The sequence below is a fragment of the Vibrio sp. Makdt genome, assembly GCF_027587015.1.
GTDB classification, from domain to species: Bacteria; Pseudomonadota; Gammaproteobacteria; order Enterobacterales; family Vibrionaceae; genus Vibrio; species Vibrio chagasii_B.
Genome location: NZ_JAPPTH010000027.1, coordinates 1 through 57671, shown reverse-complemented (window position 1 = coordinate 57671; position 57671 = coordinate 1). Strand labels below are relative to the sequence as shown.

Annotated in this window: 58 protein-coding genes and 3 pseudogenes (1 of these 61 running past the window's edge); 28 read left to right on the top strand and 33 right to left on the bottom strand. The window is 42.1% G+C overall.

The genetic code is table 11. From position 1 onward, the window contains the following. On the top strand, positions 1 to 2190 hold the 3' portion of the coding sequence (locus OH460_RS23315; protein WP_269999709.1) for a type III restriction-modification system endonuclease. It extends 720 nt beyond the left edge of the window; the window shows 2190 of its 2910 coding nt (coding positions 721-2910); the start codon falls outside the window, past its left edge; it ends in the stop codon at positions 2188 to 2190. Positions 2191 to 2536: 346 nt separating this feature from the next. Here the strand turns inward: OH460_RS23315 and OH460_RS23310 are convergent, their stop codons facing one another. From OH460_RS23310 to OH460_RS23255, 12 genes are all read right to left on the bottom strand, one after another. Continuing rightward, complete coding sequence (locus tag OH460_RS23310; RefSeq protein WP_269999708.1) at positions 2537 to 6730, bottom strand: hypothetical protein; 4194 nt, start codon at positions 6728 to 6730, stop codon at positions 2537 to 2539. Between the two features lie 572 nt (positions 6731 to 7302). Further along, the gene (locus OH460_RS23305) at positions 7303 to 7797 is read right to left on the bottom strand and encodes a hypothetical protein (protein ID WP_081230274.1); all 495 of its coding nucleotides are present in this window, start codon (positions 7795 to 7797) and stop codon (positions 7303 to 7305) included. A 17-nt stretch (positions 7798 to 7814) separates the two neighbouring features. Then, positions 7815 to 8201: a hypothetical protein gene (locus OH460_RS23300; RefSeq protein WP_133152233.1), complete on the bottom strand. Its 387-nt coding sequence runs from the start codon at positions 8199 to 8201 to the stop codon at positions 7815 to 7817. Between the two features lie 171 nt (positions 8202 to 8372). After that, complete coding sequence (locus tag OH460_RS23295; RefSeq protein ID WP_102561031.1) at positions 8373 to 11030, bottom strand: TraC family protein; 2658 nt, start codon at positions 11028 to 11030, stop codon at positions 8373 to 8375. Between the two features lie 13 nt (positions 11031 to 11043). Next, positions 11044 to 11745: a TraV family lipoprotein gene (locus OH460_RS23290; protein WP_081230271.1), complete on the bottom strand. Its 702-nt coding sequence runs from the start codon at positions 11743 to 11745 to the stop codon at positions 11044 to 11046. After that, positions 11742 to 12509, bottom strand: a complete 768-nt coding sequence (locus tag OH460_RS23285) for a hypothetical protein (RefSeq protein ID WP_081230270.1) — start codon at positions 12507 to 12509, stop codon at positions 11742 to 11744. The genes OH460_RS23290 and OH460_RS23285 overlap by 4 nt, the downstream gene beginning before the upstream one ends. 243 nt (positions 12510 to 12752) lie before the next feature. Further along, positions 12753 to 13454 carry a hypothetical protein gene (locus OH460_RS23280; protein WP_102561029.1) on the bottom strand — a complete coding sequence of 234 codons (702 nt, stop codon included), beginning with the start codon at positions 13452 to 13454 and terminating at the stop codon, positions 12753 to 12755. A 76-nt stretch (positions 13455 to 13530) separates the two neighbouring features. Next, entirely contained in the window at positions 13531 to 15483 is a 1953-nt protein-coding gene (locus OH460_RS23275) for a helicase-related protein (RefSeq protein WP_269999707.1), read from the bottom strand. A gap of 114 nt (positions 15484 to 15597) precedes the next feature. Then, entirely contained in the window at positions 15598 to 15957 is a 360-nt protein-coding gene (locus tag OH460_RS23270; protein WP_081230267.1) for a hypothetical protein, read from the bottom strand. A 113-nt stretch (positions 15958 to 16070) separates the two neighbouring features. Beyond that, positions 16071 to 16550 (bottom strand): lytic transglycosylase domain-containing protein, encoded by a 480-nt coding sequence (locus OH460_RS23265; protein WP_081230266.1) that lies wholly within the window; start codon positions 16548 to 16550, stop codon positions 16071 to 16073. A 150-nt stretch (positions 16551 to 16700) separates the two neighbouring features. Continuing rightward, positions 16701 to 17021 carry a hypothetical protein gene (locus OH460_RS23260; RefSeq protein WP_081230265.1) on the bottom strand — a complete coding sequence of 107 codons (321 nt, stop codon included), beginning with the start codon at positions 17019 to 17021 and terminating at the stop codon, positions 16701 to 16703. A gap of 36 nt (positions 17022 to 17057) precedes the next feature. After that, positions 17058 to 17216: a hypothetical protein gene (locus tag OH460_RS23255; RefSeq protein ID WP_154723766.1), complete on the bottom strand. Its 159-nt coding sequence runs from the start codon at positions 17214 to 17216 to the stop codon at positions 17058 to 17060. 253 nt (positions 17217 to 17469) lie between these two features. Between OH460_RS23255 and OH460_RS23250 the strand changes: the two genes are divergently transcribed. Both OH460_RS23250 and OH460_RS23245 read left to right on the top strand, forming a co-directional pair. Beyond that, complete coding sequence (locus OH460_RS23250; RefSeq protein WP_081230264.1) at positions 17470 to 17919, top strand: hypothetical protein; 450 nt, start codon at positions 17470 to 17472, stop codon at positions 17917 to 17919. 158 nt (positions 17920 to 18077) lie between these two features. Next, complete coding sequence (locus tag OH460_RS23245) at positions 18078 to 19508, top strand: replicative DNA helicase (protein ID WP_157939158.1); 1431 nt, start codon at positions 18078 to 18080, stop codon at positions 19506 to 19508. Here the strand turns inward: OH460_RS23245 and OH460_RS23240 are convergent. Continuing rightward, positions 19505 to 20515 (bottom strand): hypothetical protein, encoded by a 1011-nt coding sequence (locus OH460_RS23240; protein WP_081230262.1) that lies wholly within the window; start codon positions 20513 to 20515, stop codon positions 19505 to 19507. The two genes, OH460_RS23245 and OH460_RS23240, sit on opposite strands and share 4 nt — an antisense overlap. A 178-nt stretch (positions 20516 to 20693) precedes the next feature. Here OH460_RS23240 and OH460_RS23235 point away from each other — a divergent pair, with 178 nt between their 5' ends. Together OH460_RS23235 and OH460_RS23230 are read left to right on the top strand one after the other, a co-directional pair. After that, on the top strand, positions 20694 to 21455 hold the full coding sequence (locus OH460_RS23235) for a DsbA family protein (protein ID WP_157939159.1): 762 nt from the start codon (positions 20694 to 20696) through the stop codon (positions 21453 to 21455). 732 nt (positions 21456 to 22187) lie between these two features. Beyond that, entirely contained in the window at positions 22188 to 22523 is a 336-nt protein-coding gene (locus OH460_RS23230; protein ID WP_269999706.1) for a hypothetical protein, read from the top strand. A 463-nt stretch (positions 22524 to 22986) separates the two neighbouring features. Here OH460_RS23230 and OH460_RS23225 read toward each other — a convergent pair whose 3' ends face one another. The 5 genes from OH460_RS23225 to OH460_RS23205 all read right to left on the bottom strand — a co-directional run bounded on the left by OH460_RS23225 (position 22987) and on the right by OH460_RS23205 (position 27821). Next, entirely contained in the window at positions 22987 to 24051 is a 1065-nt protein-coding gene (locus tag OH460_RS23225) for a replication initiation protein (RefSeq protein WP_081230259.1), read from the bottom strand. Between the two features lie 1155 nt (positions 24052 to 25206). Continuing rightward, the gene (locus OH460_RS23220) at positions 25207 to 25674 is read right to left on the bottom strand and encodes a metal-dependent hydrolase (RefSeq protein ID WP_081230258.1); all 468 of its coding nucleotides are present in this window, start codon (positions 25672 to 25674) and stop codon (positions 25207 to 25209) included. An 11-nt stretch (positions 25675 to 25685) separates the two neighbouring features. Further along, the gene (locus OH460_RS23215; RefSeq protein ID WP_269999705.1) at positions 25686 to 26297 is read right to left on the bottom strand and encodes a hypothetical protein; all 612 of its coding nucleotides are present in this window, start codon (positions 26295 to 26297) and stop codon (positions 25686 to 25688) included. 4 nt (positions 26298 to 26301) lie between these two features. Continuing rightward, entirely contained in the window at positions 26302 to 27006 is a 705-nt protein-coding gene (locus OH460_RS23210) for a hypothetical protein (RefSeq protein ID WP_081230256.1), read from the bottom strand. Between the two features lie 98 nt (positions 27007 to 27104). Then, positions 27105 to 27821, bottom strand: a complete 717-nt coding sequence (locus OH460_RS23205; RefSeq protein ID WP_269999704.1) for a hypothetical protein — start codon at positions 27819 to 27821, stop codon at positions 27105 to 27107. A 205-nt stretch (positions 27822 to 28026) separates the two neighbouring features. Here OH460_RS23205 and OH460_RS23200 point away from each other — a divergent pair, with 205 nt between their 5' ends. The 7 genes from OH460_RS23200 to OH460_RS23170 all read left to right on the top strand — a co-directional run bounded on the left by OH460_RS23200 (position 28027) and on the right by OH460_RS23170 (position 35576). Continuing rightward, positions 28027 to 29106 carry a PD-(D/E)XK nuclease-like domain-containing protein gene (locus tag OH460_RS23200; RefSeq protein ID WP_269999703.1) on the top strand — a complete coding sequence of 360 codons (1080 nt, stop codon included), beginning with the start codon at positions 28027 to 28029 and terminating at the stop codon, positions 29104 to 29106. 15 nt (positions 29107 to 29121) lie between these two features. Continuing rightward, a complete protein-coding gene (locus tag OH460_RS23195) occupies positions 29122 to 30153 on the top strand; it encodes a recombinase RecT (RefSeq protein WP_269999702.1) in 1032 nt (343 codons plus the stop codon). Continuing rightward, on the top strand, positions 30153 to 31238 hold the full coding sequence (locus OH460_RS23190; protein WP_269999701.1) for a hypothetical protein: 1086 nt from the start codon (positions 30153 to 30155) through the stop codon (positions 31236 to 31238). Before OH460_RS23195 ends, OH460_RS23190 begins: the two co-directional genes overlap by 1 nt. A gap of 143 nt (positions 31239 to 31381) precedes the next feature. After that, positions 31382 to 31537, top strand: a complete 156-nt coding sequence (locus tag OH460_RS23185; RefSeq protein ID WP_154724030.1) for a hypothetical protein — start codon at positions 31382 to 31384, stop codon at positions 31535 to 31537. A 530-nt stretch (positions 31538 to 32067) separates the two neighbouring features. Then, a complete protein-coding gene (locus OH460_RS23180; RefSeq protein ID WP_081230251.1) occupies positions 32068 to 33327 on the top strand; it encodes a ParA family protein in 1260 nt (419 codons plus the stop codon). 2 nt (positions 33328 to 33329) lie between these two features. Beyond that, on the top strand, positions 33330 to 34460 hold the full coding sequence (locus OH460_RS23175) for a hypothetical protein (RefSeq protein ID WP_269999700.1): 1131 nt from the start codon (positions 33330 to 33332) through the stop codon (positions 34458 to 34460). A 258-nt stretch (positions 34461 to 34718) separates the two neighbouring features. Beyond that, a complete protein-coding gene (locus OH460_RS23170) occupies positions 34719 to 35576 on the top strand; it encodes a hypothetical protein (RefSeq protein WP_269999699.1) in 858 nt (285 codons plus the stop codon). 176 nt (positions 35577 to 35752) lie between these two features. On the opposite strand, the gene OH460_RS23165 is transcribed toward OH460_RS23170, so the two are convergent. The 3 genes from OH460_RS23165 to OH460_RS23155 all read right to left on the bottom strand — a co-directional run bounded on the left by OH460_RS23165 (position 35753) and on the right by OH460_RS23155 (position 38156). Continuing rightward, positions 35753 to 35989: a hypothetical protein gene (locus OH460_RS23165; protein ID WP_086714996.1), complete on the bottom strand. Its 237-nt coding sequence runs from the start codon at positions 35987 to 35989 to the stop codon at positions 35753 to 35755. Positions 35990 to 36049: 60 nt separating this feature from the next. Continuing rightward, positions 36050 to 37714, bottom strand: coding sequence for an ATP-binding protein (locus tag OH460_RS23160; RefSeq protein ID WP_269999698.1), 1665 nt, complete (start codon positions 37712 to 37714; stop codon positions 36050 to 36052). Between the two features lie 217 nt (positions 37715 to 37931). After that, on the bottom strand, positions 37932 to 38156 hold the full coding sequence (locus tag OH460_RS23155) for a hypothetical protein (RefSeq protein WP_081230246.1): 225 nt from the start codon (positions 38154 to 38156) through the stop codon (positions 37932 to 37934). A 393-nt stretch (positions 38157 to 38549) separates the two neighbouring features. Between OH460_RS23155 and OH460_RS23150 the strand changes: the two genes are divergently transcribed. Both OH460_RS23150 and OH460_RS23145 read left to right on the top strand, forming a co-directional pair. Beyond that, a complete protein-coding gene (locus OH460_RS23150; protein WP_102423366.1) occupies positions 38550 to 39092 on the top strand; it encodes a hypothetical protein in 543 nt (180 codons plus the stop codon). Between the two features lie 9 nt (positions 39093 to 39101). Continuing rightward, entirely contained in the window at positions 39102 to 39332 is a 231-nt protein-coding gene (locus OH460_RS23145) for a hypothetical protein (RefSeq protein WP_086714999.1), read from the top strand. Between the two features lie 56 nt (positions 39333 to 39388). On the opposite strand, the gene OH460_RS23140 is transcribed toward OH460_RS23145, so the two are convergent. From OH460_RS23140 to OH460_RS23115, 6 genes are all read right to left on the bottom strand, one after another. Beyond that, positions 39389 to 39916 (bottom strand): hypothetical protein, encoded by a 528-nt coding sequence (locus OH460_RS23140; RefSeq protein WP_269999697.1) that lies wholly within the window; start codon positions 39914 to 39916, stop codon positions 39389 to 39391. A gap of 1 nt (position 39917) precedes the next feature. After that, the gene (locus tag OH460_RS23135) at positions 39918 to 41276 is read right to left on the bottom strand and encodes a TraB/VirB10 family protein (protein WP_269999696.1); all 1359 of its coding nucleotides are present in this window, start codon (positions 41274 to 41276) and stop codon (positions 39918 to 39920) included. A 12-nt stretch (positions 41277 to 41288) separates the two neighbouring features. After that, a complete protein-coding gene (locus OH460_RS23130; RefSeq protein ID WP_269999694.1) occupies positions 41289 to 42476 on the bottom strand; it encodes a hypothetical protein in 1188 nt (395 codons plus the stop codon). An 8-nt stretch (positions 42477 to 42484) separates the two neighbouring features. Beyond that, entirely contained in the window at positions 42485 to 43153 is a 669-nt protein-coding gene (locus tag OH460_RS23125) for a TraE/TraK family type IV conjugative transfer system protein (protein WP_269999692.1), read from the bottom strand. A gap of 62 nt (positions 43154 to 43215) precedes the next feature. Further along, positions 43216 to 43545: a type IV conjugative transfer system protein TraL gene (locus OH460_RS23120; RefSeq protein ID WP_081230239.1), complete on the bottom strand. Its 330-nt coding sequence runs from the start codon at positions 43543 to 43545 to the stop codon at positions 43216 to 43218. Positions 43546 to 43602: 57 nt separating this feature from the next. Further along, complete coding sequence (locus OH460_RS23115; protein ID WP_081230238.1) at positions 43603 to 43935, bottom strand: hypothetical protein; 333 nt, start codon at positions 43933 to 43935, stop codon at positions 43603 to 43605. A 407-nt stretch (positions 43936 to 44342) separates the two neighbouring features. On the opposite strand from OH460_RS23115, the gene OH460_RS23110 reads away from it, so the two are divergent. Continuing rightward, a complete protein-coding gene (locus OH460_RS23110) occupies positions 44343 to 44540 on the top strand; it encodes a hypothetical protein (RefSeq protein ID WP_081230237.1) in 198 nt (65 codons plus the stop codon). A gap of 10 nt (positions 44541 to 44550) precedes the next feature. On the opposite strand, the gene OH460_RS23105 is transcribed toward OH460_RS23110, so the two are convergent. Next, positions 44551 to 44766: a hypothetical protein gene (locus tag OH460_RS23105; protein WP_081230236.1), complete on the bottom strand. Its 216-nt coding sequence runs from the start codon at positions 44764 to 44766 to the stop codon at positions 44551 to 44553. Between the two features lie 178 nt (positions 44767 to 44944). Here OH460_RS23105 and OH460_RS23100 point away from each other — a divergent pair, with 178 nt between their 5' ends. Further along, on the top strand, positions 44945 to 45658 hold the full coding sequence (locus OH460_RS23100; RefSeq protein WP_269999688.1) for a hypothetical protein: 714 nt from the start codon (positions 44945 to 44947) through the stop codon (positions 45656 to 45658). 49 nt (positions 45659 to 45707) lie between these two features. On the opposite strand, the gene OH460_RS23095 is transcribed toward OH460_RS23100, so the two are convergent. Together OH460_RS23095 and OH460_RS23090 are read right to left on the bottom strand one after the other, a co-directional pair. Next, positions 45708 to 46076 carry a hypothetical protein gene (locus OH460_RS23095; RefSeq protein WP_269999686.1) on the bottom strand — a complete coding sequence of 123 codons (369 nt, stop codon included), beginning with the start codon at positions 46074 to 46076 and terminating at the stop codon, positions 45708 to 45710. Positions 46077 to 46268: 192 nt separating this feature from the next. After that, positions 46269 to 46592, bottom strand: coding sequence for a hypothetical protein (locus OH460_RS23090; RefSeq protein ID WP_081230233.1), 324 nt, complete (start codon positions 46590 to 46592; stop codon positions 46269 to 46271). A gap of 173 nt (positions 46593 to 46765) precedes the next feature. On the opposite strand from OH460_RS23090, the gene OH460_RS23085 reads away from it, so the two are divergent. The 4 genes from OH460_RS23085 to OH460_RS23075 all read left to right on the top strand — a co-directional run bounded on the left by OH460_RS23085 (position 46766) and on the right by OH460_RS23075 (position 48776). Then, complete coding sequence (locus OH460_RS23085) at positions 46766 to 47257, top strand: hypothetical protein (RefSeq protein WP_269999684.1); 492 nt, start codon at positions 46766 to 46768, stop codon at positions 47255 to 47257. Positions 47258 to 47317: 60 nt separating this feature from the next. Continuing rightward, the gene (locus tag OH460_RS23080) at positions 47318 to 47674 is read left to right on the top strand and encodes a hypothetical protein (protein ID WP_269999682.1); all 357 of its coding nucleotides are present in this window, start codon (positions 47318 to 47320) and stop codon (positions 47672 to 47674) included. Positions 47675 to 47835: 161 nt separating this feature from the next. Next, positions 47836 to 48120 (top strand): hypothetical protein, encoded by a 285-nt coding sequence (locus OH460_RS27465; protein WP_443088694.1) that lies wholly within the window; start codon positions 47836 to 47838, stop codon positions 48118 to 48120. Between the two features lie 179 nt (positions 48121 to 48299). Next, the gene (locus OH460_RS23075; RefSeq protein ID WP_269999680.1) at positions 48300 to 48776 is read left to right on the top strand and encodes a hypothetical protein; all 477 of its coding nucleotides are present in this window, start codon (positions 48300 to 48302) and stop codon (positions 48774 to 48776) included. Here OH460_RS23075 and OH460_RS23070 read toward each other — a convergent pair. The 3 pseudogenes from OH460_RS23070 to OH460_RS23060 all read right to left on the bottom strand — a co-directional run. After that, positions 48704 to 49383, bottom strand: a pseudogene (locus tag OH460_RS23070) (FUSC family membrane protein); the annotation flags it as partial. The gene OH460_RS23075 and the pseudogene OH460_RS23070 sit on opposite strands and share 73 nt — an antisense overlap. Positions 49384 to 49478: 95 nt before the next feature. Beyond that, positions 49479 to 50165 (bottom strand): annotated as a pseudogene (locus OH460_RS23065) (LysR substrate-binding domain-containing protein); the annotation flags it as partial. Positions 50166 to 50216: 51 nt separating this feature from the next. Then, a pseudogene (locus tag OH460_RS23060) lies at positions 50217 to 51135 on the bottom strand (IS5 family transposase). A gap of 262 nt (positions 51136 to 51397) precedes the next feature. Between OH460_RS23060 and OH460_RS23055 the strand changes: the two are divergent. The 8 genes from OH460_RS23055 to OH460_RS23020 all read left to right on the top strand — a co-directional run. Then, the gene (locus OH460_RS23055) at positions 51398 to 52192 is read left to right on the top strand and encodes a 2OG-Fe dioxygenase family protein (protein ID WP_239834746.1); all 795 of its coding nucleotides are present in this window, start codon (positions 51398 to 51400) and stop codon (positions 52190 to 52192) included. A gap of 66 nt (positions 52193 to 52258) precedes the next feature. Further along, positions 52259 to 52495 (top strand): acyl carrier protein, encoded by a 237-nt coding sequence (locus OH460_RS23050; protein WP_269999677.1) that lies wholly within the window; start codon positions 52259 to 52261, stop codon positions 52493 to 52495. Continuing rightward, a complete protein-coding gene (locus OH460_RS23045; RefSeq protein ID WP_269999675.1) occupies positions 52485 to 53456 on the top strand; it encodes an aminoacyl--tRNA ligase-related protein in 972 nt (323 codons plus the stop codon). The genes OH460_RS23050 and OH460_RS23045 overlap by 11 nt, the downstream gene beginning before the upstream one ends. Beyond that, a complete protein-coding gene (locus OH460_RS23040; RefSeq protein ID WP_269999673.1) occupies positions 53425 to 54444 on the top strand; it encodes a hypothetical protein in 1020 nt (339 codons plus the stop codon). Before OH460_RS23045 ends, OH460_RS23040 begins: the two co-directional genes overlap by 32 nt. Beyond that, positions 54441 to 55700: an ATP-grasp domain-containing protein gene (locus OH460_RS23035; protein WP_269999671.1), complete on the top strand. Its 1260-nt coding sequence runs from the start codon at positions 54441 to 54443 to the stop codon at positions 55698 to 55700. Before OH460_RS23040 ends, OH460_RS23035 begins: the two co-directional genes overlap by 4 nt. Beyond that, positions 55697 to 56419: an SDR family NAD(P)-dependent oxidoreductase gene (locus OH460_RS23030; RefSeq protein WP_269999669.1), complete on the top strand. Its 723-nt coding sequence runs from the start codon at positions 55697 to 55699 to the stop codon at positions 56417 to 56419. Before OH460_RS23035 ends, OH460_RS23030 begins: the two co-directional genes overlap by 4 nt. A gap of 60 nt (positions 56420 to 56479) precedes the next feature. Then, positions 56480 to 56713 (top strand): hypothetical protein, encoded by a 234-nt coding sequence (locus tag OH460_RS23025; RefSeq protein ID WP_239862366.1) that lies wholly within the window; start codon positions 56480 to 56482, stop codon positions 56711 to 56713. Between the two features lie 7 nt (positions 56714 to 56720). Further along, positions 56721 to 57671: hypothetical protein (locus tag OH460_RS23020; protein ID WP_269999668.1), on the top strand; the 951-nt coding region annotated here is incomplete at its 3' end.

The following is a 57671-nucleotide window of genomic DNA, read 5'->3' as shown; positions in this document are numbered from 1 at the left end:
GAAAAGTTTAATGCTCAAAGCATCATCCGCTATGGCGCAACGTTTAATGAGGATTACGAAAATCTTGTCTATCGTTTAACGGCTGTTGACGCATTTAATGATGATCTCGTTAAAGGCATTAATACCTTTATTGAGGAGATGGTCGGTGATGATGTTGCTAGTTTGACGCTCAAAAAATCGACCACAAAAGAGGCAAGCTTTGAGTTAAATGAAAACGGTTCAAAGAGCACCATCAAAGTTGGTAAAGGTGAATCATTAGCCAAGGCTCACACTGAAATTCACGACCTATATATTGAGTCGATGAACACAAAAATGATCGTTCTGAGTAATGGTGTTGAGCTAAAAGTTAATGAATCAATCAACCCATATTCATACTCAGATACGCTTGAAGATAATATGATGCGTAGGGCGATTAAAGAGCATTTCAAAGTTGAGAGAGAAATGCTGACACAACGCCCACGAATCAAACCTCTGACTCTGTTTTTCATAGATGACATCGAGGGCTATCGTGACGGAAATAACATATCTGGAAGCTTGAAAACCAAGTTTGAAGAGTGGACTTTGGCTGAAGCTAAGGCACTACTAAAAACCGAAACAGATGAGTTCTACAAGCGGTATTTGGAAAGAACTATTGCTGATATAAATAGTGTTCACGGTGGTTATTTCTCGAAGGATAACAGTGATAAAGACGAAAAAATCGAGCAAGAGATTAATGAAATTTTGCACGATAAAGAGCTACTTTTGTCTTTAGATAACCCTAGACGATTCATTTTCTCGAAGTGGACGCTTAGAGAGGGCTGGGACAACCCAAACATCTTCACCCTTTGTAAGTTACGTTCAAGTGGTAGTACAACATCAAAGCTTCAAGAAGTGGGTCGAGGTTTACGTTTGCCAGTTAATGAATATATGGCTCGTGTGAATGGTGAGTTTAGGCTGAACTACTTCGTTGATTTTACTGAGAAAGATTTTGTTGCCTCTCTAGTTCAAGAAGTAAATGAAACATCATTCAAAGAGACTGTCCCATCTAAGTTGACTCAAGATCTTGAGGATAAAATCTTATCTAAATACCCTGACCTTGAGGCTTTGGATTTGATGATGGACTTACTTGGAAAAGGGATCATCGACAAAAGTAAAAACTTACTCGGGGCAACGGCTTATACGCAGTTAAAAGAGGCGTATCCTAACGCTTTCCCTAGCGGAGTTAAGAGCGGAAAAATCAAAGTTGCCACAGAGGGAAAAACTCGTTCTAAAATGCGAGTTGGTAAGTTTGATGAGCTAAAACAACTTTGGGAAATGATCAATCAAAAGGCAGTATTAGAGTATAAAATCGCTAGCGAGAATGATTTCCTAAAGCTCTTTACTACCTATTTGCTTGAAGAGTCTGAGAAGTTCAAAAAGACTGGCGTTCAAACACGTATTGAAAAAGTGTATGTGAGCAATGATACGGCAATGTCAAAAACAGTATTTGGTGATGATGATGACTTCACCAAGTTCTGTACTATGACCTACAAAGAGTTTGTTAATCGCCTATCGCAAACGGCATTTATCAAACCATCAACGCTGCACAAAGCATTTGTAGCCGTGCAAGGCACGATTGATATTACTGATTATTTGAACATTCAAACAATCAGAAAGATAAAGTCAGGCTTTAGTAAGTTCTTGTTGCATAACTCATTTAACAAGTTTGGGCTAGGATATAACATCATTTCCAACAGCCTACATCCAACTAAATTCACAGATGAAGCAGGTCAAGCTCTGAAGGATGTTACAGCAAGTGATCTCGGTGTACATTCGGATCATTCTTTACCACCACTGGACAGCTACCTCTTTGAAGATGTGTTTTATGATTCTGAGCTGGAAAAGCTCAACATTACCGATGGTGAAATTGAGTCTGTATCGGTCTTTACTAAGATCCCTAAAAACTCAATAAAAATCCCTGTAGCAGGTGGTTATACCTACTCTCCTGACTTTGCTTATGTAGTTAAGACCAGTGAAGGGGATTACCTGAACTTCATCATTGAAACTAAAAATGTTGAAGGAAAAGATACACTTAGAAAAGAGGAAGAGCGTAAAATCAAGCACGCTAAAGAACTGTTCAACCAGATCAGTAAAGAAGTGAAGGTTGAGTTTAAAACTCAGTTTGCTGACGATGTAATTTATGATCTAATCAAGCAATCTGTTTGTGCTTAGAGTTTGCTGTTTAAAGGGGAGGTGAAGCCTCCCTATTCATAATGGTTAAATTTATATTCAAATTTATCACTCACCCTCTTCAATATTGGAGTGATTGTTCTAAATTGTTTTTGTCCAAAAATCTGTTTCAGCAGGAGTAGTGCTTACCCCTAAAAGTTTCAATCTTTAATGTTAAAGTTGCGAACTTTATTGTCTGAGTTTCGATCTTAGTTGTCCACCGACATTTCATTCAATGAAAACGTGGACAACCTAGCTACACCCATCCAATAAAAAAGGTGCATTTAAACGGAAGAGTCTAAATGCACCAATAACGACACAAGGACGTTCTTATATCGAGGTCATAGTCTTACCAACGCACGACCATTTGCGCTGTGGCGGTATCCCCAGAATCATCATAACCAACAACCGTCACTAACTCTGATTCGCCCGGTTGTCTTAACTCTGAAATCCGTTTACCGATATTGCGACGCTCGTTATCACCAACTGTCCAATCGTATTTGACCATTTTACCATCTAAGTCTTTACATTTTGCTTCGATACGGGCGGTCTTCGAGTACATACGGTAATCGATAGAGCACGTCGGTGGTTGGTTTGGCACCACTTCAATTGGAATGATCGCTTCCGCTTCTTGACCGTAGTTAGTGAGAATTTTCAATTTCAATTCATGGTCACCCGTTAATAGGTTCTCAATATTTGCTGATGACTTCTCTAACTCAGGTTGTAACTCACCATCGACATACCATTGATAGTCTGCCACTCGGTCTGATGGGTGACCACCTCGAATTGTCGGACGGACATTAACATCAAGTGGCGAACGTTGATAACTGTTACTATACCGTGCAGTTAAATCCACAGTGATCGGCTCAGGTTCCAATACCTCCACATATTCAGTAAAGGTGTCGTAGTTACCGCGATCATCTTCTACCGTAACCGAAATTGGGTATATACCCGGTTGTTTTGCGGTAAATCGTGCTCGATGTCCATAATCTTTCGTCAACTCCAGTCGGCCTTGTCCGTTCCACTCATACAAATAGTACTCGCGTAAATTCGCACCAATTGGACGTCGTAACCAGATCTCAATCACTGAAGGTGCAACGAGCACACGCTGTTTATACGCCACGTCGAATTGTGGGAACTGATACTCCCATACACGAACCTTATGATCGAATTCCGCATACGTTAACGCCTTGGCATCTTTAACCCACGCACGCAGTGTGAATGTATGAAAGTCAGCTCGGTCCAAATCATCATTCGTTGGAGTAAAGTCCACAACATTCGAATCAACAATGGTTCCGTCTGGTCTTACCCATTCAATTTCAAGTTCGGAGTCCATATTGGAATACGGTGTATCGACATCTCCAACCAAAGTTAACGTATCGGTGGTTTCAACATCAGTATCCCCTTTCACTCTTACTCGAACAGGTTTCGCTCGCTGAGAACGTACTGAGCGGTATTCTGTTGCCCAGCTGTGTTCATCGGTTTCATAACCAAGATACGCCGCTTTTGCGATAATCTTGTTGCTGCCTTCACCTGTTGCAGTGTATTCGAGTGTACTACCGCCTTCAGTGAACGTGACTCCACCATCAATAGACCATTTAATAAGCATATTACCGGCATCCGCCTCTTCACCTTGATCAAGAAGCGTGTACGTTCTTGTCATACCGGTGATCAGGTTTGCTGCCCCAACTAGTTCAGTTTGTGGCACTCGGTACGCCATGATTTGTACGACGTCGGTTTCTGCTATCTCCCCTGTGAAGCGATTTGGAACATGACCTTTCACCAACCAAATACCTTCTACTGAGGTACTGAAAGAAAAGCGCTTACCAGGTTCTCCATATAGATTCCACGTACTGCCATTGTCTTCCGATATGTACCATGACACTTCACCAGAGGCGTCTTTGTCATCACGGGTAAGATGTTGATATTGAATAGCGGCATTCATCGGTACAGAACCCGTTATACGCAGTGTACGCAGTTCACCTTCGATTGCCGTTCCTTTCATGATTTTCAAGGTCCCGCGTTGAGAGCGAACCATTGAAACATAATTTTCATTTGGCGATTTTAGTTTCGCTTGTGCATAGAATCGAAGGTCACCGATGTCATCTGATGAGAAGTTTACATCAAAGTCATTCACACCTGATTCGTTCATATCTTGCCAATCCGTCAGGCCATGTAGGTTCTTCTCTTTGTCCATGACAGCAATTCGAACAGACCAATCACCAAGCTCTTCAGATTTGTATACGACATCTCGGTAAAAACTACTATACAGCCCAAATTTCGATTTAACCTTGAATGTGTCAACGGTGGACGTTTCACGAGAAGTTTGCTCAACCTTGAGCCTTGCTCGTGTAGAAGGAACCGCATAAGTCTTCACCGCACTCTCAACTACTTGTTCTGGTAAACGGGCGTAATGAACTTGAACGGCATAATCATCCATCTGCCACAAATCTCGGTGGTTTGCACTGTTTCTGTCTGTGATTACCTTCGTGATAGTGTGCTCGGTGTATCGGTTGGACTGTTTGATGTATTGGCTTTCTAAGGTTTCACCATTTTTAAGGAGCGTAATGTAAATAGGCGACGCCGCTGATTTAACTCGATATCTCCCGATTCTAGATTGCCCCATCTCAACCGCATATATGCCATCTTCAAACATACCGTCGTCGTCGAAGATGATCTCTGGAGTATCTGGGGTATGAACGATTAGGCTTGTATCGTCGACTTTGATTAAGTTTTTTCGGCCTTCAGAGTCATGGATATAAATCTCAGCTTCCACTGTCGCAGGACCCGTATTTTCAAATACACCAATCAGCTCAGGGCTCGCAGTATCCCATGCTTCTTCCAAACCTTGAGGGATGACTGTCCAGTTCACGGAACAAGTCATTTGAGTCGGGTTTTTGATCCCTTGTACCGCCTCATGCTCTGACTTGAACATTCTACAAGCTCGACCTTTCGTTTGTGCGAATGTGATGTCTTGGTTCTGCACAAGTGCCACTTTGCGGTCACTGATGTTGTCGTATTCGAAGTCTAAAGGTAAGAATGAAATGGAATACTCTCTTTGAACTACGTTGTTGTTCCCGTCCTTACCACGCACAATGACTTTATGAACTGTATTAGACTCCCATGGGGTTTCCATTTTGATCGCACGAGCCATCTTGAATTCACCAATATGCTCAACGGGTACGCCATCAAGCAAAATATCAGTGATTTCATTCTCAATACTGGTTTCATCTTGCACGGTGAAAATCATATGCTCCATGAAGTTGATTTCATCACCAGTACTAAACAGCGTGTCATTGTTGTACAGACGAATCTCAGGAGGTAAACGGTCTAACTGCATTGCAGTCACTTCCTTGTCACCTCTGTTTGCAAATCTATCTAAGGCTTTTATGTTGCCTTGATAAAATCCATCTACCACTGAACTGAGCGGAATTCGATAGACAAACTTGTTGCCAATCTGTTGAGGGATACCAAAGCTGTCTACTGTCTTCTCGGTATAGGTAACGTGTTCATTTCTGAATAAATCGCCTATATCCCTACCCTCTAGCGTAACAAAATCGGATACACCGACATGATCTGTATGCTCTTCAAAGCTCAAACTAACCTTGGATGGTAACCACCACTTATTTGCTGTATCGGTACTGTGCGGCGAACTGAGAACGACTACAGCTTCATTGTTTTGGACAACCACCGTTTCTCCACCAACATCAATCGAAATATCATTGCTAGTGGTATCTCCGACAGCTTTGACAGCATACTGCTCAATAACGGGCGGTCTGTAATCCCACGCGTATTGGATCTGACTGTTCGGGGCTGATACGACATCGTATTTATCCGAGACTTTTAATGCTGTGGTAAGTTGCCCTGTCAGTGAATCGTCACCAGATAGATGAAAGGCAGAAATGGCGACCACGCATGAATCTTGGCCTTCAGGCACCTCACACGATTCACCAAACTGAGTTAAGGCCACCACCTGATCAAATGGACGAGGCTCGACCTCAACAGTAATTTTGCGAAGTTTTTCATTCTTATCGTGCGTAATGAAGCTCAAGCCTTGATATTGAGCTGAAGTAGTGTCCGTGGTGACATTTACAATCACAGGCGGAACGGGTTCAAGGATAGTGTAGGCCACGCTGTCTTCAATCAATGTGATGCGTTCTTTCTCAATACCATTGAAGTAAGAAATGCGATATGAACGGTAATGCTCTCCTGCAGCTGCGGTAGGTCGACCATCGAGCGCTAATCCATTCGCATTCCAGCTCGGGTCGGTATCACCTGTCCATTCGAAGAAACACTTTAGATTGCTACTGTCAGACGTATACGCTTCTTCTCGCACTGTTTCTAATCTACAACCAGATGCTGCGGCTTCTTTAGCTAAGGCTGAATACTCTTTCACGCCACGATAGATTTCATCAGGGTAAGTAAACTCTACTTTTGGCGGCACACTCGTTATGGAACCGATGATGTACACTGATTTCGCAACAGCAGCAGTCCCTATAACTGTTAGTGAACAACTAATAAGAATTTTGATTAACTTGTTCATAGTGCTCTTCAACTCCAAACGCAATTTCATTGGGATAGGTTAAATAAGGTCGAGAGCAATTTTTGAAATTAACAAGCCTATTTTTGAAGATTAAAGTTTTTCTCGCGGCATTCATTGTAAAGGAGGGATTTGGATTATTACCCCTTCACGACTATGAAGGGGCTGAATGAGAATGAAGACTTATGGTAGAAATATATGGATTAATAAACCTGGCGCGACCGCGATACCGAACGTGAATAAGGACAAGTATAAGTCCGTGGCTACATATGCGCCGATGTCTTTCTTTTTATCAGAAGAAGATTGTGCATTTTTAGACAGGTGTTTAGATATTTCCGTTCCAAACTTTTCAGACAATGGATGACGTCGATTTGACTGATAAATCTCAAAGACAAATTTATCAAAATGCTTGAGTTCTTGTAGACGACATTTGATAAACGGGGAGACAAGACAGTAGCATACCGCCACCAGTAAAAAGCAAATTATTGTGAGTGACATGCTATTCAATGGGTTTGTCAAAAAGACAATTATCCCCAATTGAAGAGAGATGTATCCAACAAGAAAATTTAGCGTCTTCATTCCAATACCTCCACCACAGGACTATTCACAAAGGGATCTGGCATGGAAAGCAACAACCGCCCCCCAGTTGCATTGAGCAATTCAATATTCAGCGGTTCACTTTCATCATTTGTCGCCCTGACTCCATATGTCATGGTATGGCTTTGGTCTTTAAAGGAAGTTTGATACGCAAAAAAGCAGGTGGCATTTGACGCCTCAGACTTACAAACTTTTGTTACCAAATTCACTGACTGCACCCCACCATGAGCGACAGCAAAATCAGGCCACTGAATCGCCTTTGAATCTAGTGTTGAGTTGTCCATTGCATACAGGTTTAAAATATACTCGCGTGATGATTTTTCCATCATCGTGTAATCACTGAATCGATTCGCTCTCGTTGTCCACATCATCACGGTAACAATAGTGATTAAGGCCACAAGTCCACACACCAGAAGCCATGTCACCTTCACGTTGTTGCCTGATTTTTCATTACATTGGTTAGTACTCAACATCCATAACCTCACTCATTCTAATTGCTGCTTGAGACATTGGAGCCTTGGAGTCCGTTGTTTGCCTCTAGCACGAACGAGTAGTCTTCGATGGACTTAGACCACTTATGTAAGTCCGAACAATCAAGACTCTTCAAAGCATAATTTTGCAATGAGTGAGCAAGTGGGTGTTGGACTGCAATGGAGATCGCCACAAATTGAAGCCCAGTAAGCTCCACAGACGTTTCTACGACTGAATCATAAGGAATGTTACATTGGGCGGAAGCATAGCGTGACAAATAGGCGATGGTGTCTCCACACTCCGTTCCACACGCTTCTTTGTAACGACTGATTATGTCGTCACTGGTGTTAGCCATAGCTGAACTCATGAAGACCAAAGTGCTTAAAACCATAGTTAGAATTTTCATTGCATAGTGACCATTGTTGGGGTGTGATTTTCATTGTAAGGAGCGGTAGAAATAAGTTTTTCAAACAAGGAAGGTAATTTGGACTTTAAATTGACAAGCAGGTTTTGGAGCCTGCTTGCCTATTTGGGAGATCATTTGCATAACTTATTTTCTTTCAAAGAAAGGACATTGTTATGCGGCGTTTTCGACTTGTTCTTCGTCTTCATTTTCCAAGTCATCCATGTCAGTCGCAAATGACTCGACCCGACGCGTCTCTAAAATTTTATCGATGGCTTGGTCTTGGGTGTACCCCCGCTCCATCAGAGCCGCTAATTCCATTTTGTCTTTCGGGTCCGTGGAGTACATCAGCAGCATTGCAGGAGGCGCGTAAAAACGCACAACCTCTTTGATGTCATCACCAATTTGGAAGAAGATTTCTGAGTACCTATTTTTACGGGTCCTAATCGATTTGAGAATTTCGAATTCTTGGTCTGACAATGCCACCAGCTTGTCATTTTTAACTTGATTAATCGTGTCTGATTTCTGATACAGGAAGCAACGATATACACAGTTGGCGGCTATGGCTTTACCTACAGATGAACCATACAAGTCACTCAACAATTGGGTGATAATCCAAGCACTAGCATCCACCTTCCTAAAACGCCTAAAGGCACTCTCAAGGAACGATGATACTGGGTTAGCACCTGTGGACCCTTGCTTTTCTTGAAGGAACTCCCAACACTCATCCACAATGAAGGCTTTCGAACGACGCTGAGAACCGGCTTGAGCATCACCCAAGAAGAAATGTTGGTAACACAGGTTGATGATCTGCATTAAGGCAATTACCTGCAATTCCGGTTGCGACTTCAGCTCTTCTAATTCACAGACAATGAATGGGTTGTCCAGCGTTGGGGGCGGCTTATTGACCGTAAACATATCGCCAAACATTTCGCCTTCACGGAATGGTTTTAACTGTTCACCAATGTCTTTCAGCTCTTTACGAGAGCTCGCAGAACACATATCAGCGAAGATCGTGACACTTGAGTCGCGACCATGCTTATCCCACATCAATTTCAAAATGGTCGTCATACCACGCTTCTGCAACGTCGTGAGCGTACCATTGGGCTCTGCCATCACCGACAGCATTTCCAAAATCATACCAGCCTGCCCTTCCTTACCACTGAACTCAACAATGGACGGGAAAGGGTTGAGTGAGAACTTCATATCTTGACCGAAACTGATAAATTGACCATTCAACGCTTCACACAAACGGTAGTAGCTTCGACCCACATCGATAATCATTGCCATACCACCATCGCGCTTGGCTTCAGCAATATGTTGAGCGGTCTTCATCAGCTTATCGATTTCTGACTTGGGTAAATTCATCATGTTCCATAGATGCTGGCTTGGCATCTTGCCTGACCCCAATATGCACGTCACAATGTATTGGACGAGAACCGACTTGCCCGAGCCCGACTCCGCGACAACGATACCGTTCATTGAGCCATCGGTTTCAAAAGGATTGAACCCAAACATCGACATGTCTCTGGTTACAAAGGGGATCACAGGTTTACTTGGTGAGTTGCCAGATGAACTGGAAATTATCGGGCTCATGAACGCGCAGACATCAGACGGTACTAAGTTATAGCGGTCTAATCTTTTGCGAGTCACAGGGTCTGGTGCGAAAGGTAATGAATGCAGGAACATAGGTGGAGTCATGTACTTGTCTTCTTCCAATTCGAATCCTGCAGGGGTTGAAGCTACTTTCTTGAAGCGTGCAATCTCCGTCTCTAAATGCTCCTCATCATCACCAAAAATCATAAACTGAAGATACGCATTCACCATCTTCGACTTCTTTTGCTCAATTTTGGTAAAAGCTTCATCAAAGTCAGCTCGCTGCCAACGAACAGTATCATTCCAATTTACTAATTTGTTGTTTGCCTGCATTGTCATGTATTTACGGCGACGCTTAATCTTACCCTCTTCTTTTTTAGAGTTAGGGTAATGGACATTCAATACAATCATGAAGTTCGACCATGCTGTAGAATGCCCATATCGCCAATCACTAAAGACATTCAGCATGTCACCAAAGCCCAGTGTTTTTGGGTATTCTTTGGGAGTAAGCATCGATATAGGCCGCTCATCAATGATGACCTTCGAATCGGTAAACTCGATTTTACCGCCCTGCTCCTGAACTTGATCTCGGGGCATGTAGGCTTCGTTTTTATTAACGTCTCCTTTGCGCCAAGTTGACGAGTCCTTTCTGTTCATGAGCCTTTGCATGAAGTGTAGCCAGCCCCACTGATCCATCGGGGTACAGAACAAGCCGACCTTGTTCAATGACTCTTCTGTATCAGTACGTAGATTATTGAAGTGTTTAAGTTCCTTTTTGGTAGGCACGCCAAAGTTGCCTTTGATTGGAACCTTCACTACGAAGTAACAATCAAACATGCGAGCTCGACAGTCGCTATCACCAAACCCTGATTGTGATGATTGCTGGAAGTGGTTAATCAGCCCCTTTGAAATCGAATTCAGTCTGTCGTTTGCCTCACCTGTTTGTCGACCTCCGTGGTACATAGAAAAGCTATTGGTGAAAGGGCTTAAATTATCATTCGCCCAAAACAAGACCTGAATAAACGTGTCTTCCGGCCAATCGGCCTTATAGATTTGTTCTAATAGCTCCTGTAACTCATCGTTAACGGCTGGCACCGTTTCAATCTTGTACATTAAGCCAATGTAACTGTCTTCGAGCTCGAAATATTTGTGCTTTCGGTTGTAGTCCAAGACAGGGAGAAGATCGCCAAATTTGGAGTTTTCGAATTGCTTAAAAAATCGTGAAATCGCACCCATGATATATGCCCCCTTATTGACGCAGTTGATCGATTAGCGAGTTCGCATTACTTCTCGCATTCTCTCTTAACTCAGAGTCGCTGATAGCCGGTCTTGCATTGCGTGACTCGACGCCAATCTGACCATCATCATTCACATCGTAGTTTTGCTCTTGGCTTTCCTTTCTGACATGGAAGTTGACGTATTGAGAATCATTGGTCTTAGCGCTTCTATCGACGACCCAAGTTCGCTGTGTTGCTTCGATGAATCCATAACCAGGGATCTGTAAGGTTTCTTTGTCTGTATATGGACGCACCAATGTACGAACAATATCGGCAGGCTTTCGCATGGCTAGGGGTTCTGGAGCCGGAAGAAGTAAATGCTGATATGCCGCTTCGGGTGAAGCTAACGCTGGAGCTTGAGAAAAGTTTGCGTGTTGTTGGGTTTCATTCACTGATGCTGAGTCAGCCTCAATGTCCGTTCCGTATTTTTCTTTGTATTGTTTCCCTGTGATGGTTTCGCCATCTTCGTCTGTGACCATGACACGTTCGTCACCTGTCGCCTTCGCATAGTCTTCAGCATTGTTATAGACATTGGTTAGCTCATAAACTTCTCGGACGGACGCACACGCTACACCACTTTTCGCGCCTGGACACACGCCCTCTTCTTCGCCTACGACAGAACAACCGGCTAAAGTAAGCAGCGCAAATGAGATAAATATGGATTGTTTAATCATAGGTCGATTCCTTCTACGATAATGGACGTGAGTTGAGCCTTACTCGTTGGCAGCCCGATAATGGAAGATGTTTTGTTGTTGAAAAATGCAGGAAGCCCAACACGGCCCGGACTCATTATCTGTAGAGACGCGTAAGTTGAATTCACTTTGGTAATGGCTTCTTTACACTGGCTATTTGGTGGGCGGGGGTATTTAGCTTCAGACCAAGTGCCTTCATATAAGGCGTGCAGCGCTTTGTCCGGATCATCGGAACATTGGGCTAACAACGTATTTTCATACTCCTTATCATCGAAGACAGGCACGATTGCTATGCGGAATCTTTTATCAGGGTGCTGCTTCTCAAGGATCTCTACGAAGTCACCGCAATGCTTACAACCCGTTGGTGCAATAAAGAGGGTCCCACCAAAAACTTTGGCTAATGGGTTTAAGTTAAACCCCGCAAAATCTTCTTCTGGGTTGATTTTCATTTTCTTCAAGTCGACATGGGATGCCGCGTAAAGCTCTTGTGGGGAGTTTACGAATTTGGTGTGAACGGTTGAGAATAATGAACCGCCCTTGATAAGAAATTTTCCATCACCGGTGGCCAGTAACATTTCACCGGTATCCAGCTCCATCATAATTAGCTTGTCGGTTTCAATTTCATAACTTGAAACCACATTGATGTCGGCATTGAGGAAATCTTGCGTTGGGGGTTCAGCTGCGACTTGAAGGCTGGCAAGCAACCCTAAGCCCAACATACCTTGAATTTTGTTTGACCATTTCATAGCAACACTCCTAGTTAGTACCAAGAGTTTGCCAAACTTAGATCTGCATAATTTAAATTAGTGAGCCTTATTTCACGGCTTAATTGAATTTTATTGGTGACAGAGGTGAAGTGTTACATCAGAAAAGGTATTTAAATTAACGATAATCAGGGGATGAGGTTCACTTTCCCACAACTAACTATCGCAAGGTATAGTGTTGTTTAACTCCGCCTTTAGAGCTTGTATTAAAGCAAGAACAAATCGCTAATATTCATCGCACAAAATAACGTTAGATGGTATTTCAATGTCACAACCATCTTTATCTTCAATACTTATGCCGCCGAGGTGGAAATTGATTCCGAGGTAAAACCGCTCTAAACATGCTCGACCTCCTGCGTTAGTTCCTTGACCAGCAACTTCGACGTCCACATATCGATATTCGTTGTTAAATTCATCAAACACTTTTTGCCTAGATATCAAGCAACCCGTTTCATAGGCCATTATCTGACCTCGAATGCCATTTCTATACTTGGGCTTAACGTAGACCATTTCCAAAACGACTCTAATCGAATAGTACCCATCATCGTTATGTTCAAACTTACTTAAGCTGCAAAACCCGATCAATTCTTTTGGGTTTCTAGGGTCGACAAAGAAAATGAGCTCATAGAGATTCGGGTCAAGAAAACAACGTACATTAATCCCATTCTCGCTTTCCGGTATCGACTCTCTTACACTATCAAGAGTGAATAGTTGGTTTTGAATTGGTATTGAAACCATCCAGTTATGTTCTACAATCTCAGTTTGATTAATTTGTGTATTGAAAATATCCCCGAAACTGTAAGTAGATCCGCACATTGTTTCAAATTGAATTTTCAATTGATGGAATAAATCAGAGTACTTCAATTTATCCATTTGCTCTAAAGTAGAATCATCCAGATCAGAATAATTTTTGTATTTAATTAGCATAATGGTGCTCTCCGTAAATTGCTCATGCCTGACTGTCATTTATTGAGCGTGATGTCAGTTTCAGAAATTAATTCGTTTAGGTTTCTGATCCCTTTCCTGTCAGTCTTTCTAAGGTATCGGTTAGCAGACCAAGCGATAATTGTTGGTCGACCAAAATGCATTTCGACGTTCCTGACTGATTGTTGCCATTCTTTAAGTCCCCCATACCCCGTAATTGCAAGTCAGCCTCTGCCAAACTGAACCCATCAGAGTGATTGACCAACAAATCCAGTCGGTCTATGGATGGCGTTTTGAGTTGGGTAGTAGGCAGTAGGTCACAATGCCCGATACCTCCTTCCCGCGCTACGCGACCTCGGATCTGGTGCAGCGTAACCACACCAAGATTTTCAGGGTTCAGCACAACGACATAGTTCAGTTTTGGTATTGTGATCCCAACCTCAATCAATGTGGTCGCAATCAATATTTTCCCCTCACCCGACTTCATTGCATTTATGGCAGTCTCATTGTCTTGTTTAGACAACCCACCATGGGACAATTTAACGATGTCACCATACATCGCTTTCCAGTCATCAAAGAGTTGTTCAGCACTGGCTCTGTGTGAAACAGCTTGAGCTTTGGATTCACCTTTCATGGTGCTAATGATTAACACCTTGTAACCACGATTGATGCGTTCTTCAACTCGACAGATAACCTCATCGATTTGGGTATGCTCGTAACGGGTAGTGATCACTTCTCTAGGTGTGTGGTACTTGGTTAATTTGAAGTACGGCAGCATGCCAAAACTCATCATCGCTTGCGTTCTAGGAATGCACGTCGCACTCGACAACAACAGATGTGTCCGGCCATGAGTTATTAATGTGGATTCTTTTTGTTCAAGCCCCATTTTTTGCTCTTCGTCGATCCACAGTAGGTCGATAGGCATATTGTTGTGATGATGGAGCAAAGCCGTCGTACCAATCACGACACGGGTGTCTTCTGTCATCTCGTTGATGCATCGATAGCCTTTACCTACGAAGTTGTCATGCTCACTCTCAGACAATAAAAACTCGATGCCAATATCTGGCCAGCAGTTGTCGATCTCTTTATAGATTTGGGCTCCTAATATTAGGTTGGGAACCATAATGACGACACAACCACCAGCATCAACAACATGACGTGTCAGTATCGCGCCAATGACGGTTTTCCCCGTCCCCACATCCCCGAATAAGACACTTCGTGGGGCTCTGTTGTTAATCGCGGCTTTGATACCGCTCACGGCATCCAATTGTTCATCCGTCAGTTGAAACGGGACGACATCATTGAAATAGGTATCGTCTTTGTCGAGCTGAAATGGGTGAGTTAAATTTGGTTCGCCTTCCACTTCTGAGAACAACAAAGTAGCTGCTATTCTTTGTAGTATAGCGTTGCATTGTTCACTTTCTTCCAATGAATTTGGGAAATGCACAAATCTCAAAACCTCTTCTAAACACAGCGAGTGCGCTTCTAACAACCGTCTAATTTTCCCGTTGCTTAGATTTAATTTCGCTAATTCTTCTCGTATCTTTCTTGCCGTCAATGGGATCAGTTCATCAATATGCTGCTCCAAAAACTCAGCATACTTCAACCCTTTGAGTTGCTTACTTTTGACTTTATAGACCGGAGTGATTTTACCAATGAATTTTTCATTCAATGGCTGCGGGTGGTTGATAAACAGCGCGGTTCCGACTTGTTTCACTTTGCACAAGTAATAACCTCGATCATTAAGTCGACTTGCCAATTGTTGGCCGTATTCACTGTCTAATTTGGCAAAATGAGAAAAACGTTGAGCGACGTTTCGGGAGTCAACAATGCTGCCATTAATGACAGTCGTTCGATTGTATGATTCAGAAATAGAAGTCACTGTCCCTTGAATAACCACACAGTCACTGTCCGTAAGATAGGAAAAGTCAGACACCACTTGTCTCGTGTCCAGATACGCTTCAGGTAACCGCAACAACACTTGCCAAACAGGAACTTTAAATGTGTCTTTGATGTACTTTATATCCAGCATTCTCGCGTTTCATTCTGATTCAATAATGCAGTAGTTATACACGTCTGAGCACTATCATTTAGTTACGATGGCTCTCAGTAATATGAAGTTGATTTAGAACGTCTTTACGAACGCTTACTGCTTTAGAGTCAGCTCATAAACCTTCTCGACCGGTTCTTCGATGTACCTACGTGTAACAGTTAACTCAACACCGCTGGTGGTTTTGGTTATTCTAAAGTTTTGGTTTGGAGACTGAGCCAAAACAGAGCCGTCATCATTAACAATCACGTCAACGGGTAATCGTTTCCCAAACGCCTCAATGTAGTCAGCTCCGACGTTGAATTCTGCAGCGCCGTCTGACGATACAGAGCTCCACTGGCCAACATAGGCATGAGAATCATCGAAGAAAACAGAAGAGAACTTTAGAACCAGAACACCAGACAGTACGAGTACACCACATAGGGTCAGTGTCTTTCGATTTATACATATCGACATAATGAATTCCTATAAACATGAGAACCCCATATTACTTGTGGTAGAAGTCGATTTTGCTAAATAGCGAGGGGAATTTGAGCTGCTATTTGATATTTGGGGAGTCGAAGTTAGCTCTAATCCTGATACCAATACTCCGAGCAGTTCAATGATGGTCGTTTCAGAATGTAATCCCAAGTTTTCATTGTTCTGATTAGATAATTGGTCTTGATGTTGACTGTCTTTGAGTTATAGCAACCGACGGCTTCCCAAACATTACCCTTAGCGTAGGTAAGGCATCCTTTGAATATATCTGCACTGATACGGATATTGAGAACAGGGTCAGTGGCAACATCTACCCAAGACTTATTAGGGTAGTTTCGTAAGATGTATTTGGAATGGATTGTATTCACCTGAGCGGGACCCAAGTCATAGGAATCGTTAGTATTTTTTACTTTACTGCCGATTTTGCCCCCCTCGCCAACCACAAGTAAGTTAAGAAAGTCTCTCGGGACATACTTCTCTCCTGCGACTTCAGCAACAATGCTGCATCTACTCGCGTTTGATAAAGCAACAGTATCTAATTTTGTGTCATGGATATCTGGCAAGAAAAACACGGAGATTCTCCTTTTCGTGGCCAATGATTGAAAGTCAGTATTGACTAAGTATGTTCCTGTGGTGATACACCTTTTCTCTTCATCTTTAATCTTCACTCGTTGAGCGGAAGTTTTTGATGAGGGAAGTACCCGACAACGTTCTGTCCCTCACTAGTCATTTGAAACAACTAGCTTCAAGCTAGGCTTAGTTAAACCAGGTTTTGCTTTAGGAACTACCCCCCCGATTATGTCTCCGTGACGATTTTTGATTACATGACCAGTGAATGCGAACTGGTCTAAAGCATCTCTCAGTTGAGGATCGTCCGTTCCGATAGTCGCGAGGTACAATTCAGGCTCGTAACCGTTGGCTTTCAATAGCTTTAATGCTTTTTCCTTATTACTTTTTTCCTTAGCGTTTCGCAAATAAGCAATCGTCTTTTGGAGTACCAATGTCGCTATCACAACTGAAATGATTAAAAGAAGGTTTGTCATTATTATCTCCTTGTTACGCTGCTACTGGTTTAAGTTCTACGATTTCGTAGTCAGGAAATCACACATTCCTGCAACTGTTCCATAGCAAGCGACTGAATTCGCAGGGAGCTTTAGCGTCGTTTCACTGTTTGAATTATCAGCGAGTGCAACCGAAGCGACCGTCATCAAACTCAACAATACAACCATCTTTTTCATTAACTACCCCGGCAACTCTAAGAGGATTTAGACTCTGACTGTCAGTTATACACGTCTAATCACTTGGGTTTACGAATTAGCGAAGCCATTTAAGCTTCTTATTTGACAATGGCACTCGATCCCAATCACATGATGAGGGATCGTCTTCAAATGAGGTAAACAGATAAAATCGTCCCACTAATTACATTTCTACGTCAGTGTCTATGCCATATTTCTCGTACTGGTTGTCTTGATGAATGGAACTGGAAACGTTATGGAAATGAATACAAAGTGTGTCCCTGTCAGAACCGCTGCGTGCTTAATTGTCGCCTTCGCGTGTTTGGCCGTGTATATGCTCACACCCAGCCGCACCGATTACTTAGATGCACGAGTAAACTTGTTATTTTCTCAATGCAGCTCAAGTCTTTTGGAAGATGAGTTCAAAATGGAACCATGTGAAGAGCTCTATCGAACCTACGCCAACATCTCGCGCAGTACCGCTTATCACTACATATCGGATAACGTGATGTTTAAACTTCATGGCGAGATTTCGAAGCTGGGCTACTCGTTGGACATCAACCAGGTCACCGATGGATTTATGCAAAAACTTCCGTCAGGCAAATACCACACGACACGACGCAATAACATCATCGACGCATTGATTAGCTCTCCAACAGAGTCCGTCGATTTTGATTATGAGGGAGGCATCGACGCCTCGCTTTAGTAATTTGGGAAACCCAAAAATCCAATCGTTTGATTGTTGCGATTGAACCCACTCCGTTGTTAACTTTTTGGGTTTCCCTACCACCTCCCCCACTCAATTCTCTAAATTCACTCTCAAAAGTTGTATCAACTATGTCCTAGTATCCGATGGGCATTACCATGTTAAAGTTTAATTTATACCACCCAGTGATTAACCTCATCCTCTCCCACGATGGCGTTATTGACGAACTCGACCTAGAAACTAACGTTGTCAGTGATACAGCGACACGGGTTCTCATCGATACCTGCTTCCAATTGCACGAAGATAAACAATCAATCGATTTAAACACGATTAAAGCGCGTGTATACGCTGAGTATGGGCAAGAGGGAGTCGACGCGATTACTACAGTTGCCATGGAGTCACTAGCGCAACCAGCAAACATAAATGCTCTTTCTGACTATGTTTCGCAAATCAACGACACTAACAACAAACGAACACTTCAGGTGGAGCTTCAAAAGCTATTAACACAATGTTCGTCAAACAAGACGACCGATGAAATCATAGGTTCGATGCATTCTGTTGTTGAGTCTTATGACGAAGTGGAAAAGGACAATGAGCAAGGCCCAATTTCATTGAAAGATGCCTTTGCTGCAACGCTGGACAACATGGAGCGCAGAAGCAAAGGGGAATTTAATGCATTTAAGTCGGGCTTTGCATGCTTTGAAGCACTTGGTGGATTCCGACCTGCAGATTTCATCATCCTTGCAGGCCGTCCATCTCATGGCAAAACCACCTTACTCCTGAACGTTATCAAAAACTCAAGTTATCAAAACGATGCACCATTCTTATTTTTCTCCCTTGAAATGAGCTCAGAATCGATTGGAGAGAATTTGCTATCTAACTTGGCAAGCGTACCACTGAGTAATATTCGAAACGCCAGCATGAGTGATACTCAATGGGCTGATTGTTCATCTGCGCTAGGTAGATCAGGTGATTACAATATTGAGATGGATGACGGTTCAATGACCGTCGAGGAGTTGTGTCGTCGCGCACGTCGCTTTTATCGGCAGCATAATGGAAAGATTTCTGGTATTGGTGTGGACTACATTCAGTTACTAACCAGTGAAAAATACAAAACTGATAATAGAAATTTAGAAGTCTCAGAAATATCACGACAGCTCAAAGCGTTGGGGAAAGAGTTACAAGTACCTGTTGTAGCACTATCCCAATTGTCTCGCGATATCGAGAAGCGTGCTGATAAACGCCCAGTGAATTCCGACTTACGCGAGTCAGGTTCGCTAGAGCAAGATGCGGATATCATCTGCTTTATTTATCGACCGGAAATGTATGATCCTCAAAATGAACCTGGTGTCGCTCATTTGATTATTAGCAAAGCTCGTAAATCAGCTATAGGCTCTGCAAAAACAACCTTCATTGGAAAATACGCTCAAATTAAAGATTCCTTCAATTACACGCAAAGCGCACCACCAGCTGCGTCACCTATTGCTGATCAATACCAAAGGACCGACAACAAAAAGCAGAATACCGAAACTAACGATACTCTGCCAAACAACAGTCCCAATGGGAGTGGAATTGAGTTCATCAACTAAGCAAGCGCACGTTCCCATGACTTAGAAAGTGACTTATGTGCGCCTAGCTTTTGTAAGGCGCTTGTCTTAACTTGGGTATATCGAGACGAGGAGAAACCGAGAGATTCAACCAAGTCGTTTCGATTCAATGTACCGGCTACTAATCCCATCTCATTCATGATCACAATTTTCTCGTTCGCATTGAGGGTCTTTAACTGGGCAATCAAGTGCTGTCTCAACTTAAGATGCGTCAAATCCGACACCACATTGTCGCTACATCCACTAGTAACCCCATATCGATTGTCGTTCGAACCTTGCTCAAAGTCATACAATGGTTTGGGTAAGTACGATGATGCACTGGAATCTGGGGTCAGCTTGTTGTTGGTTTTCTCGGAATTAATTTCAATTGCTTTTGAGTACGCGCCTGAGATGTCCCGGTCTGATACTTTCACCATCAGTGTATGGTGGAGCTCTTTTCTTGATACAACGGTCTTAACGCGAGCGCTCGCGTAAGTATCAAAGCTCGCTATACCCGTATGCTTATAGCAGCGTGCAGCACGAATCGTTTCCAAGGCAGCCTCTTGTACACGATCTGAAAGATAGTCGATATCATAGTTATGGCGGCGTAGTAACTTGCGGAAACTGTTTAATGACTTCAGCGTTACGTTCTGGATAGCAGTATTCAAATCTTTGAGTTGAGTCGGCTCAGGGCAACCTCGTTCCACCATTTCGTAAACCACGAACGCTGTCACTTGTAATTCGTTAAGAACAAAGTCGTCAGTTGCCCGTGACTGAAGTAGCTCTGCTGGAGTGTGCCTGTTAGAGACAACGTGGCCAACATAATTGGCGCAAGTTGCATCATTGGCAATTTCTGAAAGCTTCTGCCTCCAATTCGGTGTTGTTTGAGTAATTTCTTTGAACACCTTCCTTGTTGTAGTGGCCAATGTTTCAAGCACTTCAGATTGCGATTCTTTTACAGAATTAAAGCTTTCTGTAATGAGGGAATTCATTCTACTGATCGGGTCCATAGTAACGCTCCATACATTTTTTCATAACTGGGGTGGGTAAACTCATTATGGTTTTCCCCGATCATCGCGTCAATTTTCTCCCCCCGTTTCAATCTATCTCGAAAAAAAGTTCTCTTAATTGAAAACATAACGTTGTTCATCGAGCACTATGTTACGACCACTCAAATCGAGGAATCTAATGATGGCACCTTTGTTCAAGAAGACAGCGACGACTTTATTCACAATTTTGGCAATTGGTTCTGCAGCTACCGCATCAGCTTCTGAAGTTGAAATGTCACAACAACAATTCAACTCGATGCTTATGAAAGCGTTCCAATCAAACCCTGAACTCTTAATCGCAGGAGTGGAATCCGTGAGGACATACCAAACAATGAAGCATAAACAAATGTTTTCAAAATCTTTGTATTATGATGAAGATACGCCAGTTCTTAATGAAGCTGGAGAGATCACTATCGTAGAGTTTTTTGACTACGCATGTGGGGTATGTAAGAGAGGTGCAACAGAGTTGGCTCCCCTAATAGGTAAAGACAAACGCATTCGATTCGTGTATAAAGACGTGTCGATTTTAGGCCCTAATTCGACTGAATTAGCGAAGATAGCCATTGCTGTAAATCAGATCTCTCCCAATGCGTATCCAGCATTCCACAAAGAGCTTCTTTCAATGCAGCAGTCCATCCCACAGAAGGCATACGAGCTTGCTGAACTGATGGGGCTAGACAGTACGCTTATCAAAAAGACTGCGAATTCGTCACAAGTAAGTGCTATTTTAAATAAAAATAATAAACTTTTTAGAGATCTGAAACTTACTGGAACTCCAACTTTTTATATTGGTGAAAAAAAGTTTGGGGGCCTAATCAGTCGTCAACAGATGATCGAAGAAGTGAACCTTCAGTATAGCCAACTGGTAAACCAAACTAATAGGCAGGCAGTTAGTAAATAGGAAGCATCGTATATTGGTGTGGAGGTATTTACTCGTATGGCCCTGCAAAGTCACTCCAAGGAGGGAGTGGAGCAGACTAACTACAAGTAGTAAGGCATAACTACGAAATCACCACACATACTCCCCCCGTTCTACGGGGGTTTTTTTTAGCTGTAGTACCACAACGTAATCACTATATTGCTACAAGCGTGTCATCATTGTGCCACAACCTTTCCTGCGGCTGCTTCACCAAGTTCAAAGTTACGCCAACCACTTTGGATATAAACTATACAAAACCGCCTAGCATAATTATAATTAATTCAGTTCTCAAAACCTTCTAAGTTCTCTACCACTATCCGGTAGTTCCCTTATTAGTCGGGTGATATGTCCCGTTGATCATACCAGTCCTCGACTGAATTTATTGAAAATGTATTTTTCACTGATCCCTCACCGCGTGTAGCAAACGTCACACAGCACACCTAAGCAGATTGTCACAGTCTTCTTTGGCGTGCTGTGTGGTGACAGTTACGTGTGGTGAAAAGTCGGATAACCTGGGGATAGGCTTCGACTTAACAATAATAAAAGTTGCCCTGCATTGGAGCAGGGCCTTTTTTTACCCACAAAAGACTCTTTACCCTTGGCATTTTTGCTTTCCACGCTTGAACAACACTTTGATTTTCATTTTCCTTCATAGAATTGGTCATTGATGTATACAAAAGAAATCAACATGAGATAAGAAAAAGGTTTTCTACCATGACAAAAGTAACTTTGTACTTACTTCCGCGAGGGAACACTCATCACACTGGCCCCGACTTCTATAAATTCATCGATTCAACATACAAAAAGGAATTGGAACTGCCTTCTGAGCTGATCCAAAAAGGGGGAATTCTAACGTTCGGTGATGGCGAAGATTCGTATCATGTGTGTATCCAAGAAATCCACTATCTAGTGAATGAAGCAATAACTGAGGTGCTGTGTAGCTACTGCAACAATGATTTTAATGAAATGGGTATATTCGGTAAAAAAGAATTCTTCGATGCCTTTATAACGCGGCTGGTGGCTGACCATTGGGTGGTTTCAGACGACTAGTAAACGAAATAAAGAACCCAAGGGTTCTTTATTTGTTCAACCGATGCGAATTCGAAATGTAGTTGGAGTTATCGTGATGATGGTTAACTGCCTTCAGCAATCATGGCCTTGAACTACTGTTATTATCTACACTCTATATTAATTACTATTTATATCTATTATTAAGTATTGAAAGTATGGGATCTATAATAACTATGGAGCATCATAAGTAACTGTTTCTAAAGGGCTTTTAGCGTTTTCATTTACACATTACCCGTATGTTTGATCTCATTTTCCGAATGTATGATCATCCTACCCGAATTTATGATCTTTCTATCCGATTATTTGATCTGTATATCCTTGTTTGTTGATCATTTAGCTCCCTTTAAAAGCACACTTTATCCGTGTAATCACCATCTTGTCACTGAATAGTTTTAAAGCGTTATTTCTAGCTGTGTGTAAGTGACTTAAGTTTATGTATTTATTAGTAATTATCATCTACAGATAGGTTGTTAATTTCGTTCAGGAAACTCTCAATAGATTGTGCCATTTCCACACGTTGTTCTTCTTCTTTCTCACGTCGCGCTACAGCTAGGTTAATCTTACTAGCTCGGTCATTTTCACCTATTGATTTGTAGCAATGTGATAAGTTTTTCAATTCATCGATAGTAAGGTCCTGGCCGCCAACACGCTTCATCTCTAATTGTGAGATGATACGTTTAATATCTTCAAGGTTAAGGTTTTCAACTGGACCTTTTTTCTCGACCCAACGATACAAAAACTTAATCTTTGATATCTTCCTACCTTCACGGAAAACCTCGTACCCATGTGTTTTACCATCTTCAGAATCATAGAGCATGATCTCTTGGTTGGTCTGAGGGTCTTCTTCAATCCCTTTGATACTTGCTTTGATACAACGTTCAATGAAGACGCTGTTATTAGAGAAAGAGCGTTTACCTGGTTTGATTTTTCCAGCAGGGTCATGTAGACCAAATAAGCCTTTTAAGTCTTCAATTTCAAATGTTTGCAGGTAAGTCCCACCACCTTTAAAGCGTGACAAAATTTCATAAAGGCGCTTTGCATACTCTTTCTTTAGACCTAAGAAGCTCTGAGTGGTGATCAATGCGTAACTATTGTTGTATTCAATGTATGCTTCTTTAAGTTCGTCATTTGGCTTCATGGTTAGCAGCCTGTCTTTGTAAGTGACACGCTTAAAAATTGAGATGAAATCGAAGTCTTGAACCTCCTTGTTATCGTCCTCTGTCAACACACCAATATTCTTTTTAGTGAGTCGGTCTGCTACCGGCTTGAGGGTTTTAGCAAGTTCCTTCGGGTCAATATTGAGCCATCTTGATAGTTGCGTAGAACTAAACTGATAGACTGGAGTATTGTTATCTTCCCAATCCTCGGGTTTCATATGAGCGATCATTAACGCGAAAAGGTCTGCCTCACGTTGAGTTAAGTCCTGTTGTGAGAAGACTAGCTTGTGCGCCTTTTTGAACTGCTTTGGCAGGGTATGTTTTTTAGATGTGTTGACTTTCTCTACCATGTCTAAACTCAATTTAGGTTTCTAATTCGGTAAGAAGTATAACAAAAATATTTGCAAACATTACAGGTTTTTCTTAAATAACCCACAAAATCCGTGTATTAACACTTGTTTTCCGTGTTTGATGGAGTTATAGCGAAGGTAGTAACGATAAGGCTTTTAAGTTGCTGAAATAAAAGAATATTTATTTATGGGTTATTGTTGTTTATTTGAATGGTTTTACATTAGAAATAGCAATCAAGTCTATCATTGATCACTTTATCCGTGTATCAGAACACAAAATCCGTTTATTGCAACGAAAAATCCGTGTGTTAATCATATGGGGAAAATTCAGCATGGTCGAGCAAGGCTTAACCAGTTCTGTGGATGGTGTTGTTTCAATGACGCGGATTAAAAAACATCAACTGCAGGTTTGAACCAGAATTGATTAAACATGAACCCGGTGATGTATTGGGCTTTCTTTTAAAGATCCAAAAATACGTGCAACCACACAAGCTTCCCGTGTAACAACACAGGAAATCCGCGTGTGATCTAATGCAGATCCCATATTTCAGAATGTAATGATCACATAATCCGTGTAATCACACACAAATTCCGTGTTTTTGGGCTGAGACCTCTCACCTACTTTCAAGATGATCACGATAGTGATCATCTTATCCGTGTAGCCATACATATTATCCGTGTTTTTTGGGTTCGAGCACTTTATCTGATCAGTTTATCCGTGTATGACGCCCTCGTTGTGAGATTTCAGGTATGAATTTATGATCAAGCTTTCTTATCACTACACCTTAACACTACACATTATCCGTGTTTTTTGGTTCGTGTTGTATCTATGTCATTGATTTAACGTTTTAGTACTACATATTTTCCGTCTATCGCTGAAAATATAGCTTCCTAACTTGATGTGTTAAATCAAATCCATCCACTCAAGGGTTGCTTGATTTTTGCTCGCTATCAGTTTGATAATTAATCGCTTTGTTCAATTTCGCTATATCATTGATTGGCTCCAATTTGGTTTATGATCATTTTTTCCGTGTATACCAACAAACAACACATAAAATCCGTGCCGAAGTTACGGTTTTAATAGCCTTCAACGCTAAATCACACTTAGAATCCGTGTATGCGCGGATTTTGTGTGTGATATTCGTCTAAACTGGTTCATAGCGCTGCTACTGCCAATGCAGTTCCTACACAACCTATGGTGGTTAAAGTTTCAAGCACCCCATTTCTTGCTGGCGTCAGCGGCATTCGATACCGAGTAGTGATCGGCCAAAAGAAATTGACGCCTGATTTTGTACAAGCATCCCCCACCAGGTGACCTATATAGCCAAATGTCAGCGAGTATGCCCAAGGAAACTCAAACGTCGCACATAAGAACCAAAGCCCGAACGCGGCAAGTAAACTATGTAGCGCCCCTCGATGCCCGAGAATGCCTTCAATCGGTATACTCAAAAACGGAACAATGCGCCCTACCCTGCTATGTCTGGTGTCGATGTCAGGCAGTAATGCTCCTAACATCGCGAAACCCATACCTGCAAATGACATCCAATAGAATGTGTCTTGCATGGTATTCATGCAGATGTAATAGGCGCTTGCTGTTGTTATTTGATGATTGATAGCCTTCACACGGCACCACCCTATTCAACAGCGTTGCCGTTTGTTGCCTTATCTACACGACGCTCTAAGTCTTTAAATGCAATGTCGCTTGCTGCTCGAACGTCACGGAATAAGTCATCATTGCCATCATTGTTCGAATCGTATGGCATGAATGACAATAAGTAGACGCGGTACTGAGTACCTTCACGGATAATTTCTGTATCCGTTACGTCATAGTCAGAGAGCTGTGCGTTCGCCACCAGCTTATCGATTGTCTTTTCCGTCAACGATACGACTTTGCTTTCCTTTGTTGCTGAATTGGTTGTTTCTGATGTGTACGCACGTTCACTGCCCGATACGATTTGGCGATATTTCTTGGCCAATTCAAACTCAGCGTTAATCTTTGCTTTGGTTACCGCCATGTCTAAGTCAGAACTCATTCCTGTTCCGGCTGCAAAAAAGCCTTCACCGTTAGACTTCGGTGGTTTCATGTACCAAGATGGAATGTTACTCAGCGTCTCATCCACACGGTCAACCGTTGCGTCATGCTTCGCCTTTTCTACTTCCAATTTGGTCATGTCGTTAGATGCACAACCGACTGCCATGATTGAAATCATGAACGCAGCTAATGTTTTCTTTTGAGTCATTTTCATTGGTCTAGTCTCTTTTTAATGAATTAACGCTTTTGTTATACATACGCGAATTCATAGTTGAGAAAATAAATTGAAATAGCGTTATAGCGACTGGGACTGTTGCGATGATTGCCCCAACACTCATCAAACCTGCCATTTCTTCCAGATAGATATCGACGTTGCTTAGAACGGTTGTGGTGTGTGAAGCTGCGTAGATTAAGCCGACATAAGTAAACACCCCAATCCACAGTGAACCAGCCATTGCGATTTTGATGTCAGTGAGAGATGGAAGCATGTGCAGTGTTACTGAAGATAAAACCCAGATGAGAAACCACTGTTGCCACCCTGCTTTATTCATGAACAACATTAGGTCAATTGTGTTGTTATTAAAAAGATACGGTGTCACTTGTGGTGAGAGGAAATACAGTGCGACGATGCCTGTGAAAATTGGGCCAATACTGACTATTACTTTTCGAATTGAACCGGAGATGGTCATTGGGTATTCGTAATTTACGTAGCCGAGCACGGGATTATCTTGAGTCGGCATTTGAAACAGTTTCACTTCGGTTACCTTAAACCCAACCAATTTGCACATCAGGTAATGTCCGAGTTCATGTAAAGGTACACCAACTATTCCCGTGATAAACACGAGTACTCTGCTCTTTTGGAAGCGCTCCATCAGATACTTAAGTACCCAAATGGCGGCAGCAATAGTTAGGAAGTGGATCATAGAGTTACCAATAAACGTAAAGACGGTAACAAGGTAACGTTTCCCTCAAACGATGTTTTCAATTAAAGAGCCAATTTTCGGGCGTTAATTGACAATATTTATTGTTGACCGTGCCGTGCGTCTATCTTTCGGACCTTTATTTGATACAACTCACACCAATGGAGAACTTGTTGAAGTCTTTCTGGTTTCGTAGATTCATCGATCAAAAGCGCAGCCGCATTAGAAAGCTGTAGCTGTTCAAAATTCAATAGCCGCCCAGCTACACGGCCATCATTGTCATAATCCGCGTTCAGCATCTTGGCTTGATATTGGCACTTTGGAAAGGTCGTATAAGGGGAGTCTGACAGTATCGCGACTTCTCCGGATACATTGCCCAGCAGCAGGCTGACTTTTTCCGTCACGGATAATTCACACTTCTGGCCACGCAGGTCGATAACAGAAAGTACAAACGGCGACTCGGGGATAAGCGTTCTTGCCCAAACACCATTGAGCTTCACATTTGAGGGCAGAGAATGTCTCGCAAAGATATTGAGAAACAACTCATCAGGAACAGCCTTTGGTCCTAAGTTCAACCGGGTGATTATAAATTTCTTCGGTATCTTACCGAGCTCCACCAGCGTGCTCGTGAGCATTGATTCCATTTCGGCTTCTTTCAACCACACCCCGCCTTGCTTTATCGGCAAGTTAAAGCAATCACCATAAAGTCCTTCACCATTTGCGAGCCCTTTCGATTTCAATATCAACGGCACACCTGCGCCACTGCCAGTATTTGTTCTGTGTTTGGCGTATGGAATTACATAGTTCATACCTAGCATATTCGATGTCCATTTTTGATTTTATCATCATTGGTTATACACCGATTTTGGACTGGTTTAGACAGTTAGGATTTCTTTCAAAGACATTGATATATAAGGGATCAAGGAGAATTCGCTAATTTTCAAAGTGGGGGGAGATTACTACTAAAAAACGGATTTCGTGATGTATATTCATAACATCACAAACAAGTTTAAAAGGCATATTATGATTACTGAAATGATTAGCTCGCTAAGAGATTCGGTTACTCCATTCAAATTTGATGGTAGTACTTGTGATGTGCTTAAGGCATACAACAAAGATGGGTCCCCGAGCTGGCTTGATGAAAAAGGTGAGCTCATCGAGGGGATTTACATTGGTATGGAGAACGAGGTTTACCATGCCCTACCCGCGTATTCATCATCTCAGTTGAAGCTGCTTGTAAAGAAATCCCCTGCCCACTTTTACAGAAAATACATAAGCGATATTGACCGTGGTAGAACCGTGTCGAAGTCGCTGCAACGCACCTTTGATGCAGGCACCTATGGTCATGAGTTGGTCCTAGAGCCTCATGGGTTCTATGACCGCTATTACCGCGATATTGTGCCAGCTGATTACCCAAATGCCCTTAGAACGGTCGCAGAAATGCAAGCGCTTGTTGAGAAGCTTAACATCCCTAATGTGCCAAAAAGCGCGAATAAAGAGCGTTTGATGAAAGAGTTATTGGCAGTAGAACCGACCCTACAATTTTGGGATACGGTTTTAGAAGAGCACAACAATAAGACTATCCATAAAGGTAAAAAAGCGATTGATGCCATTGTCTGGGACGATGCACACCGCGTACACGAAACATGTCGAGATAATGTTGATGCAGATGCATTGATTCAAGACGGGTTACCAGAGATCTCCTTTATCGCTCGCTGCCCAGAAACTGGTCTGTGGCTCAAGTGTCGCTTTGACTGGCTACGCTTCGACTGTATTGCCGTTGATGTAAAAACAACTGCGAGTACGGACCCTGATGCGTTTGCCAAGCAAGCGGGTAACTTGGGATATCACATTCAAGAAGCGTTCTATACCTACGTAGCAAGCTTGCTTGAGGTGAACTTGGGTGCCTTCTTGTTTGCATGCATTGAGTATGTCGATGCTGATTTATGTGAAGTCTATGACTTACAAAGAAAGGAAGAATCGATGATTAAGTTCAAAGATGGGCTACATACATTGGCGACTTGCCTTTCTACAGGCGTATGGACAAAACGCGTGAATCTATCAGGAATCACTTCTATCACTATTCCGAAGTACTGCCGTTAATTGGAGGGCGCTATCATGACTAATCAATCACTAGTATTACAAGCAGTCGAGGCTGCACGTCCTCATTTTTCGACTATCGTTGCTGAGAACCAATCGGGTCTTGATACAGACTTAGAGCTGGAATATGTCGCATACATTCTGGAAAGCTTTGGTGAGTCGATTACCTCTAATATGGATGCGAACTCAGTGTATTGGAGCATACTGAACCAAGCGACCATTGGTTTGTCTGTTGAGGAAGGCTTGAATCACGGCACCTTTTTGTACCGTCACGATTATGTATCGAATTTCTTCGTGTTGGAATTCATGCCGACATACCACGGACTGATTCACTTAGCGTTCGAGTCAGGTGAAATGGCGCAAGTTACAGCGGATCAAGTTTTTAGCAATGACCAATTTGTCTATCATGGCTCTCGTTCACTGCCTGAGCATACTTCTCAAGGTGCCTATGCAAGTGGGGACTTACTATGTGCTTATGCTATTGGGGAGACACTGGGAGGGCATGTTTATTGTGAAGCACTATCCCGTGAAGAGTTGGATGAGATAGAGCTTATGGCGGCTATGAGTTTCAGTTCTAACCAGTCGGTTTGGAATACTGCATTTGTTGGTCAGATGCGTAAGAAATCTGCAATTCGTAGAATGATGCGCTTGTTGTTCAATCAACTCGGTTTCGATAAGCCTCATTACCGCAGTCGTATTAAAACGCTCATGAGCGTAGAAGATAATATGTGGACGAACATGAAATCCACCATGGACCACGAGATCGCTCGTGGAAAGAAAGAGAAGCAATTATTAAGTTCAAACCAAAACAACGTTCCTGTTAACACCTTTGGACAGCCAATCAAGAACACCAATACTGTGTGTACTTCAAAGGTAGTTACACACACAGGTGAGTCTGCTGCTGATTTGATTAAGCGTGCAGGTTCCACTGATGGACCAAAAATGGAATTTATTCCTCCGGTTCTAGATGCAACGGAACAACCGTCAACTGATAACCCATCGCCAACCACTCTTGGTTCTGATGGCTTTATGGGCGGGTGGGGGTACTAATGACGAACACTGAAACTTACAACGAACCTGAGAGACTGCCTACTGCGAATATCATCACGCAAGGGAAGAAGAATGTGTTCCTCACTCATTCTGTAGTGAGTGGTCGCTCCAAAAAACTGATCTACAAAACTAAGCGCAGCGATACCGGCTCTGTCAAAGAAGTTGAGTGTACTCAAGAGCAGGCCGATGTGTATATGCACCAGCAAGTCGTGAAGAGTTTGCGAACACATCCTGATGACATTAACTTGCCACATATGTCCATGTTAGGTCTTCCCAAGGAATATAAGGCAGTGCGTGAAAGAGATGTACTGGTCCGTTTTCGAGTTCCCGAGGCGTCAATGTCTTGGATAGATAACGACATCCTCTCTGTTGACTCCACGACATGTTTCAATTCAGATTGCAGTTTTTTTCCTACTTCTGGCACAAGTAATTTTACCCTTGCTGTTCTGACCATTTACCCTGTGGATTCTGGATATTTTGCAACGTTGAAAACTGAACAAGGGTATACCGGTCTTCCTATGAGCCATTGGATGTCGTTAGTACCGATATGGCGAAAAACGATGGTGAAGACAGAAATTGCGATTCTGATTGACAGTGAAGCTCAATCTGATTTACCTGGTCTTGCAAAGATGGCGAATAAACGCGGGTATACTTGCCTCGGAGCGATATCCGGTTTCTTCAATAAAGTAGAAGGCAGTTCTGAAGCTCTCCTCAGTCAGCTATCTGCCTGTAAGCTGTTTGCTGATGCTCGTGTCCCGGTTGAACCTACTATGGACGATGAATTTGGGTTTGCCTTTTCCATAGCCACCAATTCTGTGTATCGATTCGATGCAAGGCGCTCAATTTTACTGACCATCATTGATTTCGATTCAAGCACCAATACATGGGTACTTGGCTTTACTGATACCGGTGAGCGATTAACACAGATCCCTTATTCTTATGACGACTTCTTTACGATGGGTTACCAAATTGCTGTTGTGGCGAGTTTTCGTGAGCAAGAATTAGTGAAAGTCTTTAGCTATCAATTCCACTCTAGTTGTCTCGATGAAGAGTCCTCCTCAAGCCAGCTAGAGGCGACAATTTAATATTCGGTGCTCCACCTCTAAGCCATTCTCCCCCCGTTTTCTATTCTCGGCCCCTGTTTATGCCTACCTAACGCCAATATGGGGGGAGGGGGTGTTTTGTTGATTTAGTATCTACTCATCAAAGACAACAAGGTGATAGATACATGAATACAACTAAAGTGCCGAGCACTCACTCTGATCACGACACACAACCTGTACCCAGTCAGTTAATTGAATCGATGGAACGCTTTGAATTTGATTCGATGACAGAAGCACAGGTAGAAACCGCTTTTGAATACCTAATGGAGCAAGTGTCGTAGAGTATATCTCCGGCATTTTACCCGTGTTCTAATCTGTCATCATGACAGAATAGTAAGAGATTTTGATTGTTTGGTGTGACTAGCTTCATTCTGGTTTGCTTTCATCTTGTTGGCATTTCCACATTCTCAACACACCTGTTTGGTCACTACTACAACAAAATTTCTTTCTCATACATTGAAGCCTAACATTCAGTCAGTTCCCGCGTTTATGTATCGCAGAGCTGACTTTTCGTATGTTAGTAGTGGCTTCAAACCCATTACTCCTTACACACGCCCGTTTATGAATTGAACAACATGGCCGTTCAACACAATAGTAGGACGCGTCCTACTATTTTAAGTTGTTGTTTTTGTTGTGTTTTGTTTTTTCCTCTATCGTTCCCCTATCTTTTGCAGAAAAGTACATCATTAGTTTAAAACTGTATCGTAAGTCGAATTTCAATGAATTTATCCAAAATTGACTTATTATATCTTTTCTTACCTTTAATATTGGTTCATACTAGCTTTCAAACAGGCCACTGGTGGATATTGCTATGGGAACAATGACAGAGAAACAGCTCAAGACGCTTGAATTAGTTGACGAACTTGGGGACGGAGGTGCTAAATTCTTGGAATTGCGCCGCGAAACAAATGAAAAGCAACCTCGTTCTTTCACACAAGCTGAGGCATTGAAGTACCTCGAATGTTCTCAAAAGGTATTGACCGACTTAACGAAAGCGTTAGGTATCGATCCTAAACGCTATGCTGAGGTGGGTATTCAGTACTACCTGACACTTGAAGAGCTGTACTTGATCCGCGATAACATGCCGAATACCACCGTTCTAAAGAAAAGACACAAACCATTCCAAAGAACAGCGAAACAAAAGACGCAGATTATTGCCGTTCAAAACCAAAAGGGCGGGGTATCTAAAACGTCGCTGGCCAATGCAATAGCGACAGGTTTGTCGATTAACTATCATGTTGGTTACAAGATCTGTCTTATTGATATGGATGGTCAGTCAACCCTGACAAGTTTCTACCCTCCAGTTCATAAACACGAAACCAAACACATTGAGCGAAATGGTGCTAAGTATATTTCAGACGCTCGCACCAGCATTGGCGATTTGATGGCACTTGATCCAAATACAGACACGTTTCAGGACGAGGTCCGTAACGCCGTTTCAGATACGCTCATCCCCAATCTGAAAATTATCCCTGCGTCTCAGTCCGATAGAGACTCGGAATCTTTGAGTGCCAGTAACCAATTAGCGGGACAGAACGTTGACCCTACAACCCGTTTGAAAAACATCTTAGATGCTCTCGACGGTGAGTTTGACATTATCCTAATTGATACGCCGCCTTCATTGGGCTTTGCTACGTTGAACAGCTACTTCGCTGCGACTAGCGTGTTGATTCCGTGTAAGGCGGAACATAATGATACCGATGCGACCTGCGCCTACTTTCAATATCTGGATAGCATCATTGGTAACTTCATTGCTAAAGGTCATCAAGGCTACGATTTTGCGAAGATTGTCATTTCCAATTGGAAGGGCAGTGACTCGGAACTGGACATTTTCAATGCTCTAGTCAGTCAGTTTGGTGATGCAGTGTTGTCGACCAAAATGAAACACAGTGAAGCTGTAAAACGTTGTGCGTCTGAGCATAGCAGTGTTTTCGAATTCTCTAGGTCAATGGACAGTAAGAAAGGTAAAGCGTTAGAAGCGGCACAGGCGAACTGTAAAGAAGTCGTGGCCGACATTCATAAGCTGATAACGGACGTTTGGAAACAACAGGACAAAGGTGAGGAGCAATAATCATGGCCAATAACCGTCTAAAGAAAATCGCTGCAGCTAACGCTGCTAAGGCCGCACAAGAATCACCTACAATCACTGAACCTGAAGTGGAGAGTGTGTCGAGCTCACAACGCAAGCCCCAAGCCTTCATGGGTGGTAATGAGCGCGAAACCACTATGACCTTAGCACAGGGGAAGTTGGCTTCCATTGAAGCTTCACTAAAGGAGGGCGGCATTAGTCTCCAAGAGTTTTTAACTGAGACTAAGAAGCTGGACTTTACGCAAACAGGTCGTGAGATTAAGTCCATTGATGGTACAAGCTACCGTGCTATCCAACGTACCTTGTCATACGATGAGATTATGACTTTGGTTAGGATTGACGTGGACAACGTTCGTGAACAGTCGAGCCGCAATACGATTCAACTCAACAAGATGAGTGATGAAATCGAGTTCGGTATGCAAATTTCGCCTGTCCTTGCTTACCAAGGTGAAGATGGTCTGATCTATGTCGTGGATGGCTCATGTCGTACTGATATTGCCATGGATAAAAAAGTGGGGCTGGACTTTGAAATATTAGATCAAATCCCAACACCTGAAACCATTACCTGGCTGGTGGCGTCGTCTGACATCAAGACGTCTTTCAATTACTACGAAAAGGGCAAGCTCTATTCTCGTTTGATGGAAGTGAATGATTGGTCGGCGTACAAATTAGAGAAAGAACGTCTATACGAAAAATCAGACATCTCACTCTCCCTCGCTATCTACTCGATGCCTGACAGTCTGAAGAGCCTGTTTTCAAACTATGCCTTTAGTAGCCGAGATGCAAAGTTCCTTCGTAAATTGATCGGCACGGTTTCAGAGAGTGAAGATAAGCAAAGTGCCTTCACGAAATGGATTGACGAAAACCGCTCAGAATTCGAAGCCATGAATGCAGAGGAAGTGAACAAAGAGCTTATTGCACGGTTGAAAGATTGGAGTCCTGTTTCTCCTAAATTGGGGGGTATTAATAAAGAACCTCAATCGTGGGCAAAGAATGGGAAGGTATCGGTATCATTCCAAGTCGTGAGCAAAACAAAGTCGAAAATTGAACTGAACAATGCAACGCCTGAGCAGATTGCTCAATTAGAAGAGTTCAGCAAAACTTTGTTTGGTTAGGGCGGTTTTTGGGTAGTAGGACGCGTCCTACTATAAACTCAGTGGCATAATTATCTCTTGATGGTGGTGGCCAGCAGCCATGTAATGAAAGGGCTGTTGTCCCAACTACCGCAACTAACTGATTTACTGTCCCGTTATGTACAAACTTTATTATGCGAGAACAGTAACAAGCAATAAAACACACAAATAATAATTAAAATCAAACACCAACTATAAAGTATAGTTGCTTACAAATCAGTAATTTAAATAGGCTTAGGCATGAATCATCTACCATTACAATCCATATCGTATTTACAACCTGGAGATATAATCTTCTCTAAAGGCACAAGCAAGCATGGCCGATTGATTGGCAAATTTGCCAATGTAGCAAACGCTCAGTTTTCCCATGTATCACTCTATTTAGGTGATGGCTTGGTATTCGAAACTATTGGTAACATTTCAAAAAGGGAAAAGCGCTCCCTTAAAAAGCAGAGCAATGGACCTGATCTAAAGTATCTATTAAGTCAGAGTGACTTAAAGAAGGCTTTGATAAGCAAGTCGCCAAACATTCTTGATACAGGTGGCAGCGGTATTCGATTACTGGAAGTCTCCCTAAGTGGCATTTCTAAAAACCATGATATATGCGTTGCTCGTGCCGGAGTAAGTTTCTCACAAGCGGAATTGTTCAAACATTGCCAACCTCTCCAGGGGGTTAGCTATTCAATTGTTGGTGCTTTCATTGCTGGTTACAGTGGAAACCTAGATAGAAAATCATTCGAAATCTTTGATCGGCATATTAATGGCGAAAGCGAACTCCACAAGAACATTGCGAAGATAAGCTTACGAACACTTAAAGGGGCTCGAAAGAAATCAGAAAAGGCTAAGTCAAAATACAACCTTCACAAACTGGGTAAAGGTAATAACCGGTATTGCAGTACACTGGCTATTGTTACGCTGGATGAATACTGTAAGAGTATGTTTAGCGAAAATCACAAAATTCTTAGTAACCCTTCAATTCTGCTAACCCAACTAGCGCCCAACGATCTATTATCAGAGTGCTATCAGGACTCTGGATTCACCACATACAAGATCTCCTATTCAGCGCTACCCTCATCAATCAAGCAGAACGCGGTCTAATCACTAGTCTATGTGTTCGATTATATAGATAACAAAAAATCACAAACCCTAGTGTTCTCGCATAATAAAGTTTGTTCCAAGATAGCTGTGCTATAACACGATACGAACTCGACTCTGCGGTCTAATGTGGATTCAAAAAAAAAGCTCCCGTGATGGGAGCTTTCGATAACGATAAGTTATTGATTAAGAGCGTCTTGTAACTGCCCTAATACAAATGCCTTATCTTCTTCACTCTTTAAGTCTAGGGCTTCAATAAACCCTACACTGTTAATGAGTTCCTGCAATTTAACTTTATCCAAAGTTGGGCCAATTAACTCAAGGATATTGTGTAACATATCGACTTGAGCGTAAGGACCATATCCCCGACCCAATTCATGAGAATGGTCGATGAGGGAGTCAGTAAATGAGTTCATAGTAACTCCATACTTGGTGTTCTACCGTACAAAGACAGGTAGATTGGCGGGTAAGTGTGGTTACTTAGTTTCGGTAACTACAATGTCAGTTCCTGAAAACGAAACAGTGAACTTCAGATTGTTGAGGTTTTGCTTCATGCCAGAGTCCCTGAACGCTTCATCAAGCACTTTTTCAATCAACACTTCAGGGCTTGACGCTCTGAGGTTGCTGTACAACTTCTCAAGCAGATAATTGTCGTGGTCCATGTCACTTTCACAAAAACATCCCCATTCATCATCGTAATTGGCATAGATCCCTAGTGCGGTCGATAAATTTTCTTTTTCTGGAATAATCAACGTTCCATAATCAAATTCATCACCTGACACAACTACGGCATCCGTTTCTATTACTACCTGCCCAAATTCACCTTTCAGAATGTATTGGTCGCACAGTACGATAGGTATTGAATACTTACCATTGAGTGTGGCCACCGAAGTAGGGTTAACCAATTCGATACTGACATCGAGTTCACTCACTTCACGGATTTCACACTGGTGGATCCAATGGTCTGCATGCAAGCCCCTCACGTCGACAAACAACACATTTTCTGAATACATCAGGTAGTTGATGTTGATGGTTTCGTCTTCACTATCATGCTCCGGGAGCGCAAAGAGTAAAGATGATTCCACTTCAGCGCGAGACATCGGCTGTTTAAGTTGGCTATGTTCTACGCCATCATATCCAGCGAGTCCGAGCTCGTAACTTTTGCTTTCCCCAATCTCTCGCTTCGTTAAATAGTCAACGTTGTTGAGAACTTGAGGGGCATGGTTAACGGCGTTTCTCCATAGTAATCGGTCGAATGCAAACGACTCTCCAAGACGTTTGAGTTCTTTTTGGAGGAACTGCATCATCAGGGTTTGAACACTCGTTCGAATTGATTGCTCGACAGTTTCTGCATCTAACAATTCAGCTCGATCAGGCATTCTTGCTTTCACATCGTCGTTCAAGTGAACGATATGATGAGGGTTTAACTGGTTTGAACTGGTGACCGTATTGGTGCTAGAAATCAGTGCGCCTTGCAGGTATGCCAGCCAAGATAAACCGTTGTGTTTAGTGTCAAAATAGATACTCCCGTATTCGAATTTGTGCTCGATGTATTGGGTAGAACTTTCTAAAGTCATTCTTGAGTGATGTTTAAACATCAGAACTCCATTTAGAACGACGTCAATTTCATAGCCTTCACCAATTCGATCAACCTCACGGTCATATTTGCTAGAAGTTAAATAGCCAAATAAAGCGTCGGAAATGCCTTCCATTTGAATCAATGTACCTTTACCAAGTGGGCTATCTTCGATTTCGATAGATTCACCTGAAACGATGTCTTCAGTACTTGCTGAGAGCCTTTGATGCTGACTTTGAATGGTGATGTGTTCGCACGCAAACAAAGTGCTTAAAAAGCCCATACCATATGGGTTGCATTTAGCCACATCGCTTGACCAACCTGATTCTGCAACCGACAGAAGCTTTTGCATGTCAGTGATACCTGAACCATCGTCCAGTACCATTAAGTTCGCACGGCCATTTTCTACTGAAGTCGTGAAGGTAATGGTTGTGGCGTTGGCGCGAGAGGCGTTCTGAATCAATTCATTGATCACTTTTCCGGTGTTGGAAAAAATGGCACCAAGGTTCGCGAGAAAATTGGATTCGTTAATTTTGATTTGAACTGATTTGTTTGAGTTAGTCATAGTCTTATCCTCGATATAGGGTAGGTATGAATCTGCGAAGTACTGGGTGAGCACAACACAAGGGGTTACAAGCCGGTTAAAAGTGCGTTCAACGAGACATCAATGTCTGAAGGAGCATTTGACCGGGAAGGTTCATCCGGTGGGATGAGGTTCGTTGTCATTGTTGGACAATGAGGTTGGTTAGTTGCTGGTGGAAGTACCAGGTGCTAACAGGGGGTTAGACTCTGTGTTTGTGAATAGTAAACGTTAGCCAAAGGGTAATGCCTGCTGAAGCCCAAGAGAGTAGGGTGATCAACAAAACATGGCGCCATGTTTTACAGAATTCGACCACATCATGGAATGCAGAAGGGAACTCTGTGCCACGAACAACAAGAACAGGGTGAATACAGAAATAAACCGTCGCTAAACCAAATAATATGGTGAACAAAGTGCTTAATTTCATGGGTAGTTCCTCACGGGTAGGTGACATCGCAGGTACACAAAAAACACCCAAGGGTGTGTGTGTTGAACCGTTGATTGGGGTTAATTACGGGTAGTAATGCGAGTGGGTAACTCTTGTTGGTGTCAAAGTGCATTGACAGTAAGGGACATGCATAGCATGGGAGAATTGGAAGCTCTCCAGCTTGGAGAAAACGATCACTAATACTAGTGATGATGTTTTCGGGTTGAACCGTATCAATCTAGCGTATGGGGCTGAAATAAATGGCAATTAACGAATCCAAAATACATGTTTCGAGCACTCGTTCAGTGGGTTACGTACTAAGTGGGGGGAGATTGCTAGGCCAGGTATGGGAAACGTCGTATATTGAATTCAACGAATAGCCGGGGAGCAACAATGGAGAATGAGGTAAAGCGGGTAAAGTGGCATAGCCATGGATGTCGTGAGCTGATTGATGTGATGCGTTCATTGTCTCTCAGTGACATCCAATATCTGTGTGAGCAGCCAAGCCCAGTCACCACTGAATTTATTGACGAGTTCGCTCATTCAAAATGTTATGTCTTGTGCGAGGGTTTGATTGTGGCTGGAGAACGTAGCCGGTTCCCGATTCGAGGTGTGATTCTGTCTGAGTATGGCGTTGACCTTCATTACCTCAATGCTTTCGATATTGAAGGGCAAACGATCTATATCGATGCCTATGGCCTATTTACACGTATTGAAGATATCTCAAGGCGCTATCAGATCGACGAAGCAAACATGACGGTTTTTGAGTTCGACTTTTATGGACTACAGTGCCGAAACCCTGACATGCCAGTCGTCGTCCTTCGGGAAACATTAGATGCGCTTAGACATGGTATCGGTTCTCCCGTGGACTACGTTCGCTTTAGAGACAATGCTTGTCGTCACTTGCTATTGAATATTCAAAATGAAATTAACTAGGAGGGAAGTATGTTAGCTCAGTATTTTGATCGTATAGATGAAAGCATCGACGCGTTGCTGGCCACCGACTTAACAGAGACTCAGAAAAAAGCGATCTTGGCGTTGGTGAAAGACTCTAGCGAAGAGGTGTTGGCCTCATACAACAGAGCGGTTCGAGCAGAAACCAAAGTCAATGTGATGAAGACGAAGTATGACACGATCTGTTTGAGTGCGATGGATGCCGCGAGTGGAGTGCATTAAAAAAGGCCACTGTGAAAGTGGCCAAGCTGTGTTGTTTGCTAGTTTTATTGGTTTTGTTACTCCGATTGTTGCGAAGCCAGCCTGTTCATTTCATCGACGGACATTAGCTTAACAACAAGAGAATCTGGTAACTGACCATGCACACTAGCTGCAGGTAGCACCACTTTCCCTTCAGAGTTCAATATCTGGATCATGTTGTTGTTATATTTTTCTATAGCAGCAAAATCATAACCCTGAGATTTAAGAGCCGAAAACGCTTTACCAAATGGGTAAAACACAATGGGGTGTTGGCTCAATGACGTTTCACTTTGTTTGTCGATCACCATCATGGCATAAGCCATTACCCCTGATAGGACCATTAACCACACTATGATGATCTTCGGCAATAGATTTGACGTCTTACTTTCCGTTTGCGTTTGCGTTTGCGTTGGCGTTGCTTCAATCACGGTCGGTTCTTCGTCGCCTTTAGGTTCGTCGGGCATTGTTGGTTTTGATGCCTTCTCAATGAGTTGTTCAAGCTCCTGACTGGAATTCGACGCCTCAGTTGGTTGGTCATTTTTCTTTTCATTATCACCAGTGGCCATATTAGATCTCCTTAAACGTCAGTTTTAAAGGGGCTTGAAGTAGGAAGGTCACTTCTTGCATTGCTGGTACGTCAACGGTTGGCCAGATTTCTTCCAACATTTTTACGTAGTATTCCGAAATGCGGTCCAAAGATGAGGCGCCACCTTGGAGTACTGCCGAGGTGCCTAGTGTCCCTAGATCGGGTGTTTGAAAGCCTGTTCCGTCAGAGTTGATGTCGACACCCGGCACCCTTGATGGGGCAATACCTTGTGCCAGTCCAGAAAAGAAACCCGCCCACATGGAGCCTTTCAATACTTCACCGTTTCGAGCAACTAAAGTGCCTGGAATCCCTGCCTGACCGTCAGAGCCAGTAGCAAAGCCTTGCGCCGCTGCTTCTGCAGTGAGTCCGTCCTCATCGATGCAGACCACTTTTTCTAGTCTCATGTAGGCTCTGCGGTCTGACAATTGACCAATGCCGGATAATAGTGCCTGACAGTCTCTTAGGTCAGCACGATAACCATTTGGCAATAGTGCATCTGTCTTGATTCGCATGACCGCCGGAAGGGGCTCTCTCGCTGAACCAATACTGGTTGGAGCTTGCATGCCTGATAGCAAAGTGCCGGTTACAAGGCTGGTAGTTGGCAATGAAATTGAATACCCTTTTTGCTCAGGTTTTTGCTGATAGTTCTTCAAGGCAGCAGCCAACTCCATTTCTTTCTGATTCAATGCCTCACGTTTTTGCGCCTCTGACATTTCATCTTCATCGACCAGTTGGTTTGCTTCTACTAAGGTTTTTACACGTCCGTCTTGCAACAAAATCGCATCATTCCCTTCATCGACACTTCGAATGCCTGCAAGAGCTGGGGGAGGGGAGCTGCGCAACTGGCTCACTTGTTGGTTCGGCACGCCATTAGCGTCGACAGTGATTTCCGTTGCGTTCCCGTGTCGATCTACAACGACTTGGCGGCCTTGTCGAATTTGGTTCGGATCATAGTTGGTTCTTTCCAATTGGCGTTTGCCTGACTTCCATTCGGCAATCTCAGCATCTTGATCTGCCATTTTTTGACGAAGACCATCGACCTCTTGTTTTAACTGGTCGTACTGGTAATTGTCATTGCGTGCCGACGACTTTTTATCGATGGCCGAAATTTCAACTAAGGCGTCACGAACTCCGTCAACGTCTTCCCTCTCTAGTTGGGTACGTGTGCTCGAAGGCATGAACACTTTTTCGATTTTATTCGCGTCTGCGTTCGGTCGTTCAATTTTGCCCGGATGAATAAATTGCATCGCTACATAGGCGGCAGGAACAATACAGACGCCAATCACCCCATATCGGAAATTTTTGTTGGTTTCCCAAAGTTCTTTAAAGTTAATCTTCATGGTTCACCTCGATTAATCCAGAAGTGATGGACGTTCATTGCGAGAATGCATACGTTGGTAGTACAGTCGGTCGCGCAATACGTATACTTCGGTTTTTTCTGATGGCTTTAAGGTCGCTTTGTTTAAGATACCCGTTGCGATCACGTCATCATCTACCCAGCAATCCTGCTCTCGCAAAACCACATTTCGATTCGTAACGTTTTTAACCAATACAATGTCCACGATTCGTCGAGACGATATTAAACGTTGTTTCGTCTCTGCATATGTTCCAAATCGACAAGGACGTAACGCGTCTCGCGGAATGTTGGTCTGCAAGTCAAAACCTGTAGGTGTTGCTTTTCCTGCCGTTTGCGCAAACAGTTTGTTGATGCCCTCGACGTATGCAGATGACTTAACTTCAGGATCACTGGCAATGGCCAATTCAGATTCCATATCTTGAATGCGCTTTTCTTGCTCAATTTTATCCTGTTTTTTGGATGCCAATACGCGGTTCACTTTTGCTTGTAATGCTTTGTTGTATCGGACATCGACTTGTACCATTGCAGGCATGACATCAAGTGGCCAAATCGTTAAGTTGACTTGGGTTTCAGGCACCCCTTTTTCGAACATAATGATATTAAAAGGGGCATCGTTGTTAGACGTGAAATAGATAAAGCTACCATCCACTTTCATGACGACATTGGGATCTGAACTGCGAATGTTAATTTCTTTGAAAGAGGTGCGAATACTGTTGAGTATGTACTTTGCTGCAGGCAACGTAATATTATCTGAAGGGCGTAGTTTGTACTTCTGAACCGGCTTAAATTTCTTCGCCATTTGGCGCGGCATACGTTCGAATGCAGTCAGAGAAGGTTTTGGTGGTTGGGCCGTTGGTGGTGTTGCGACAATCACGTTCTTGTCTGATTGGGTGACTCTTCCAAATTCATCGACGGATTTTGTGCTGACAATAGGTTGCTTCGCAGCTGGGTCATTGACTGGAGTGAATTGACTTAATGACTCTTGCTTATCGGTCGGTAAAGATTTGACTACTTGGTCAACCATTGCAGCAACAGCCGCTTTATTTTCTGGTTGCGTTGTTTGTCGCTCCACTTTCGAGCCAACAGGTTCAATAGGGATGACGTTTTGGTTTGCCATTGCACCGAATGATAACGTGGCACAAAGCAAGGTCGTATATCTAGCGAGTTGATGTGAATTTTTCATAACGGGACCTACTTGTCTTGCTTGCGTTCGATACGATTGCGTTCTATCTGCGGAGCGCCTTCATATTGGTCAATGGACTGCATCTTTGGACTACCGTGTGCATTGGCAATCTTGAGTTCGTATGTCCAGCGTACTGCGCGGCGTTCATCGCTTTTATTGCCGCGTTTCTTCCGCTCGGTAAGCTTACGCTCGCCGTAAACAATCACTTTGTCGTATTTGTTGTCGTAGAACACATCTAATACGTTGAACTCTTGCACTTGGTCCCTGATGTCTAAAGCTTTCACATGACTGATCACTTGCTCATTCAATGCTTCGTAATCTCGAATGGAGAGCATTGGTTTGAGCGTATCTAAGACAATATCCACATTACGGACATTCACGTTACCAAGCATGCTGGCAATGAATATGCCCCATTGCTTCTTGTAACCTGAGTTGGCTTTGTTGCCTATCATGACAATTTCTTCAGAGAAATTAGGCGGGGTAACAACGGTGACGGGTTTCGCTGTCATTACCTTAAACGCTAGAAACGCGCAGATAATGATGGACAGCCCCGTCATCTTTGTCATTTTGTTACTGTGGTCGATGGCTGCTTGCCAAGAACGTTGGACATTCGAATCTGAATCATGCTCCAGTTCAGACTCATCCTGCCCCTTTTTTTTGCGGTTAAATATATTCATAGCAAACCTCAAACTTTTGCTAAAACAACACATAGAATTTAAAAACGGATCGCTACAAAGAGTTAGCGAAAATAAGTACGGTTAAATGCTTCTGGAAACGATTTACGGGATTTAAAGTTAATGATTCCAGCCCACCACAACATGTGTTTGAGCCGACCTTTGGGATAGTTATCTTTGACCCATGAATAGGCGAGAGCGAGAAGAATGGCGATTCCACCGATAAGTAACAGGTTCTTGCTGATGTGTCCGATAGCGATACCGACAAGCAAAATCCCCGCTGTATCCGACTCCATTCCGATCACCGATTGTTTGTCGTTTACTCGAAGTGGCACATAGGTTTGATTGTTCGGTAGTTGAGGACGAGCATCATTATTGATGTCTAACTTACTCATATGACCCCCTTATGTACTTCTGGGCCTCTTCTATAAGGCCCAGAGACATCTGTTGCTTTATACCGGAAGACCGGCAGTTAGCATGGTAGTGATAATGGTTTGAAGTTGCGCCAGCACCAGCATGATGATGACAGAAACACCAAGACCGATAAGGTTTGGTCGAACCATTGAGAAGATGATGATCCCTGCGAAAGAACAGAACGCGATAATTTGTCCAGGAACACCTTCAGCAAAGCTCACTAGTTCATCAAATAAGCCTTGGAACGCATCACCACCTGAACCGGCAATGGCCGAGACGGTAAAAAACATAAGCGCGAATGTAATTAAGCCGAGGTATGTCGTCTTTGAATCTACTTTTTGTACATCATTGACGTTGATTGTGTTTTGCATAGAAATATCTCCAATAATTCCGGTAAATACCTTTTAAGTAGGCCCTTGAATCATTGCAGGTAACCTAATTTTGAATTCCAAATAGTGAGGCGTTTTTTTAGGTTTATTTGTTTTGTTTCATAAGCGCCTGTTTTTTCTGCTTATTTTTATGTGACAAAAGCTTGATTTATCCCAAATTTCATTGTTGACAATCAATATGCTTTATTGAGTTCCATGCATCGACCAACTGTGACTTTCATATTTCAGGCGGATGACGGGTTCTGAGTACAGAGCTGCAGCCAGAATAGAAAGGGCTTCGATGGCGATGATTCCAACCTCCAGCGATACCAAACGGGGGGAGGTTTCTAGGTACTCTGACGAGGGGACGTTACTATCAATAGACAGCGTTTCTGCCGAGGAGAAGAATCATGAATGAACGATATTTGGCTTTCAAACAATGGTGTCCAACTGGCACCAATTGGGAGTTCATGGCTTTTATTGCTAAACGAAAAGCGGAGTTTACGGGTCAACCGGCTTGCTCGGGGCATATCTCTGACCAGAGTGCATTTTCGGCGTATATCAAAGATTGGGTATCCGCTAATACCACCAGCAGCGCCCACTCTTAGATTCCATTATCTAATGGGTTTCTTCATGTGTATGCGGTTTGTAGATTTCCGCTAATGATTTGGGACCTTTCTTTTTGGTCTTTTTGGTGGTGGCAGGGGAGTGGCTGTCGGTTTGTTGGATGGCTTTTTCGTGTTCTTTGGCAGCATCCGAGAACGCATTGCTTTTCATTGCGTTTTTTCGAAGTTTATTCAAGCGGTCGAGTTTTGCTTCAAATTCAGGCGTCATACTATATCTCGCTAGTTATGCACTAACTTTGTTATACGACGAAAACCATGACAGTTTAGCAATTTACAAGTCGATTTTGTTGAGTTGGGTAATTTCGTCTTTTGCTCTCGCTATTTGTCAATCTGTAAACTCAGTTAGATACAATGATGAGGGTATGGAACAACCGAAGAGGGTAAACATGGATCGTGTTATTCAAGAGCAAATCCAACAATATGCATTCAAACGCTTTCCCATTTTGTCAGGAAAGCCTCTCAAACCTCTTGCCATCGGAGCTGGTGCCGCTTTGCAAGAAACGTTGTGTCAATCGTTCAGTCCGGCAGACGTTTCTTTTTTTCTGGACCGTTTTTTCACCAGCAGAGAGTACAAGCTGGCGCTGATTAATTGCTATCAAGCTTGCTATACCCGGTATAACCTTGATGGTTCGCCCTCATCAACGACAGTGAATGAACATGAGTTATTGGGACTCGCAAGGCATGGTATTTTCAAAAACAAAAAGGGACTCACGGATAAGGCCGCTCAATTGGTCAATGAACAAAAGCGCTACGTCTTTGATCGAAGGAAACAACTGAAGGACAAGGTTCTGAGATTGAAGCAGTCGGGTTTTAGTGACCAATTCCTGTTAGACCGATTGGGTAAGCGCATTCAACCATACCTGAAGGTCAACTCCAAGGCTGGGCAGTTTTATTCGGATAGCATGGTCAGCGAAGCGCGAATGATGAGGGAACGCACAGCTTCAATGACAGTGAAAGAAGTCAAAGTGTTTCAAAAATCACTGTATGACCAAGGTGTTCCCGTCTATTTAATACTGATGGCCACAAACCATTATGAACCAATGCTTTACGAGTTGGTGAGAGATGGCGAACCGGAAAGGAAGTTCCCACAAGTCGCCTAACTGAAAAAGAGCACACAATGGTGCTCTTTTTTACATGGGAACAACCAAACTAATGCATGGTGGGCGTTGCTTCTGCACGCATGTTCAGTAATCGGAGAACCAATTTGTCGACCGCTCTTTTTTTCGTAAAACTGAGTTTTTCATACGGTTCAGTGTCGAACAAATCGCACATTAAACCGGATTGTCCGTTTTGGTTTACATCGTGTGTTTCGGTGACAAAACCAGAACCATCTTCATTGCGTTGAATTGGCCAGAAGGTGCATGTTTCGTCTACACGGTTATTGATCAAAAACACCATATATTCTTGACGTGTAGGCGACATCGAAGGTCGGATGTCGGGGTTGGTACTCATCCAAGCTTCTAGAACGAACGTGTATTTGAGCACGTTGAGTTTGCCCATCAGTACGCGCAGCGCCATGGTCATCTTTTCTTTGCTGTCTTGGTCTGAGATTGGAAACGAATAAATGCGAACTTTGCCATCAGCACATTCCAATACGATTGATGGATCAGCAGTACTTCTTGCCTTGAGTAGATCGTTAGCGACGATTTTTTAATTATTAATGTCCATATTTGCCTCTCTTTGCCTCTTCAGGAGTCCGTCTGATTTGTATCAGTCGTAAGTAATTTCGTAGTCAATGCCGTCTTGCCATGGCGTTTCAGTAATGATGTAACCGACTCGGTTAACCCAATGGCAACCATTCACAATTACCCACTTACTGTCGACAGGCTCACCCAGCTCATCTTCTTCTTCGTCGATATCAATCTCGATGATCGTCCAGACTCGACTGGCGTCGGTTGTTTTGATGGTTTCTAGGTCGTTGCCATAGGTTTCGAATGAGATGCATTTGTCATCAAGGAAGATGGCGCTACCCCCATTCTCGTTGATGATTGGTTTAAAGGATTCCACCCATTGTTCAAAAGTAAGGTTGTTCATGCTGCATCTCCTTGATTGGCGTTAGGGATACTTTATTCGATGAATGGAAGGGCTCCCCCCATATTGGAGTACAGAGTCGATATCGTTTGACTTGCCAGAGTGAGTGGGGGGAAGAGAGAGAGGTTGAACCTATGCTTTGGTTGTCATTACACACAAACGAATGGAGAAATCACATGGCAATGTTTTGGGGCAACGTCTGGTATCAAGTCATTCATGATGAGCTCGCATATTGCGGCATTCTAATGCTATCGAAGTACCCAAGTGCTCATGGAGGCTACGACAGTCAAGGCAACGAGATTGTAGAAGTGATCATGCCTTCGTTGCCTGAAAATGCAGGCTTTTCCTTCATTGAGCATAAAGACCAACGATCAGCGATGCTGGCCTGCAAAAGTCATATCTTAGATAAATCCAGATCGGATCTGCTTGCTCACCTATGGGTGGTCAATGACACTCAATGTGATCTTGATGAGTTTAAGGTTCAGCTGAAATCTGACCCTGACCATGTTCAGTATTGGAAATCGAAAATTGCCACCAGCAAGGAAACCATTGAAGACTTTCAACTTAAAGCCAAGAACTTGAAGCAAATTCGTAAAAGTAAAATCAAGGAATTTCTCGAAAGCGAAATTGTGGACATCGCGACAAAGCACGCTCACGAACTGGCATAACCTAACTGGAACGGGGCGTGGGCAGCACCCAGTCCCTAACGTTTTAAATTGGAGATAGACATGAAACAACCGTACTTAGTCGTTACTCACGCAGAAGGTTTCGAACCAGAATCATACCTTGTTTATGCCACGGACGAAGACATGGCATGGAATAGGCTCCTTCATTGGCTTGAAACCAACCAGTTGCTTGATGGAGCGACAGAGCAATACCTAGACCATTGCAAACTATTGGATGACATGCACAGAACAGCAGTTGAAGCTCCGAATGAGGTATGTCAGTTCGATGCTACGTATGAAGCGCTGGATTTCGAGTTCTTAAAAGCATTCGCTCGTGATTCCCTGCCTGAAACGGAAGCCGCTGTTTTGTCGTCATTGATGGAAAAACTCAAAGCTGCTCATGAAGCTCGTTATTGCTAATTGACACCTTGTTCGATTCTTTCTCTTAAGACCTTGGAGATCATGACATGAAAGTTGATGTGTATCTGAACTTACATCGCTCCACCGACACAACGCGTGTGTATTCTATTCGGTCACGAGAGAAAGAGTCTTATGGAAAGGCGATTGGCTAATCTTCCTCAGTGTCATTGATTGACTGTGAATTTGTCGTAAGCGAGAAGGGGAAAGCAAGGGTTAAACGAGAGCAATCAAAATTGGTGCATGCCTTTATCCGAGGTACGCTAATTGATTTTGAGCCTTTTGAAACAAACGCTGCGTCGTATGTAGGCTATTGTCCCTATCAATCACAAGCTCCCCACTTTTATTGCATTGAAACGGCGAAATTCAGCTCATCTGAAAACAACACGCCGATCTATCGTGCTCTACGTGTTAACTGTTTGCCAAACTATGTGTTAGCCATTCAGTAACTACTGATGTTTGCTGGTGGCTTACATTCAAGGACTTAGGCAGTCGCATCGAAAGCACAGGCATATGTCATTGGACTCCCCCCATTTTAATTCACCTCCCCCCGTCTTTTTTTGTCCATTCAGAGCGGCAGGTATAGACTCATTCCAAGCAACTAAGTGAATAACACAAGGGATTGAACATGGAACAAGTAATTGCAGCACCTCTAACGAATCAGACCGATAAAGCAGCGATATCAACAGTACCTAGTCAACAAGAACGTAATGAAAATCTAATCGCTCAGTTAGCCATGGTTATTACCCTTAAAGGTCATGACTTCGATGGTATCCTTAATTTTGGTGCAGTAGAGGTCGTACCGACAAATGGGAAGCCCTTTCTATTAGATATAATCACGACTCAAGGCTACAACGAGTTTAGTGAAGGTCAGCCGGTATTAAAGACTTACAGCATCTTTGAATCATTGACGGAAACCATATTGATGTTTTCAGACGACTATGACTACGACTTCGAACAACCACTCGCTGAGATTTTGCCTCATGCGTTGCTGAGAACGAATCTAAATGGATGTGACGCTGAACCGGACGATGAGTTGGCATCTTCATGTTTAGAGCGAAAAGATTCTGATTGCAGCGCTTGTTGGAACAGTTCAATCAACTGATATTTGATGCGTCGGTTCGGAGCATCGTTTTCGCTTCCAAGCAAGAAAGCTTGGCGATATTGAATATAGTCCGCTAGCGTCTCGTAAATCGCAGAAAGACAAACACGCAGCGCGTAATGTTTCCATAAAGCAAACCAAAGCCAACTGAACAGCGCAAAAGTGAGTGGTCCCAACACCAACATAGGATAGAGACCAAGTACCGCGCTGGAATTATGTAGCGACAAGCTCACGACCGCGATCAGTAAGCTCGACATGCCAAGACGTCCCCAAAACGGACCATTCACTGCTGTACTCGCCAATACTGCTCACATCGCGCCGTAAGTCAGCCACAGTGGTAAGCCCATATTCAGGAGGGCATAACTGATGACAAGCGTAATGCTCCACGTGAAAGCGGTAATTGCAAAGCGTGTCCAACGCCTAGGACCGGCAGTGTCTAAACCACTGATCAATGCTGCAGGCATGGTCATTAAAGCCGTCATGGCGAGATTGATTTGGTTGAATAGCACACCCAACCCCATGAACAGAACAATCGCGCTGGTGGCACGCAGACCAAGGTTGACAGAAGGGGAGTACCAGATTTACGCAGAAAGGCAGGAGATAACGTCATAAACCCTCATTACAGTTGGCAACACCTTCAGTGTAACGCGAATATCTTTTGATGTACTGGCTTCAACCACAGATTGAAAAATTGAAGCGGAGTTGTTATTTAACCGACGCACCTCCAAGCTGAGTAAATAGCCAATCATTGAACAGCGAGACTTTTCGCGCCGCTAGACGGTAGTTCGGCACAAATACGTAATAGCCATAATGGCTATGCATACTCAATTGTTGGATGTGGTGGACCTCACCCCTCGACATCGCCTGTTGCACCATAAAATCAGGCAGGAGGGCAAGCCCTTTGCCAAGCTTTACCGCTTCATAAGAAAGATAGAAATGCTCATGACCGACAGGGTGATAATGAATCGCGCTTTGCAGAGATTGTTCTAGTTTGAACTGCTCCCACAACTGCGGGCGCGTTGTTTGAGGAATAAAAGCGAAATTCGCAATGGACTGTTTGTCGTTACACGTTGAAGAACTTGATGAGCCCGTTAGCAGCAGCGTTTCTTGACGCAACAATCGACCATGTTCATAGTGACTAGAAAGAGGAAGGCAGCGGATGGTGATGTCGCTGTCTACATCTAACTGATTTATTGGACCATCACTGGTGCGAACTTTAACGTGGATATCAGGGTGGACTTGATGGAATGCATCAATGTTTGGCACCAACCACAAACTGGCGAAAGAAGGCGTGACATCGACCACCAATAACTCTTGTTCTGTATCGGTTTGAATCAGGCTTACCGTCGCATGTTGGATGATTTCCAACGCTTCGGTCACCTTGGGTAAGGCTTTGTTGCTTAATTCAGAGAGAAGGCATGCCTGCCCCATCGTGCTTAATTCTTAATCGATATACTGTGTTTCAGGCATACCAAGCCCTGTAAGCGTATTCAGGGCTATGATCATAGCGTAAGTCTCGCCAACTTGAGCGTTGTAGTTCTTCAGGCTTAATTTCCCACCTAGCAACTGTTTTACTCGGTACATTGCGGTCTCTGACAGAGAGCGCTTATGATAGCCATACCGCTTTTTCCACTTCTTGTTAGAGCCGTAGACCTTCTGGCAACCTACCGCTAAATTACAAGGATGCCCTTGTTCCCAGAAGGCTACCCTTCTCTTGGCGGGATGAGCGGAACAGCTCGCTTGAACCGTATGGCATCATGGCAATTCCTCGTGTCATAAGCGCCATCGCCTGATATCTCAATGATTTTCCGACGTATCAGCTTGAGTAAGTTGGGGAGCACTTCGGCATCGGTTACGTTAGATAAGCTCAGCTCTGCTGCGACTATTTTGTGGGTGCTTGTATCTACTGCGATGAGCAGCTTACGCCAGACTCTGCGCTTGCCATCAGTTCCATGCTTCTTGACCTTCCATTCACCTTCACCATAAACCTTGAGACCAGTGGCATCAATGGCTAGGTGTTGTATCGCACCTCTGGTTTTAGTTTTAAATGAAACCTCAACATCCTTAGCTCGGCGGCTTATACAGGTGTAATGGGGGCAAACCAGCGGGATGTTAACCAGCTTAAATATGGAGTCTAGAAAACCTTGCAGCGCTCTCAATGGCATAGAGAAACGTGTTTCACCATCAGAGCGGTAGTAATGGCTAAGTCGCTGAATCGGCGAAGTCTACCACGCTTGCCTTGTTTGTTTTGCTTCCACTCGGCTATAGCTTCCTCATCATTCCAAAAGGTCAGAGAACCACGGTTGATTAAGGCTTTGTTGTACTGCTTCCAGTTAGTTGTTTTGTAACGAGGTTTAGGCATGAGGGTACTACGATGGATGGGTGTAGCCGATCAGATCGTAGCTTGTAGATTTAGTTCCACCGATTTAAGCAACAAGGCCTCGTAAGGCGTTTAAATTTTTCGTTTAGATGGCTGAAAAGCGAAGCTAGGCACTTTCCGGATGGGTTCTCAGGAAAAGTTAAAATTTATAGTGATATATACGCAACTTATGTAACTAGTTTGTTTACAACTTGTATCATATTGTGATTTAATGTCGTCGTTTTTACACAAAGAGGCATAAGTTTTGATCGATTCAATTATAGAACTTGAATCAAAGAGTAAAAAATCTTGGGATAAGGGTTACAAGAGGTTTGTTAATTACTTAAATAAAGACGATCCGGTTGTAAATAGACAACTGGAAAATCTTAAAGAGAGTTTTACTATTTTACCTAAGGACCCATATGACTCATCTGGAACAAGGTACCGGCAATATAGTCGAGCAGTATATCTTCCATGGAAGGGATCTATAGACTGGGTGTCGGATGATAGTATCTCAGATGGACTGAAAAAAATCCCTTATTATCAAGGTGAATTTAATCCTGAACACTCTTTAAAATGGCGTTATTTTGACCCTATATCTAAGGTTATCCTTGATAACCCAGTATTCAAAAAAATAATAGAAATAGCTGTAAAAGAAGCGGTATGGGAAGAAATAGATTTCTACAGACCAATATCAATTGGAGCGCACGTTATTTCACAAAAGGTAGATCTGTTGTCTAATGAAGCTTACCAGTCTCCATGCTGTATGCACCAAGATGGTGAAATGTACGACTATGTTTTTCTAATCGATAGAAAAAATATTGAAGGAGGTATGAGCTATATCGCAAATACTGCTTCAGTAAATATACTCCCAGAAAATGTTCATAACGACAATGTCATAGATAGATTCACATTAAATGAACCATTAGAAGGCTTCGGAGTGAAGGATATTGATGTTAGCCATGGAGTAGAAAGAATAAGATTAAAGAAAGGCGCTAATTCAGGGTATAGAAATACAATCCTGGTTGATTTGACACCTATGTACGAAAATCTAAGGTGAGCAATAAACTTTACGATTCTAAATGTAATAACCTAGAAAATTTTACTTAAAAAGGAATTATATAAAATGATAAACATGCTAAAAGAAATTGTTGTAGATATCGCCGAACTAGACTCCGTAAATGAAGTGTCTGATTCAAGTTTATTATTTGATGACTTGGGACTTGATAGCATATTAACTATGGATCTGATTGTTTCTATAGAGCAAAAAACAGGAGTATCTATTCGAGAAGAAGACATTATAGAAGTCGAGACTTTTTCAGAATTACATAATCTAGTAAGAAAAGAAAAAAATGGAAATTAACAACCAAGATAACCTGTTTCAATCCTTGATTAAGGATAGAGAAGTATCAGTGATGTCTAAAGGCTTCTACACATATAGTGGCGATTTCTTACTAGTTATGTATGGGGTGAGAAGACTATTGGATGAATGTATTGAGTGGTCGCATAATGTTCGGTTGGAAGAGTATCCTCAAGTTTTAACAGTTGATGCGCTAGATAAAGTAAACTACTTTAGAAAATTCCCTGGCTTTAACTATGTCGCTAGAAAATTCAAAAAAGATGCATTTTCAAACACGACGAAAGAAAATGATCCTATAGGAAATAAATTTATTGATCACGATACCAATTGTTATGATGGCGAATCTTATGTTTTAAACCCTTCTGCGTGTTATCACACATTTCTTAATCATCAAAACGAAAGTTTTGATAAAGGATTAAATATATTCCTATGTGAAAGCTCATGCTTTAGGAATGAAGCGGAAAGTATAAGGAACCCTTTCAGGCTCCACAATTTTAAAATGCGTGAAATTGTGGTAATTGGAGGAAAGGATGATGTTTATAATGCGACACAAAATATATTCTGTAATTTAAAAAATAAGCTCCTTTCTTGTGGTGTCGAGTTTTCAGAAAAAGTAGCGTCAGATATTTTTTTTGGTGCGAACTCAGAGCGTCTTAAAGAAATCCAAGTTCTGAAGGCTGCTAAAAAGGAACTGATTTTCCCTACATCCTCAAACTCTAATATGTCCTGCTTTTCTAGGAATATCCATGAAAAATCATTAACAAAAGCCTTTAATATTAGAGGGGAGGATGGAGGGTACTTATATAGCGCGTGTTTGGCTGTTGGTGTTGAGAGAATGTCATATGCATTACTTTACCAACTAGGTCGAAACATTGAAAAGTGGCCTTCATCATCATTGAAATCAAACATCTTGCTAAGCAGAGAAAAATACAGTGCCAAAAAAGTCCCTCAATGCGAAATATAGTTTTAATATTGAAGAAATAGGTAGAGTAGCAATTAATTGCTATACCGGTTCATATATTAATATGTTGGAATCTAGTGGAATTATAGAAAGAGAATCTACATTATGGTTAGCTGGTAACGGGTTCTTTCTGACATCTGGAGAAGACGAATATGGTATTCCGGAGCTAAGATTTAATCTATTCTCTGTCATTGATAATTATCTAAATCGAGTCGGGTTAAATATAAAGAAAGTATATCATACGGACATTGATGATTTTTTTGATAATAGTAAATATGCTAAAGGTAGAGTTATTTGGCTAAACTCTGAATACTTAGAGTATGCTGATATCTACAGGTTGAATAGGGGTTACCTACATAGTGTATATGTTGAGCGAGAGAGTAAGGCACTAAAGACGCTGGATATCATTGACTCTTTGGTTGTTGGAACACCAAATATGGCATGCAAAACAAAAATAGATCGAGATCAATTAACGAAGGCGATGGAGAACAGGATAGGAGATGAGTTTAGTCTGTATTACGGATACCACGAAGAAATAGAATGCACTGAAACCTATAAGCCATTGACAAATGAGGAGCTATTGAATGCGCTAAGGGATCAAGCGATGGAGTCTCATGTTTCGGTGGAAAATATAGTGTTATGGAAAAGTAACTTATTTAATGTAATTGAAAGAGAAAACACAACAGGTCGAAGTGAAGTACTAAGGAAAATTGTAGACAATATAAACACTTTGTATGTGATTCCAAATAGAATGCTACTGATAGATATTATTGATAGACTTAAAGTAAATATATCTGGAGAAGGAATGATAAGATCTTATCATGAAGAACTTATTAAATCATGGAGGATGCTTTCGAGCACAGCGCTTAGGTTTTCAATGCACTATGACGAGTCAGCTATAGACAGATTAAATCATAGATTTAATGAAGTGTGCGAGTCTGAGATCAAGTTTTGGGACCGATTGAGAACATGTACAGAGAGGTATTCATGAATAATAATGTTCTAATCATAAATTATAACATTGGATATGATACTTTTATTCACAAGCTAAGAGAGCTTGGGTATGGGGTTGTTATATTAAACAATAGCAGTAACCAATGTGATAGTTTTAAAGTGAAAAATATCGCTCGGTATTATGAAACCAACTTACAAGACTTTGGAGAGGTTTCAAAATACTGTAGAGTTCTTCATGAACAATATGAGTTTAAGGCGATTCTATCACATAGTGAATTCCATCAGCATATGGTTGATATGCTTGCCAAAGAACTGGACCTTGTACATAACCAACCAGATTTAGTAAAAGAAACAACGAATAAGATCCTTATGAAAGAAAGAGCCAAATCATATGGAATTCCTACTGCTGAGTTTTGTTTACTGGATACTACTAAGAATATTGATGATGAGTTGGAAAGAGTATTAAATAAAATCTCTTTTCCATGGATTATTAAGCCCCCCATTGGTTGCTATAGTGTTGGAGTTCACAAAGTTAGTAGTATTGAACAAGTAAAGAAACTGGTACCTCAGGTAAAAAGGCTATCTACGTTCATTAAATCTACGTATAGCGATAATCAAAGTATGAATAATGTACTGATAGAAGAGTACATACATGGGGAGGAATTTAACTTTGATGGGCTTGTGATAGATGGTACCTGGCATACACTAATGTTATCAAAAAAAATCCCCGATCTATTTGGACCTACTTTTCAAGAAGAAGGCCTTCTTAGCATTATAAATAGCCATGGCGTTGAAGAGTTTGAAACTTTAGCTAAAAAAATAATTTCGGCATTTCCTTATAAAAACGCTCCAATACATATGGAAATCAGAAGGGATAGGGAAACCAACGAACTTAAGGTTGTTGAATTTTCGCCAAGACTTAGTGGTGGTGGTCAAACTATTTATGAGATGCTGAAGATTTCCGCTGAATATGACGTGTATGACGTCTTCATGAAGATGAGGACTAATGCATTAAAAGAAGTTGAGATCCCAAAGTTAAAATGGCATTCGTTTGAGATTGACTTCAAAATTGATGGTTCCGGTATCATTAAATCATTTAAAGGTTTAAACGAGATTAAGAAAAACGTTCTATTTAGAACTGTAGACATAACAAAAAAAATAGGGGATATAATAGCCCCACAGTCAGTAAATATAGACACAGTAGCTGTGTTTTATTTTTCAGTATCGTGTGCTAAAGAAGCGGTAGAGTTATTAGATTTTGTGAATGATACATTTAAGGTGGAGTTAGTGTGAAAAATATAATTGTTACTGGCGGATCTGGATCTATTGGCAGTGCTATTGTGAAATCTCTAATCCGTAGTGGGCATAATGTTGGGTATACGTACCTTAATAACGAAGGTGAAAAGGAAGAAATATGGAAGCTTGCGGATCATAATAATGTTAAAGTTTGCATGTATAAACTCGATATTAAGAATGAAACAGAAGTTTCAAAATTCGTTGAAGAATACACTGAGCAATTTGGTGATATCGATGTGTTAATTAACAATGCAGGAGTAAGCACGAGTAGCCTAATTTTTTCTCTAGATAGCGACTCTCTTGATTACGTGATAGATACAAATGTTAAGGGGACCATTCTCTTAACAAAGTATGTTTCGAAAAAAATGATGCGTAGAAAAGCTGGATTGATAATTAACACCTCATCTATGGCCGGAGTGCGTGGGGGAAGTGGTGTATCGGCTTACGCAGCATCTAAGGGGGCTATTAATTCGTTTACTAAATCTATGGCAATAGAACTGAGTAAATGGAACATAAGGTGTATAGCAATAGCACCTGGATATGTAAACAGTGATATGATATCTGATTTGAAAGATGTACATAAGGAAGAGCTGAAGGATCGTATACTGATGGGACGTTTTGGAGAACCATATGAAGTGGCGGAAATGGTTGAGTTCTTTATAGAGAAAGGACAATTTTCAAATGGTTCGATATATGAGATTGATGGCGGGATGTGATTTATAATCACAGAGTGTCCTGTTTTGTTGTTTTATCTTTAGATTAAAAAGGAGGTTGAAATGGAAACCAATGAGATAATTAATAAAGTTGTTAGTATACTTAATTCTTTTAATCGAACTAAAGTAGAGGAGCTTTTTGAAATTAAAAAAGTTATCCGAGATTCTTTAGAATTCATGACTTTTATTGTTCGTGTAGAAGAGGAATTTGGGATATTCATAGACGAATCTCACTTTGATCATATATTAGAACGGGATTATCTTTTAAATACGATACATAACTATTTAAGTGAATAGATTGGGTTTGTTAGAACATAATGTTATAAATCCAAGTGATGGTGTGTTCGATGAAGTCAGCAATTGTGCATATTTAAATACGGCAATTGCTTGTAGATTTTATGATATTGAACCTGAGTTCATTCTAGGATCTGTACAAGGATTAAATACATATAATATTGAAGGGATTTATGAGAAATATTTATCTGGGATATTAAATGGCTTGGTCGATCCAAGAAAGATAAAAAAAACTGAATTTAAAACTGATGCGTTTTCATCTTCTAAAGAAATATATAAATTTATCAGCACTTTTGGTGGTAGTGAGTTGATAAGTTTCTCTATTCCGTTAAACAATGTTTTCTATAGGGATGATTTTCTAAATCGCAACCCGAATAGTTATGATTATAGACATAATTCACTAATGATGTTGGGGAGTGGTAAGAATATTGAGATTTTGGATGGTACACCAACAGTGACATATCCAAAAGGCGTATCGATTACACTATCCAACTTCAAAGAATCTATTGTTAGCAGTGGTATTTATTCTATTTACATGCTGAATATAGGGGAGGCTCTTTCATCCTTAAAAGATATTAGTAATTGTGTTCTTATCAATCAGTGCCGGCAGATTTTGCTATCCGAATTCAATGAATACCTTGGCGGCCAGCACAGGACAATGGATTATGTCAGCTCGGTATTGTCTGGATCTAGTATGAAATTAAAATCGGAAATGTTTAGCGCTGAAGCTAACATATTCGATTTTATTAAAATGCAAAGATATTATTTCTATATTTTTCTTTCTCGATATTTTGTTACCAAAGAACAACAGTTAGAGATAATGCATATATGTCGAAGGCTGAACCAAGAGTATATATTGGCAAAGATGTTAAGTACTAGAATGTATCTATCTACTAGCGTTGACTACTACATTAAGATGGAACGTAAAGTGGAAAATGTCATTTCTAAAATAAATAATATG

What these genes read in the sequence shown, in the direction of transcription:
- OH460_RS23190 (WP_269999701.1), top strand. Translation starts at nt 30,153, where the DNA reads ATGACGAACACTGAAACTTACAACGAACCTGAGAGACTGCCTACTGCG.
- OH460_RS23295 (WP_102561031.1), bottom strand. Translation starts at nt 11,030, where the DNA reads ATGGGTGCGATTTCACGATTTTTTAAGCAATTCGAAAACTCCAAATTT.
- OH460_RS23125 (WP_269999692.1), bottom strand. Translation starts at nt 43,153, where the DNA reads ATGAATATATTTAACCGCAAAAAAAAGGGGCAGGATGAGTCTGAACTG.
- OH460_RS23160 (WP_269999698.1), bottom strand. Translation starts at nt 37,714, where the DNA reads ATGACTAACTCAAACAAATCAGTTCAAATCAAAATTAACGAATCCAAT.
- OH460_RS23130 (WP_269999694.1), bottom strand. Translation starts at nt 42,476, where the DNA reads ATGAAAAATTCACATCAACTCGCTAGATATACGACCTTGCTTTGTGCC.
- OH460_RS23275 (WP_269999707.1), bottom strand. Translation starts at nt 15,483, where the DNA reads ATGCTGGATATAAAGTACATCAAAGACACATTTAAAGTTCCTGTTTGG.
- OH460_RS23140 (WP_269999697.1), bottom strand. Translation starts at nt 39,916, where the DNA reads ATGGCCACTGGTGATAATGAAAAGAAAAATGACCAACCAACTGAGGCG.
- OH460_RS23260 (WP_081230265.1), bottom strand. Translation starts at nt 17,021, where the DNA reads ATGACAAACCTTCTTTTAATCATTTCAGTTGTGATAGCGACATTGGTA.
- OH460_RS23080 (WP_269999682.1), top strand. Translation starts at nt 47,318, where the DNA reads ATGAAACAACCGTACTTAGTCGTTACTCACGCAGAAGGTTTCGAACCA.
- OH460_RS23180 (WP_081230251.1), top strand. Translation starts at nt 32,068, where the DNA reads ATGGGAACAATGACAGAGAAACAGCTCAAGACGCTTGAATTAGTTGAC.
- OH460_RS23290 (WP_081230271.1), bottom strand. Translation starts at nt 11,745, where the DNA reads ATGATTAAACAATCCATATTTATCTCATTTGCGCTGCTTACTTTAGCC.
- OH460_RS23095 (WP_269999686.1), bottom strand. Translation starts at nt 46,076, where the DNA reads ATGGCGCTGCGCGTACTGATGGGCAAACTCAACGTGCTCAAATACACG.
- OH460_RS23255 (WP_154723766.1), bottom strand. Translation starts at nt 17,216, where the DNA reads ATGAAAAAGATGGTTGTATTGTTGAGTTTGATGACGGTCGCTTCGGTT.
- OH460_RS23310 (WP_269999708.1), bottom strand. Translation starts at nt 6,730, where the DNA reads ATGAACAAGTTAATCAAAATTCTTATTAGTTGTTCACTAACAGTTATA.
- OH460_RS23085 (WP_269999684.1), top strand. Translation starts at nt 46,766, where the DNA reads ATGGCAATGTTTTGGGGCAACGTCTGGTATCAAGTCATTCATGATGAG.
- OH460_RS23090 (WP_081230233.1), bottom strand. Translation starts at nt 46,592, where the DNA reads ATGAACAACCTTACTTTTGAACAATGGGTGGAATCCTTTAAACCAATC.
- OH460_RS23205 (WP_269999704.1), bottom strand. Translation starts at nt 27,821, where the DNA reads ATGCTAGGTATGAACTATGTAATTCCATACGCCAAACACAGAACAAAT.
- OH460_RS23155 (WP_081230246.1), bottom strand. Translation starts at nt 38,156, where the DNA reads ATGAAATTAAGCACTTTGTTCACCATATTATTTGGTTTAGCGACGGTT.
- OH460_RS23075 (WP_269999680.1), top strand. Translation starts at nt 48,300, where the DNA reads ATGGAACAAGTAATTGCAGCACCTCTAACGAATCAGACCGATAAAGCA.
- OH460_RS23200 (WP_269999703.1), top strand. Translation starts at nt 28,027, where the DNA reads ATGATTACTGAAATGATTAGCTCGCTAAGAGATTCGGTTACTCCATTC.
- OH460_RS23235 (WP_157939159.1), top strand. Translation starts at nt 20,694, where the DNA reads ATGATGGCACCTTTGTTCAAGAAGACAGCGACGACTTTATTCACAATT.
- OH460_RS23150 (WP_102423366.1), top strand. Translation starts at nt 38,550, where the DNA reads ATGGAGAATGAGGTAAAGCGGGTAAAGTGGCATAGCCATGGATGTCGT.
- OH460_RS23225 (WP_081230259.1), bottom strand. Translation starts at nt 24,051, where the DNA reads ATGGTAGAGAAAGTCAACACATCTAAAAAACATACCCTGCCAAAGCAG.
- OH460_RS23285 (WP_081230270.1), bottom strand. Translation starts at nt 12,509, where the DNA reads ATGAAATGGTCAAACAAAATTCAAGGTATGTTGGGCTTAGGGTTGCTT.
- OH460_RS23170 (WP_269999699.1), top strand. Translation starts at nt 34,719, where the DNA reads ATGAATCATCTACCATTACAATCCATATCGTATTTACAACCTGGAGAT.
- OH460_RS23230 (WP_269999706.1), top strand. Translation starts at nt 22,188, where the DNA reads ATGACAAAAGTAACTTTGTACTTACTTCCGCGAGGGAACACTCATCAC.
- OH460_RS23145 (WP_086714999.1), top strand. Translation starts at nt 39,102, where the DNA reads ATGTTAGCTCAGTATTTTGATCGTATAGATGAAAGCATCGACGCGTTG.
- OH460_RS23035 (WP_269999671.1), top strand. Translation starts at nt 54,441, where the DNA reads ATGAATAATAATGTTCTAATCATAAATTATAACATTGGATATGATACT.
- OH460_RS23120 (WP_081230239.1), bottom strand. Translation starts at nt 43,545, where the DNA reads ATGAGTAAGTTAGACATCAATAATGATGCTCGTCCTCAACTACCGAAC.
- OH460_RS23305 (WP_081230274.1), bottom strand. Translation starts at nt 7,797, where the DNA reads ATGTTGAGTACTAACCAATGTAATGAAAAATCAGGCAACAACGTGAAG.
- OH460_RS23210 (WP_081230256.1), bottom strand. Translation starts at nt 27,006, where the DNA reads ATGATCCACTTCCTAACTATTGCTGCCGCCATTTGGGTACTTAAGTAT.
- OH460_RS23165 (WP_086714996.1), bottom strand. Translation starts at nt 35,989, where the DNA reads ATGAACTCATTTACTGACTCCCTCATCGACCATTCTCATGAATTGGGT.
- OH460_RS23280 (WP_102561029.1), bottom strand. Translation starts at nt 13,454, where the DNA reads ATGCTAATTAAATACAAAAATTATTCTGATCTGGATGATTCTACTTTA.
- OH460_RS23105 (WP_081230236.1), bottom strand. Translation starts at nt 44,766, where the DNA reads ATGACGCCTGAATTTGAAGCAAAACTCGACCGCTTGAATAAACTTCGA.
- OH460_RS23110 (WP_081230237.1), top strand. Translation starts at nt 44,343, where the DNA reads ATGAATGAACGATATTTGGCTTTCAAACAATGGTGTCCAACTGGCACC.
- OH460_RS23135 (WP_269999696.1), bottom strand. Translation starts at nt 41,276, where the DNA reads ATGAAGATTAACTTTAAAGAACTTTGGGAAACCAACAAAAATTTCCGA.
- OH460_RS23115 (WP_081230238.1), bottom strand. Translation starts at nt 43,935, where the DNA reads ATGCAAAACACAATCAACGTCAATGATGTACAAAAAGTAGATTCAAAG.
- OH460_RS23250 (WP_081230264.1), top strand. Translation starts at nt 17,470, where the DNA reads ATGGAAATGAATACAAAGTGTGTCCCTGTCAGAACCGCTGCGTGCTTA.
- OH460_RS23215 (WP_269999705.1), bottom strand. Translation starts at nt 26,297, where the DNA reads ATGAAAATGACTCAAAAGAAAACATTAGCTGCGTTCATGATTTCAATC.
- OH460_RS23300 (WP_133152233.1), bottom strand. Translation starts at nt 8,201, where the DNA reads ATGAAAATTCTAACTATGGTTTTAAGCACTTTGGTCTTCATGAGTTCA.
- OH460_RS23050 (WP_269999677.1), top strand. Translation starts at nt 52,259, where the DNA reads ATGATAAACATGCTAAAAGAAATTGTTGTAGATATCGCCGAACTAGAC.
- OH460_RS23025 (WP_239862366.1), top strand. Translation starts at nt 56,480, where the DNA reads ATGGAAACCAATGAGATAATTAATAAAGTTGTTAGTATACTTAATTCT.
- OH460_RS23045 (WP_269999675.1), top strand. Translation starts at nt 52,485, where the DNA reads ATGGAAATTAACAACCAAGATAACCTGTTTCAATCCTTGATTAAGGAT.
- OH460_RS23185 (WP_154724030.1), top strand. Translation starts at nt 31,382, where the DNA reads ATGAATACAACTAAAGTGCCGAGCACTCACTCTGATCACGACACACAA.
- OH460_RS23270 (WP_081230267.1), bottom strand. Translation starts at nt 15,957, where the DNA reads ATGTCGATATGTATAAATCGAAAGACACTGACCCTATGTGGTGTACTC.
- OH460_RS23100 (WP_269999688.1), top strand. Translation starts at nt 44,945, where the DNA reads ATGGATCGTGTTATTCAAGAGCAAATCCAACAATATGCATTCAAACGC.
- OH460_RS23195 (WP_269999702.1), top strand. Translation starts at nt 29,122, where the DNA reads ATGACTAATCAATCACTAGTATTACAAGCAGTCGAGGCTGCACGTCCT.
- OH460_RS23175 (WP_269999700.1), top strand. Translation starts at nt 33,330, where the DNA reads ATGGCCAATAACCGTCTAAAGAAAATCGCTGCAGCTAACGCTGCTAAG.
- OH460_RS23245 (WP_157939158.1), top strand. Translation starts at nt 18,078, where the DNA reads ATGTTAAAGTTTAATTTATACCACCCAGTGATTAACCTCATCCTCTCC.
- OH460_RS23240 (WP_081230262.1), bottom strand. Translation starts at nt 20,515, where the DNA reads ATGGACCCGATCAGTAGAATGAATTCCCTCATTACAGAAAGCTTTAAT.